This window comes from Pseudomonas alliivorans (genome assembly GCF_017826695.1).
GTDB lineage: Bacteria > Pseudomonadota > Gammaproteobacteria > Pseudomonadales > Pseudomonadaceae > Aquipseudomonas > Aquipseudomonas alliivorans.
In genome coordinates, this window is sequence record NZ_JAFFZW010000008.1 from 1 (window position 1) to 56,743 (window position 56,743).

Annotated in this window: 49 protein-coding genes and 3 pseudogenes (1 of these 52 cut by a window edge); 28 read left to right on the top strand and 24 right to left on the bottom strand. The window is 58.6% G+C overall.

The window, feature by feature from the left end; translation table 11 throughout:
• The first annotated feature begins 605 nt into the window (after nt 1–605).
• Nucleotides 606–812, top strand: coding sequence for a hypothetical protein (locus JTJ32_RS26630; RefSeq protein WP_017337041.1), 207 nt, complete (start codon nt 606–608; stop codon nt 810–812).
• A gap of 215 nt (nt 813–1,027) precedes the next feature.
• Nucleotides 1,028–2,605, top strand: coding sequence for an ATP-dependent nuclease (locus JTJ32_RS19445; RefSeq protein ID WP_210043010.1), 1,578 nt, complete (start codon nt 1,028–1,030; stop codon nt 2,603–2,605).
• A 33-nt stretch (nt 2,606–2,638) separates the two neighbouring features.
• Here JTJ32_RS19445 and JTJ32_RS19450 read toward each other — a convergent pair whose 3' ends face one another.
• Complete coding sequence (locus JTJ32_RS19450) at nt 2,639–3,190, bottom strand: hypothetical protein (protein ID WP_210043011.1); 552 nt, start codon at nt 3,188–3,190, stop codon at nt 2,639–2,641.
• Nucleotides 3,191–3,403: 213 nt separating this feature from the next.
• On the opposite strand from JTJ32_RS19450, the pseudogene JTJ32_RS19455 reads away from it, so the two are divergent.
• Nucleotides 3,404–3,973 (top strand): annotated as a pseudogene (locus JTJ32_RS19455) (mechanosensitive ion channel family protein); the annotation flags it as partial.
• Nucleotides 3,974–4,353: 380 nt separating this feature from the next.
• Here JTJ32_RS19455 and JTJ32_RS19460 read toward each other — a convergent pair.
• From JTJ32_RS19460 to JTJ32_RS19480, 5 genes are all read right to left on the bottom strand, one after another.
• Entirely contained in the window at nt 4,354–4,986 is a 633-nt protein-coding gene (locus JTJ32_RS19460; protein ID WP_210043012.1) for a LysE family translocator, read from the bottom strand.
• Nucleotides 4,987–5,055: 69 nt separating this feature from the next.
• Nucleotides 5,056–5,883, bottom strand: a complete 828-nt coding sequence (locus JTJ32_RS19465) for an AraC family transcriptional regulator (RefSeq protein ID WP_210043013.1) — start codon at nt 5,881–5,883, stop codon at nt 5,056–5,058.
• Between the two features lie 438 nt (nt 5,884–6,321).
• Entirely contained in the window at nt 6,322–6,630 is a 309-nt protein-coding gene (locus JTJ32_RS19470; protein ID WP_184320716.1) for a YciI family protein, read from the bottom strand.
• Between the two features lie 24 nt (nt 6,631–6,654).
• Nucleotides 6,655–7,287 (bottom strand): FMN-dependent NADH-azoreductase, encoded by a 633-nt coding sequence (locus tag JTJ32_RS19475; RefSeq protein ID WP_210043014.1) that lies wholly within the window; start codon nt 7,285–7,287, stop codon nt 6,655–6,657.
• 54 nt (nt 7,288–7,341) lie between these two features.
• A complete protein-coding gene (locus JTJ32_RS19480; RefSeq protein ID WP_184320722.1) occupies nt 7,342–8,169 on the bottom strand; it encodes an alpha/beta fold hydrolase in 828 nt (275 codons plus the stop codon).
• A gap of 119 nt (nt 8,170–8,288) precedes the next feature.
• Between JTJ32_RS19480 and JTJ32_RS19485 the strand changes: the two genes are divergently transcribed.
• The 4 genes from JTJ32_RS19485 to JTJ32_RS19500 all read left to right on the top strand — a co-directional run bounded on the left by JTJ32_RS19485 (nt 8,289) and on the right by JTJ32_RS19500 (nt 10,615).
• A complete protein-coding gene (locus JTJ32_RS19485; RefSeq protein WP_099226050.1) occupies nt 8,289–9,308 on the top strand; it encodes a GlxA family transcriptional regulator in 1,020 nt (339 codons plus the stop codon).
• Between the two features lie 118 nt (nt 9,309–9,426).
• The gene (locus JTJ32_RS19490; RefSeq protein ID WP_184320725.1) at nt 9,427–9,663 is read left to right on the top strand and encodes a hypothetical protein; all 237 of its coding nucleotides are present in this window, start codon (nt 9,427–9,429) and stop codon (nt 9,661–9,663) included.
• 16 nt (nt 9,664–9,679) lie between these two features.
• Nucleotides 9,680–9,988: a hypothetical protein gene (locus JTJ32_RS19495; protein WP_210043015.1), complete on the top strand. Its 309-nt coding sequence runs from the start codon at nt 9,680–9,682 to the stop codon at nt 9,986–9,988.
• 63 nt (nt 9,989–10,051) lie between these two features.
• The gene (locus JTJ32_RS19500; RefSeq protein ID WP_210043017.1) at nt 10,052–10,615 is read left to right on the top strand and encodes an RNA 2'-phosphotransferase; all 564 of its coding nucleotides are present in this window, start codon (nt 10,052–10,054) and stop codon (nt 10,613–10,615) included.
• A gap of 45 nt (nt 10,616–10,660) precedes the next feature.
• Here the strand turns inward: JTJ32_RS19500 and JTJ32_RS19505 are convergent, their stop codons facing one another.
• On the bottom strand, nt 10,661–11,233 hold the full coding sequence (locus tag JTJ32_RS19505) for a DUF1349 domain-containing protein (RefSeq protein ID WP_210043019.1): 573 nt from the start codon (nt 11,231–11,233) through the stop codon (nt 10,661–10,663).
• 112 nt (nt 11,234–11,345) lie between these two features.
• Here JTJ32_RS19505 and JTJ32_RS19510 point away from each other — a divergent pair, with 112 nt between their 5' ends.
• Nucleotides 11,346–12,080 carry an SDR family NAD(P)-dependent oxidoreductase gene (locus JTJ32_RS19510; RefSeq protein ID WP_099226055.1) on the top strand — a complete coding sequence of 245 codons (735 nt, stop codon included), beginning with the start codon at nt 11,346–11,348 and terminating at the stop codon, nt 12,078–12,080.
• A gap of 27 nt (nt 12,081–12,107) precedes the next feature.
• On the opposite strand, the gene JTJ32_RS19515 is transcribed toward JTJ32_RS19510, so the two are convergent.
• Both JTJ32_RS19515 and JTJ32_RS19520 read right to left on the bottom strand, forming a co-directional pair.
• Nucleotides 12,108–12,707, bottom strand: coding sequence for an FMN-dependent NADH-azoreductase (locus JTJ32_RS19515; protein WP_099226056.1), 600 nt, complete (start codon nt 12,705–12,707; stop codon nt 12,108–12,110).
• A 138-nt stretch (nt 12,708–12,845) separates the two neighbouring features.
• Complete coding sequence (locus JTJ32_RS19520; protein WP_180274213.1) at nt 12,846–13,160, bottom strand: 3-phosphoglycerate kinase; 315 nt, start codon at nt 13,158–13,160, stop codon at nt 12,846–12,848.
• A gap of 67 nt (nt 13,161–13,227) precedes the next feature.
• On the opposite strand from JTJ32_RS19520, the gene JTJ32_RS19525 reads away from it, so the two are divergent.
• The 4 genes from JTJ32_RS19525 (at nt 13,228) to JTJ32_RS19540 (ending at nt 17,572) form a co-directional block, all read left to right on the top strand.
• Nucleotides 13,228–14,151, top strand: coding sequence for a LysR family transcriptional regulator (locus JTJ32_RS19525; protein ID WP_099226057.1), 924 nt, complete (start codon nt 13,228–13,230; stop codon nt 14,149–14,151).
• A gap of 14 nt (nt 14,152–14,165) precedes the next feature.
• Nucleotides 14,166–14,954 (top strand): alpha/beta fold hydrolase, encoded by a 789-nt coding sequence (locus tag JTJ32_RS19530; protein ID WP_210043021.1) that lies wholly within the window; start codon nt 14,166–14,168, stop codon nt 14,952–14,954.
• A 123-nt stretch (nt 14,955–15,077) separates the two neighbouring features.
• Nucleotides 15,078–15,641: a peptidylprolyl isomerase gene (locus JTJ32_RS19535; RefSeq protein WP_099226059.1), complete on the top strand. Its 564-nt coding sequence runs from the start codon at nt 15,078–15,080 to the stop codon at nt 15,639–15,641.
• 98 nt (nt 15,642–15,739) lie between these two features.
• Nucleotides 15,740–17,572, top strand: a complete 1,833-nt coding sequence (locus JTJ32_RS19540) for an ABC transporter ATP-binding protein (protein ID WP_099226060.1) — start codon at nt 15,740–15,742, stop codon at nt 17,570–17,572.
• A gap of 130 nt (nt 17,573–17,702) precedes the next feature.
• On the opposite strand, the gene JTJ32_RS19545 is transcribed toward JTJ32_RS19540, so the two are convergent.
• The 5 genes from JTJ32_RS19545 to fadD2 all read right to left on the bottom strand — a co-directional run bounded on the left by JTJ32_RS19545 (nt 17,703) and on the right by fadD2 (nt 28,187).
• Nucleotides 17,703–18,827 carry a GNAT family N-acetyltransferase gene (locus JTJ32_RS19545; RefSeq protein WP_210043022.1) on the bottom strand — a complete coding sequence of 375 codons (1,125 nt, stop codon included), beginning with the start codon at nt 18,825–18,827 and terminating at the stop codon, nt 17,703–17,705.
• Between the two features lie 145 nt (nt 18,828–18,972).
• Nucleotides 18,973–20,094, bottom strand: a complete 1,122-nt coding sequence (locus JTJ32_RS19550) for a beta-ketoacyl-ACP synthase III (protein ID WP_099226062.1) — start codon at nt 20,092–20,094, stop codon at nt 18,973–18,975.
• Nucleotides 20,095–20,386: 292 nt separating this feature from the next.
• The gene (gene hrpA, locus JTJ32_RS19555) at nt 20,387–24,298 is read right to left on the bottom strand and encodes an ATP-dependent RNA helicase HrpA (RefSeq protein WP_210043024.1); all 3,912 of its coding nucleotides are present in this window, start codon (nt 24,296–24,298) and stop codon (nt 20,387–20,389) included.
• A 151-nt stretch (nt 24,299–24,449) separates the two neighbouring features.
• Nucleotides 24,450–26,141: a long-chain-fatty-acid--CoA ligase FadD1 gene (gene fadD1 / locus JTJ32_RS19560; protein WP_099226064.1), complete on the bottom strand. Its 1,692-nt coding sequence runs from the start codon at nt 26,139–26,141 to the stop codon at nt 24,450–24,452.
• A gap of 357 nt (nt 26,142–26,498) precedes the next feature.
• The gene (gene fadD2 / locus JTJ32_RS19565; protein ID WP_099226065.1) at nt 26,499–28,187 is read right to left on the bottom strand and encodes a long-chain-fatty-acid--CoA ligase FadD2; all 1,689 of its coding nucleotides are present in this window, start codon (nt 28,185–28,187) and stop codon (nt 26,499–26,501) included.
• A 206-nt stretch (nt 28,188–28,393) separates the two neighbouring features.
• On the opposite strand from fadD2, the gene JTJ32_RS19570 reads away from it, so the two are divergent.
• Together JTJ32_RS19570 and JTJ32_RS19575 are read left to right on the top strand one after the other, a co-directional pair.
• Nucleotides 28,394–29,338, top strand: coding sequence for an alpha/beta hydrolase (locus tag JTJ32_RS19570; protein WP_210043026.1), 945 nt, complete (start codon nt 28,394–28,396; stop codon nt 29,336–29,338).
• A 45-nt stretch (nt 29,339–29,383) separates the two neighbouring features.
• Entirely contained in the window at nt 29,384–29,854 is a 471-nt protein-coding gene (locus tag JTJ32_RS19575) for a MaoC family dehydratase (protein ID WP_004888205.1), read from the top strand.
• 274 nt (nt 29,855–30,128) lie between these two features.
• Here the strand turns inward: JTJ32_RS19575 and JTJ32_RS19580 are convergent, their stop codons facing one another.
• Complete coding sequence (locus tag JTJ32_RS19580; protein WP_210043028.1) at nt 30,129–30,311, bottom strand: hypothetical protein; 183 nt, start codon at nt 30,309–30,311, stop codon at nt 30,129–30,131.
• A 142-nt stretch (nt 30,312–30,453) separates the two neighbouring features.
• A complete protein-coding gene (locus tag JTJ32_RS19585) occupies nt 30,454–30,789 on the bottom strand; it encodes an aspartate-semialdehyde dehydrogenase (protein ID WP_210043030.1) in 336 nt (111 codons plus the stop codon).
• Nucleotides 30,790–31,021: 232 nt separating this feature from the next.
• Here JTJ32_RS19585 and rapA point away from each other — a divergent pair, with 232 nt between their 5' ends.
• Nucleotides 31,022–33,868 (top strand): RNA polymerase-associated protein RapA, encoded by a 2,847-nt coding sequence (gene rapA, locus JTJ32_RS19590; RefSeq protein WP_210043032.1) that lies wholly within the window; start codon nt 31,022–31,024, stop codon nt 33,866–33,868.
• Between the two features lie 87 nt (nt 33,869–33,955).
• Here rapA and JTJ32_RS19595 read toward each other — a convergent pair whose 3' ends face one another.
• Entirely contained in the window at nt 33,956–35,326 is a 1,371-nt protein-coding gene (locus JTJ32_RS19595; protein WP_099226069.1) for a spinster family MFS transporter, read from the bottom strand.
• A 231-nt stretch (nt 35,327–35,557) separates the two neighbouring features.
• Between JTJ32_RS19595 and JTJ32_RS19600 the strand changes: the two genes are divergently transcribed.
• Nucleotides 35,558–37,873 carry a putative bifunctional diguanylate cyclase/phosphodiesterase gene (locus JTJ32_RS19600; protein WP_210043033.1) on the top strand — a complete coding sequence of 772 codons (2,316 nt, stop codon included), beginning with the start codon at nt 35,558–35,560 and terminating at the stop codon, nt 37,871–37,873.
• 108 nt (nt 37,874–37,981) lie between these two features.
• Here the strand turns inward: JTJ32_RS19600 and JTJ32_RS19605 are convergent, their stop codons facing one another.
• Nucleotides 37,982–38,287, bottom strand: a complete 306-nt coding sequence (locus tag JTJ32_RS19605) for a DUF2288 domain-containing protein (protein WP_099226071.1) — start codon at nt 38,285–38,287, stop codon at nt 37,982–37,984.
• Nucleotides 38,288–38,615: 328 nt separating this feature from the next.
• On the opposite strand from JTJ32_RS19605, the gene JTJ32_RS19610 reads away from it, so the two are divergent.
• The 5 genes from JTJ32_RS19610 to JTJ32_RS19630 all read left to right on the top strand — a co-directional run bounded on the left by JTJ32_RS19610 (nt 38,616) and on the right by JTJ32_RS19630 (nt 43,603).
• Nucleotides 38,616–39,740 carry a branched-chain amino acid ABC transporter substrate-binding protein gene (locus JTJ32_RS19610; protein ID WP_099226072.1) on the top strand — a complete coding sequence of 375 codons (1,125 nt, stop codon included), beginning with the start codon at nt 38,616–38,618 and terminating at the stop codon, nt 39,738–39,740.
• A gap of 211 nt (nt 39,741–39,951) precedes the next feature.
• Nucleotides 39,952–40,875, top strand: coding sequence for a high-affinity branched-chain amino acid ABC transporter permease LivH (gene livH, locus JTJ32_RS19615; protein WP_099226073.1), 924 nt, complete (start codon nt 39,952–39,954; stop codon nt 40,873–40,875).
• Nucleotides 40,872–42,137, top strand: coding sequence for a high-affinity branched-chain amino acid ABC transporter permease LivM (locus JTJ32_RS19620; RefSeq protein ID WP_099226074.1), 1,266 nt, complete (start codon nt 40,872–40,874; stop codon nt 42,135–42,137). Before livH ends, JTJ32_RS19620 begins: the two co-directional genes overlap by 4 nt.
• Nucleotides 42,134–42,901, top strand: a complete 768-nt coding sequence (livG, locus tag JTJ32_RS19625) for a high-affinity branched-chain amino acid ABC transporter ATP-binding protein LivG (protein WP_099226075.1) — start codon at nt 42,134–42,136, stop codon at nt 42,899–42,901. The genes JTJ32_RS19620 and livG overlap by 4 nt, the downstream gene beginning before the upstream one ends.
• Nucleotides 42,902–43,603: an ABC transporter ATP-binding protein gene (locus tag JTJ32_RS19630; RefSeq protein ID WP_099226076.1), complete on the top strand. Its 702-nt coding sequence runs from the start codon at nt 42,902–42,904 to the stop codon at nt 43,601–43,603.
• 351 nt (nt 43,604–43,954) lie between these two features.
• On the opposite strand, the pseudogene JTJ32_RS26465 reads toward JTJ32_RS19630, so the two are convergent.
• Nucleotides 43,955–44,074, bottom strand: a pseudogene (locus JTJ32_RS26465) (LysR family transcriptional regulator); the annotation flags it as partial.
• On the opposite strand from JTJ32_RS26465, the pseudogene JTJ32_RS19635 reads away from it, so the two are divergent.
• The 4 genes and pseudogenes from JTJ32_RS19635 to nhaA form a co-directional block, all read left to right on the top strand.
• Nucleotides 44,059–44,196 (top strand): annotated as a pseudogene (locus JTJ32_RS19635) (short chain dehydrogenase); the annotation flags it as partial. The pseudogenes JTJ32_RS26465 and JTJ32_RS19635 sit on opposite strands and share 16 nt — an antisense overlap.
• Before the next feature lie 50 nt (nt 44,197–44,246).
• On the top strand, nt 44,247–44,927 hold the full coding sequence (locus JTJ32_RS19640; protein WP_210043034.1) for a COG3650 family protein: 681 nt from the start codon (nt 44,247–44,249) through the stop codon (nt 44,925–44,927).
• Nucleotides 44,928–45,080: 153 nt separating this feature from the next.
• On the top strand, nt 45,081–46,694 hold the full coding sequence (locus JTJ32_RS19645; RefSeq protein WP_184320764.1) for an NAD(P)/FAD-dependent oxidoreductase: 1,614 nt from the start codon (nt 45,081–45,083) through the stop codon (nt 46,692–46,694).
• A 276-nt stretch (nt 46,695–46,970) separates the two neighbouring features.
• Entirely contained in the window at nt 46,971–48,155 is a 1,185-nt protein-coding gene (gene nhaA / locus JTJ32_RS19650; protein WP_210043035.1) for a Na+/H+ antiporter NhaA, read from the top strand.
• A gap of 71 nt (nt 48,156–48,226) precedes the next feature.
• Here nhaA and JTJ32_RS19655 read toward each other — a convergent pair whose 3' ends face one another.
• The 5 genes from JTJ32_RS19655 to dinG form a co-directional block, all read right to left on the bottom strand.
• The gene (locus tag JTJ32_RS19655; RefSeq protein ID WP_004887833.1) at nt 48,227–48,691 is read right to left on the bottom strand and encodes an outer membrane lipoprotein; all 465 of its coding nucleotides are present in this window, start codon (nt 48,689–48,691) and stop codon (nt 48,227–48,229) included.
• A gap of 147 nt (nt 48,692–48,838) precedes the next feature.
• A complete protein-coding gene (gene pdxH / locus JTJ32_RS19660; RefSeq protein WP_099226080.1) occupies nt 48,839–49,486 on the bottom strand; it encodes a pyridoxamine 5'-phosphate oxidase in 648 nt (215 codons plus the stop codon).
• A gap of 134 nt (nt 49,487–49,620) precedes the next feature.
• Nucleotides 49,621–50,760, bottom strand: a complete 1,140-nt coding sequence (locus JTJ32_RS19665; RefSeq protein ID WP_210043036.1) for an OmpA family protein — start codon at nt 50,758–50,760, stop codon at nt 49,621–49,623.
• A gap of 155 nt (nt 50,761–50,915) precedes the next feature.
• Nucleotides 50,916–52,064, bottom strand: a complete 1,149-nt coding sequence (locus tag JTJ32_RS19670; RefSeq protein WP_210043037.1) for a serine hydrolase domain-containing protein — start codon at nt 52,062–52,064, stop codon at nt 50,916–50,918.
• Between the two features lie 118 nt (nt 52,065–52,182).
• Entirely contained in the window at nt 52,183–54,327 is a 2,145-nt protein-coding gene (gene dinG / locus JTJ32_RS19675; protein WP_210043038.1) for an ATP-dependent DNA helicase DinG, read from the bottom strand.
• A 107-nt stretch (nt 54,328–54,434) separates the two neighbouring features.
• Here dinG and JTJ32_RS19680 point away from each other — a divergent pair, with 107 nt between their 5' ends.
• The 3 genes from JTJ32_RS19680 to JTJ32_RS19690 all read left to right on the top strand — a co-directional run.
• On the top strand, nt 54,435–54,899 hold the full coding sequence (locus JTJ32_RS19680; RefSeq protein WP_099226083.1) for a CopD family protein: 465 nt from the start codon (nt 54,435–54,437) through the stop codon (nt 54,897–54,899).
• 199 nt (nt 54,900–55,098) lie between these two features.
• A complete protein-coding gene (locus JTJ32_RS19685) occupies nt 55,099–56,058 on the top strand; it encodes a nucleoside-specific channel-forming protein Tsx (protein ID WP_371321848.1) in 960 nt (319 codons plus the stop codon).
• 26 nt (nt 56,059–56,084) lie between these two features.
• Nucleotides 56,085–56,743, top strand: partial view of a purine-nucleoside phosphorylase gene (locus tag JTJ32_RS19690; RefSeq protein WP_099226084.1) — the 5' portion only. It continues 364 nt past the right edge of the window; 659 of the gene's 1,023 nt are visible here — the first part of the coding sequence; its start codon is at nt 56,085–56,087; the stop codon falls past the right edge of the window.

Consider the following 56,743-nt stretch of genomic DNA (forward strand, 5'->3'; position numbering starts at 1 on the left):
ATCAGCTGTCACCGGTAGAGTTTGAAAAACGTTACGCAATGAGCTTGCAAGGTGTCTAGAGAATCCGGGGCGATTCAGGATGCCAGCCCGCAGGGGCGAGACACGCCTTGGCGGGGCTCGATTCACGGCAGCCTGACGCAGCAGGCGGCATGCCATCAACGCCAACAAGAGATAACTCAAATGCCCGACGATGAACTCCGCGAACTGGAGGCCAAGAGACGAAAAGCTTTGTGGATCTTGCGAACATATCTCCAGGCGATTCGAAGGCGTTCGATCCCTTATCCATTCTTGATGACCTTGAACTTCAAGAGCGAAAAGACTCCCCTCATGCTGACAAGGCACTTGAGCTCAACCAGCTTCGGGATTGTGTCACCGTGCAGTATCACCACTCCGGAACCGACATCATTTTGGAGCAGACTATCCCCCAGCCCTGGAGGGAGCGCTTCAATCAGGCGAGTATCGGGTCGACCAGATTGTTAGATGGGCCTTACGCTGCGGACTGGTATAAATTCCTGGCTTGTTGGGAATCAGAGATGCAGCACCTCGAGGCACACAGAGCTGCCAGAAGTAAGCCCAAGCTGGATTGATGCAGACGGAGAAAAGACGTGGAACGAGACAGCGATGACACCGTGTATTGCGATATCCAAATGCATGTAGCCCAAGGCCGGGAACTACTGGAAGTAGTGACTGCCCTGCGAGAGTCGAAAGCTCATCCAAGTCTCGACAGAGTTTTTGAACACATTCAGGACGAGCTCAGCACCTCAATCGACATCGTTGAGAACCCGCCGACCTGGGGGCCTTGGTTTCAGTAAACCTCACCACAGCCCGTACTGTTTCTTCCTGTATATCGCGGATAGCCCACCAGTGTGAAAGCTGCCGGTGCCGGTGACTACAACTCCTGCAAGCACCTCTCCTTCCGTCTCTCTAGGTACAATACGAGCGTGACGCCTGCACCGCTCGGGAGCTCATTTTCAGAAGATGCCTAATGAGTGCGCCTATCAAAATCAATCAGTAAAGGAATACAATCTTGCATATTAAAAGTTTTGGCCTGTTGGGGCTTCGAACACTCTGCCTCAATAACATCATGCAGACCAACTCCCTCAATCCGCGTGATGTTCCTCAAGTCAAAGCTTCAAAGGTTAATATTTTCGTCGGCCCCAACGGCGGCGGTAAGTCAACTGTGCTAGATATGGTGCGCGCACTCAAGGATGTTGAGATTATAAAAACGATTGCTCGTGAAAACATGCGATCCACTACCGTGGCGGCTTCCATCATCTACTTTGACAATGGAACTTGGGTAGCTTCAGTATTAAACAAGCTAGATATTGATGAATTTGGCACATACATAGCCGTTACCACACGAGAAGACAGACACTTATTCAAGGGAAGCATTTACAGTAAATCGTCGAAACCTCCCAAAGAACTTTTAAAGGTTTTAGATAAACTAGAAGCAATAATTAGTTTTCGCTCATCACACGACGAGCGCGGAGTTTGTATTAACAAAATCATCAACGCGCTCAATAATGATGGCAAGCATCTAGTGGGACTCGCGCCGCACCCATTGCAGCCCGACCAAGTAGACTATAAAAGGCCTCCAAATGCAGATGACGCCTACAAGAATGCCAACCCAATTAGCTTTCTTGATAAGAATACGTTAGGTGTCTACCTCAACGATGATTTAGGTCAGTACAACCATATCCCAATAAAGATGCTGCCGTCTGGATGGCGGGCGTTTGCTGGACTAATAGGATGGCTGAACTCTGTTAAGGATGACCAGATATGTGTCATCGAGGAGCCTGAAGTCCACCTGCATCCAACGCTTCAGAGACTCATGATGGCTAGGGTTTCTGAAATCGTCACCCGCAAGAACCTTCAGCTTTTCATCTCTACGCACTCGTCTGTGCTTCTCGACATATCAAGCTGGTCTGTACCAGACACAAAGCTATTTGAAGTCAATGGTTACGCATTATCAGAATTAACATCACCTGCAAGGGCTCTGTCAGGGCTCGGCATAAAGCCAAGCGATGTTTTCCAAGCCAACGGCGTGATATGGGTCGAAGGGGCGTCTGATCGAATCTACATTTTGCACTGGCTTTCGCTCTGGTGCTCGACGCATGGTAAATCCATGCCCATGGAAAATCTTGATTTCTCCTTCGTGTTTTACGGCGGCTCTATGCTCGGCCATTTCACATCAAATGCTACGCCAGGATTAATTGACATATTCAGTATAAACAGGAACTCCATAGTAGTTATGGATCGAGATCTAGACTTTCAGCGCGCAGCTGACGGCACTGATGAATGCATTAACCAAAACTGCGTGAAATATCAGGTTTGGGCTGACATTGCTGAACATGAGTCGAAGACGGGATATTGCTGGGTGACTGAGGGCTATACGATTGAAAGTTATTTACCAGCAGCTTTTCGAGACAAGCATTATCGGATTTTCGGCGCTAGACTAAAGCAGATTACTACCTATTCAAAAGTCACAATCGCCGACAAGTTCGTAGCTGGGGGCAACACTTTCAGCCATAGCCATGACCCACAAACCGACTTGCCAACTCAGATTGAAAGGCTTTTCAACACTATTGAGGCATGGCAGTTGTAAACACAAGCATCGGCAAGCATCGCCTCGAGGCAATCAAAGGTCTGCATCCCAAGCATCCATCGCCTCGCTCACAGTAGCCAACCAGCGCAGATGATCGTTCTGTATGGCATTGGCGACGTGCTTGGCGGTGTTGGCTTCGATCCAAGATGGAAGACTATGCGCGCCGTCCGAGAACAGGCTTGCGGTCACGACAGCGAATCGCCCCGTACTCGTAGACTGGAGGCACATGTAGCGCACAGCAGCGCCACTATGGAGCCGACGCCAAGCCACCACCTCAATACAGTCCAAGGCACTCACCGGAGTCGCTACGGAGGGAATCGCTCCCTGCTCCGCCAGGAAGTCGGTCGCTGCCTCGAAAGGTCTCCTAGGCGCTCCTGTTTTGTGGACAAGATGCTTCAACTGCTCACGTGAAGCGACAATCTGTTCGCGGAGCTCTTCGGGGTCGATGGACATGCCGCCCTCTGGTGTCACCTTGAGGGTCTTCAAGGAGTTAGCCGCCTGGATGAACTCGCGCTCACGCTTCTTCTCTTGTTGAGGACGGCGGTCGGGAAACAGTTTGGTGATTAAGCGATGGAGGTTGATCATGGTGTATTCCGCAAGCGCCGATTGTAGCCGAGAAGCTCGGATAGGCTATCACTAGCATGCCTGCATATCCCCACAACCTAACGCGTATATGGCGGAAGCTGTTGCCGCTGCTCGAGAGCTGTCAATATTAGCGAAGAAAAATGGACACTTACCGTTTTCTTGTAACTAATTGATTTTCATGAATTTGATATGTCCATTTCGATAATAAGCTCACGCGTGCAGAATTTCGACAAGACCATCGTCTCCATCCCGACCTGGCGTCTGATGTCCGAGTCCTTCCGCAACTGGCGCGGCATGCAACAATCAGGTGGCCGACGCATCAAACGCAGCCTGTTCATCGACGCCAGCGCTGTGCGCTTCGTGCGCGACGATGAAGAACAACGCTTGATGCAGGTCCACCTGCTGACCGACTACATCGGCCGCAAACAGGCCGAACTGCGCGCCTGGAATCAGGCTCAGGGCAATGTTGCCGAACTCTCGTCCAACCGCCGCCGCATGACCAACATCGGCACTTTCCGCGCCTACGCCCTCGCCTATTTGAAAAGCCACGCCGAGATCAATCCCGGCATGACCTGCATGGTCCGGCAGCTGGAAGCCACATCGCAGGGCATTCCGCTCGAGATCTATTGCTTCACGCGCACGACGGTGTGGGTGGACTACGAGCGGATTCAGGGGGATATTTTTGATTACCTGATCGCGGTGATGCCGGAGTTTGGATTGAGTCTTTATCAGCAGCCGAGTGGGGCGGATATGCGGGTGGCGTTGGGTGGGGTTGGAGATTAGGTTTTGTACGAAAAGTCGGCGAGCGAAGGTCAGGCAAGGCAAAAACAGGCGAGGAAGCGGAGTCTACGTGTTGTAAATGAGCATTCCGAGCCTGTTTTTAACGCAGCATCACCGAGCGCAGCCACTTTTCGTACAGAGCCTAGGCGGTCGCAGGCACTTGGTCATCCACGTGGCAGGGTGGCAACGCACTGTTCGTCCTGCATGCCGGATCAGCGCAATAAGGCGTTGGCCTCGGCTGACGCCTAGAGCACTTGATCTCATGCCCCGGTATTGGCTTACCGCCCTACTGCCACATAGATTCTTCTTCGCATGAGTTATCGCAGGCCATCTCACCTCTGCGAAGATAGATGAGAAGGACTAAGCAACAGCGGTTGATGGATTCAGATGATTTTTGAAAGCACCAGAAACAGTCCAATGGCTATCAGTAGCACTCCAGCGACCCTGTTAATCCATAAGCCAATTTTTGGATCATCACGTAATTTGAGGCCAATCTGCTGTCCACTAAGCGCGAGCGGCAGTTCAACCAGGATCATAATCACGACAAGGACGACACCGAGATAAAGCATGGAGAGTGCCTTGTTAGCTGCATGCTCTGGGACGAACTGTGGCATGAACGAGATCGTGAAGATCATTGCCTTGGGATTGAGTAAATTGGTCATCAGTCCTCGTCGATAGACCTGCCAGACATTTGCCTTGATTCCACCTTGAATTTCTATAACGGCCTCACGCGAGCGAAGCATCCCCAAACCCAGCCAGCAGAGGTATCCGGCGCCGGCCAGCACCAGAAGTCCGTACAACAGTGGAGAAGCCGCGATCAACGTAGCGACACCTGCTATTGCCAGAAGTACATAACAAAATGCACCACTGGCCACGCCAAGAATGGCAGCGATACCCACCCGAGCACCATTGGTGATCGAGTTAGACAGGACGTAGATCATGTCCGCACCCGGCGTGATCATTAGAATGGCGACCGACGTTGCGAATACAGCCAAGGTAGCTAACGAGATATCCATGCAAAGCTCCGATTCAATCAGAAGCGCATGGTGCAATCTCGTATACCGGCAAATATAGAATGGGATTGCTCACCGCGTAGCTGCAGCATAGGCGCCGGGCGTAACACCATGCACTCGCTTGAACGCTCGACCAAGGTGCGATTGATCAGCAAATCCTGCTTGAAAGGCAATATCACTCAAAGTCCCCGTGCCCCGGAGCAGGTCCCGTGCACGTTGAACTCGAATTTGTCGTAAATACAGCTGTGGAGGCATGCCGAAATTGGCGCTGAAAAGCCGGCAAAGATGGTATTTGGAGACCCCAGCCGCATTGGCTAGTTGATCCAGGCTAAACGGATGCCTCAGGTTGTCGTGCAGGTATTGCCTGGCGCGCTCGACCGCGTGGCTTCTAGACCGGACATCGCGAGCCTGTACACCACCATGAGAGCCTGTAACCTCGCTCACAAAATCGTTGATCAGCTCAGTCCAGACGGTCTCGGCGTTGATGCATTCCAGCGGATGACAGGCCTCCTCAAGCCTGGAAGCAGCCAACAATCCCTTGGCCAGCTTCGGGGCTTGAAAGCCCTGACTTCCGATAGCCGAGCGCGGCCCTTGTCGCCAGCATTCGACATCGTTCAACAACGTGTCTGGGAGATACAGCATCAAGTATTGGCAGGATTCCGCCCCTAAAGCGTGTCCAGCATGAAGCTGCCCCGGTTCAAGCAACGTTACCTGTCCTTGGGCGACGATGCCCGAACCGTCATGCCGGGGGCTATTGTCGTGTGCGCCCTTTAGAACCAATCCTACCGCCCACGTGTCATGCCAGTGCGGCTCGAACACGTGACGGGTGTAATGAGCCATCAGAAATTCGGCGTTCGCAAGGTTGGGTAGTTTTTTGATGCTTCCGCTTTCCACGCCCATTGTGCCTTCTCGCTAGCGACTGTCTGCGCGTCTGAACTCGACTCACGATCCGCCTCTACAGAGCATCAGCGGCCAAATGAAGCATCACACAGATGCAGTGACGGTGCGTATTATATCCGTCCGGCCGACACATTTTCCTGACGCCATACGCGTAAGGCGATGGCGTTCAACTCAATTGGACACCACGTTTGGCCCATCAAAAAAGTCAGGCAACTGGTGCGTTACAGAATCACCTTTCGGGATCAGACGCTCGTCTACAGTCATGAATTTGAACCTGTCGGCTCGGAACAACGGGCATGATCCGTATGCCCTTTTCAACGATGCACTGACACGTGTGACGCAGTGGGCCAGAGAGTGTGTGACGGCTGTCGCGTTTACACTGCCCGAGATGCTCTGGCGGCTAACGACTGGCTTGTGTCAGATGAATTATTGATTAATTCATACCGCTTTTGCGTTTCCAGCCCAATAGCCAAAAAAATCAGCAGAACAAATCGCCGGATCAGTCTCAATGATTTCCATGTTTACAAGGCGGTTAATCACGAAGGGGTCTTCGCTCATCATTTTTTGAATTTCCTTTAAGTCCTCGGCATACGCGAGAATGAATCCGCCACTTTCATCCGTCAGCGGGCCCGCGAAGATTACATGGGTGGAGGTGATGTTTTTAACGAGCCAGTCCTTGTGCGCGCCCAGGTGGTTTCGGATTTCTTCGGCAGATTTGATATAGGTCAGAGTGATCGCGTAAAGCATCTGTTTATCCCCTCGTATGAACGTTCAAGAAGCGTCTACCGACAGATGGGCAACGGCATCGGAAATCGCACTTTTGGCAAGCGCTACACCGTTGTCGCGGACCTTTTCGCCCTTGGAGGCACCTTCGGCGCGAATAAACTCGATCTCCTTAATCCCCAGGAAGCCAAAGAACGCCTTGAGATAACTTTCCTGAAAGTCCATTTTTTGGAAAGGGCCATCAGCGTAAAATCCGCCACGTGCAGAAACTACAATGATCCGCTTGCCGCCGCACAAGCCAACGGGGCCCTGTTCGGTATATTTGAATGTCCTTCCCACCTGCGCAATTCTGTCAAGCCAGGCCTTCAACTGGGTGGACACGCTGAAGTTGTACATGGGGGCGCCGATGACCAGCACGTCGCTCTCCAGGAACCCGGTAACCAGGCGTTCCGAAAGTTGATGCTCCAGCAACGTCGCTGCCGGAAAATCACTGATCCCGGTTTGCCGAAATCCTGCGGCAATCGGACCGCTCAGATGGCGCACCTCATCGTTGGCAAGGTCGCGATACGTTATGTGAACATCGGGATGACTGTCCTGAATACGCTCAACAACCGCGGCAGAGAGTTCGCGGGTGATGGAGTCGCGGCCCATGATGCTTGAGTCAATATGGAGTAGGTTCATGCGTGCTGTCCTGGGATTGAGAGTGGGAACGTTCAACAGTTTGTGAACCAAAGATCACCGTCCAGATTCGCTAGCAGCGTGGTCGATGAGTTGAGCGACGGCATCGGGGTGAGAAACCAGCGACAAATGGCTTGAATGTATGGATACGGCCTTGGCACCGATTTGCTGCGCGATGGCTCGCTGAGTGGACAGAGAAACGGCCTGGTCGTCAGTCGTTTGCAAGTACCAGCTTGGTTTGTCGTGCCAGGCCGCATGGTCGACCTTTTCAGTAAAACAGGCGGAAGCAATGGGTTGCTGTACCGCCGTCATCAATTTCACCTTTTGCATCGGCAGGTCGGCCGCCATCACGTGATGAAATTGCGCTGGATCGTCCAGCCATATCAAGCCATCGGCATCCGGCGTCAGGCCGGTCATCGGCGCTTTTAACCGTGCCAAAAGATCCCCCGCAGACTCGCCATTGTCCGGTACGAGCGCAGATAAATAGACCAAGCCTTTAACGTTACTGGCGTTGCCAGCTTGTGTTATCACCGCCCCGGCCCACGAATGCCCCACCAGCAGCACGTCCCCCTTCTGCCTTCTCAGCACGCGTTCGGTTGCAAGCACGTCATCCTTTAATGAAGTCATTGGATTTTGTACGGCTGTGACGTTGTAGCCCATCGCAGTGAGTCGCTCGATCACGGGTGACCAGCTAGAGCCGTCGGCGAAGGCGCCATGCACAAGCACAATAGTGTTTACCCGGTGTTCATTTTTTGCAGCCAAGGTGGGGCCTCCGTAGACCAGCAGGGATAAACCCAACGCGATGCCGAGTACGCAAAGGATTCCAAGTGGGTTACGCCGACTCGCTTGTTGGAGAAGCACGTCCATCGGAAATGGCATTTTCATAAAGGGCGTCTCGGCAATTTGTACCGCCAGTCTAGGGAAGGGCGCTAACAACCGTGAGGTATCTAATCAGCCATACTTCATGCAAAGTTCGCCATCTTGATCATCGGGCAGGATTTTCAATGCGCATCGCAATCGTAGCCGTGGAAGGCAGCTTGATGTCGGCCATCACCGGGCTGGCTGATTTGTTCTGGATGTCAAACCAGGCACTGCTGTCTCCACCATCGGGATTCGTCCCCGAGGCGAGAAAGGAGATCAGTCCGGTTTTCGAAACGGTGATCGTGAGCGCAGACGGTAAGGCGCTGCGAGATCCTCAAGGTCGTTTGATCCCCGTCGATGCTGCATTTGACGACGTGGGACCTTGCGACGCGGCACTGGTTACTGGTATGGCGCTCGGGCCAGATCGTCTACCACCGACTCTCGAGTCCGTAAGGCGAGCCGCGCGCTGGCTCAACGTAAATCATCAACAGGGCGCATTGGTGGGTGCGGCTTGCGCGGGCACGTTTGTGTTAGGAGAAGCCGGCCTTTTGGATCGTCGGCGCTGCACCACAACCTGGTGGCTCCATCACGTCTTCAAACAGCGATTCCCCAAGGCGTTAGTTGCATGGGGCTCCGCGTTGGAGTTCCAGGATCGAGTTGCGACTACTGGAGGGCCCTTGTCCTGGGTTGATCTTGGACTTTATGTCATAGAGAGTCTCGCCGGGGCTGAGGTCGCGAAGTTGACCGCTGATATTTCAGTCACCGATAGGTTGCCATTGCCTCAATCGGTTTACGCCCCTCGAGGTTTTATCAACAACGCTGATCCACTATTACTGGAAACGGAGCAAATTATTCGACACGGAAGTCCTGGCCTGACCGCCGCAGAGCTCGCAAAAGCGCTGAACATGAGCGAACGCACACTGCATCGACGGTTCAAGACCCTTACCAACGAGTCGCCCAAACAACTCATTACACGGGTGCGAATTGAAACCGCTTGTGTGCTGTTGCAAATACCAGGGGCCAGTGTAAAACACGTTGCACTGACCTGTGGCTACAGCGAGGACACGTCTTTTCGCCGCGCTTTTATACAGCTGACGGGTATGACGCCCGCAGACTATAAGCGCTGGTCTAAAGGGCGCGCATCAATGGAGAAAAAATCGTAATGGCTCATCCCACGCTCAGCGCTACGTGATTACCATGAAGGTGGCAACGCACTGAACTACAGCCCCATCGGCAAGTCAGGATGATCTGTATCCCCTCTCCCGTGCCGAGGCCTTCGCCATGCCTGCCTACCTTCTCGATTACCATTTCAAAGACGAGCCCCGCACCCACACGCTGGAGCTCGATCAGCCTGGGCTCCAGCCCCACGAAGCGGCCCTCCACCTGCTTGAACTGCATTTCGGTGACGCCGAGAACAGCCTGATGATGCCCAACGCCGACGCGACGCCTGACGAAGTGCTGGCCAAGGCCGAATTGCTTGGGCTGACGCAGATCAGCGTCGTCAAAAAAACCGTTTAAGGCCTGGGTATCCTGCATGAATCCGACAACCCCGGACGGTCGCTACTTCGTCGTCAAAGAACACCTGTGGCGCTGCTCGAACCCTGCGCTGGGTGAGGATGAACGCCAACGCCTCGTGAATGAACTGATGACTGCGCGGCGGGCGGTGAAAGCGGCAAAAGCTGCGCAGGACGCTGGTCAGCTCGGTCAGGCCAGAGCAGACGTAGACGCAGCTAAAGTGGCGCTCGGTGAACGGGGGCCGGTGTGGTGGAAAGATGGTGCGCCGGACTACAACAGGTACAAGGTCGATAACACGCCTTATGCAACGTGGTATCGGTCGCTGTAGATGGGCGATAGCGAGTCATGCATCTCGACACAGGTGACTGCCACCATTAACAGGATATTGTTCATGAACAGGAAACAACGAGACGGCATCAGCAAGCTGCTCAGCTATGTGCTGCGCCACGCACCGGAAACCATCGACATCACGCTGGATCGTGACGGCTGGACCGACGTTGACACCTTGCTCGGCAATGCCAGACAGCACGGCCACGACGTTGATCGCGAAATGCTTTTTGAAGTCGTCGAGACCAACGAAAAGAAACGCTTCACGCTGTCGGAAGATGGTCAGCGCATCCGCGCGGCCCAAGGGCACAGCTCCGGGCAGGTGAACGTGCAGCATGTCGAGAAAACCCCGCCCGATCGGCTTTACCACGGCACGGCCGAACGCTTCATACCTTCTATCAAAACCCAGGGCCTGATTCCGGGCAGCCGACACCACGTCCATCTGACTGAACGTCCTGAAACCGCTATGGACGTCGGCAAGCGCTACGGCAAACCCGTCCTGCTCGAGATTGACGTACCAGGTATGCGAGCGGCCGGTGCTCGGTTCTTTCAGGCGGACAACGGTGTCTGGCTGGTCGATGCAGTGCCTGCAAAGCATTTGAGCGAGGCAGATGAATCACAGGCGTAAAATCGAAGACGCACAGCCGTTCGATCACGTGCCTCAGGCCTTTTCTCACGTCAAATCATGCAATTCTTTGCCCAAGGCAGGTCCCACTTCAAACCCGGAAAACACCACCTCCAGCCCGCCCCGTTCCGGGCTGCAGCACATGGGTCCAATCAGACACTCGCCCACTGGAAACGGTGCCAGTCGCAGCAATGGCCAGCGCACGCCATCCACGGAATGCTGAATCCGCATCACGCCCTCAGCCACTGTCACCCGCAGCCATAGCCCGGACGCCGATTCCTCGAATAAGCCAGTCGCCCAGTCCGATTGACCCCGGGTCAGCACGCTGCCCAGCATGAGCGCGCCGTCGCTGACTTCAACGCCGGTTTTCATCCAGTTGCGCTCGTCGATGCGGACCATCAGTCCGGCCTGGTCATATAGCGTCTTGAAGCTGCCCTGGACGTGGACCTGGGCAGTGAACGCGCCGGTGACCGGCACACCGAGAAAATGACCGCTGTCGCGGCAGAAGCCGTAATGGGTTTCCCGCCAGAAGTCGGTGGCTGGATCAGTGGTGACGTTCAGACGTTCATCGCGTACATGCCACTGGGCTGGCTCGTTGTGCCAATGACCTTTTTCGAACATGACTGGCTCCTCTCTGAGGTGAGACAGGTAATGTGACAGTTCAACAGCAGCCTTGACAGACTGGCATGCCTAAAAAGACGATGCATCACCCTTCGAGAAGCGGAACGCGAACATGAGCGAGAAAAAGACTCTCTTACTGACAGGCGCCAGCCGCGGTATCGGCCATGCCACGGTCAAGCATTTCAATGCAGCGGGCTGGCAGGTGTTCACGGCATCCCGCCAGAACTGGGTCGCCGATTGCCCGTGGGCTGAAGGGCTGCTCAACCATATCCATCTTGATCTGGAGGATATCGACAGCGTCAGCGCCAATATGGCAGCCATCAAGGAAAAGCTCGGAGGTCGGCTGGATGCGCTGGTCAATAATGCGGGGGTTTCCCCAAAAGGACCCGAAGGCGCTCGCATGGGTGTTCTGGAATCCGATTACAGCACCTGGATAAAGGTCTTCAACGTCAACCTGTTTTCCACGGCTCTGCTGGCACGCGGCCTGTTCGACGAACTCAAGGCGGCCAAGGGCAGCATCATCAACGTGACGTCGATCGCAGGCTCCAAGGTGCATCCCTTTGCCGGGGTTGCCTATTCAACCTCCAAGGCCGCGCTGTCCGCCCTGACGCGAGAAATGGCCTATGACTTCGGACCACACGGGGTGAGGGTGAACGCAATAGCGCCGGGCGAGATCGACACCTCCATTCTGTCTCCCGGCACCGCGGAAATCGTCGAGCGACTGGTCCCGATGCATCGGCTGGGCAAACCGGAAGAGGTCGCGTCCCTCATCTATTTCCTCTGCACCAGCGGCGCGTCTTACGTCAACGGCGCGGAAATCCATGTGAATGGCGGGCAGCACGTCTGATCCCGCCTTTCTACGTCTGATGACTGATCACGCCACCTGAGCCAGTTTCGCGAGCGCCTGGTTCATGCCTTTCTCCACGAAATCACCGCCCATGTTCAGGCCTTCGGCATGAATGAAGGTGACGTCGTGAATACCCACGAAGGCCAGCACCTGACGCACGTAAGGTTCCTGATGGTCCAGGCTGCTGCCGGTATAGATGCCGCCGCGAGCGGTGAGGACGAACGCGCGCTTGCCGGTCAGCAGCCCCTGCGGGCCGGTTTCGGTGTATTTGAAGGTCACACCGGCGCGCAGTACGTGGTCGAACCAAGCCTTGAGTGTGCTGGGGATCGCGAAGTTGTACATCGGCGCGCCCAGCACCAGCACGTCGGCGGCAATCAGCTCATCGGTCAGGGTATTGGAGCGTTCCAGCGCGGCCTGCTCGGTCTCGCTGCGCTGATCGGCAGGCTTCATCCAGCCCCCCAGCAGCGTGGCATCCAGGTGCGGCACAGGCGTGACGGCCAGGTCGCGGACAGTGACTTCATCATTCGGGTGCGCGGACTGCCACTGGCTGAGGAACTGCTGCGTCAATTGACGCGAAACCGAATCCTGCTGGCGGGCGCTGCTTTCGATGACAAGTAGGCGGGACATGGGTGGAGCTCCATTGAACGAGGTGTATTCGATGGAGCCGAGGTTAAAGGTGACCTTATCGATGAAAAAGCGCAAAAAACTGCTTCAACCCATCTATAAATTTGTTTTATACACCGCAGCGCTCTACTCTCACCCTGCTCACGCAGGCTGGCAATCCAGCTTGATGCGCAGCTTGATGATGCTGCGCGTGAATTTGGCCGTCACCTCCACGCGCTTGCCTGCGCCAACCTGAACGCGTCGTGTACGTGGCGCCTCGGGACCGTTGACGAATACCACTGCGCACTTGGCGTCTACATCGCCGAAGTTGCTCACCGAGATGGAACCGATGTCCTGGTCGACGTCATGAGTCACGTAATCGATCTTCACTCCCTGGTACTGCTTTTCCACCTCAATGGGATAGGCAATGGCCGTCAGTGGCAGCAGGGCCAGCAACACACAACACACTCGTTTCATTGGGCAGTCTCCGGAACGGGGTTGTCAGAGTAGAACAACGGATAACAAAGAGAAGAGGAATTACAGCATGAAAGCGCCCCGCGTGACCCTCGACCAATGGCGCACACTGCAGGCAGTGGTCGATCACGGCGGTTTTGCCCAGGCCGCCGAAGCCCTGCATCGCTCGCAATCGTCAGTCAGCTACACCGTGGCCCGCATGCAGGATCAACTGGGCGTTCCTCTGTTGCGTATCGATGGCCGCAAGGCCGTATTGACCGATGCAGGCGGCGTGCTGTTGCGGCGCTCGCGCCAACTGGTCAAACAGGCCAGTCAGCTGGAAGACCTGGCGCATCACATGGAACAGGGCTGGGAGGCCGAGGTGCGGCTGGTCATCGATGCCGCCTACCCTTCGGCACGGCTGGTGCGCGCACTGGCTGCGTTCATTCCACAAAGCCGAGGCTGCCGGGTTCGTTTGCGTGAAGAGGTGCTGTCGGGCGTCGAGGAAGTGTTGCTCGAAGGCGTGGCAGACCTGGCCATCAGTGGCCTGAGCATTCCGGGTTATCTGGGCGCGGAAATGAGTACCGTCGAATTCGTCGCCGTCGCCCATCCCGAACATGCCTTGCATCAGGCCAACCGCGAGCTGACGTTCCAGGATCTGGAAAGCCAGCTACAGGTGGTGATTCGCGACTCAGGCCGCCAGCAACCCCGCGATGTCGGCTGGCTGGGCGCGGAACAGCGCTGGACCGTCAGCAGCCTCGCCACCGCGGCAACCTTTGTCAGCAGCGGTCTGGGCTTTGCCTGGTTGCCGCGCCACCTGATCGAACGCGAACTCAAGGACGGCGTGCTCAAGGTTTTGCCGCTGGATCGGGGTGGCAGTCGCAATCCTTCGTTCTATCTTTACTCCAGCAAAGACAAACCGCTGGGCCCGGCGACACAGATTCTGATCGACCTGATTCGCACGTTCGACACGGCGCCGCTGACAGCGGCATTTGCAGCACCCTTGCAAGCCTGACACGGAGTAGGCACATGGCGTTCTTCGAGCATGACGACTGTTCACTGCATTACGAAGAGTACGGTCAGGGCGACCCGGTCCTGCTGTTGCACGGCCTGGGGTCGAGCTGTCAGGACTGGGAATACCAGATTCCGACACTGGCCGCGCATTACCGCGTCATTGCCATGGACATGCGCGGCCATGGTCGTTCGGACAAGCCCCACGAACTCTACAGCATCAAGGGCATGAGCAACGACGTGGAAGCGCTGATCGAGCACCTGCGGCTGGGTCCGGTGCATGTGGTGGGCCTGTCGATGGGCGGGATGATCGGTTTCCAGCTGGCAGTCGATCATCCGCATCTGCTCAAGAGCCTGTGTATCGTCAACAGCGCGCCACAGGTCAAGGTCAGAAGCCCCGGTGATGTCTGGCAATGGGCACGGCGCTGGACGCTGTCGCGCTTGGTCAGCATGGAAGCGATGGGCAAGGCGCTTGGCAAGCTGTTGTTCCCCAAACCGGAACAGGCAGAATTGCGACGCAAGATGGCCGAGCGCTGGGGCCGCAACGACAAGCGCGCCTATCTGGCCAGCTTCGATGCCATTGTCGGCTGGGGCGTGGAGCACAAGCTGGAGCGCATCATCTGCCCTACCCTGATCGTTGCCGCCGATCACGACTACACTCCGGTGTCGCTCAAGGAAGCCTACGTCAAACGCATTGCCAATGCCCGGCTGGTGGTCATCAGGGATTCGCGCCACGCCACCCCGCTGGACCAGCCCGAGCAGTTCAATCGCACGCTGCTGGAATTCATTGCCGGCACCAGGGTCTGAGAAACCACAAGCAGGTCATCGCACGCGGGCGACCCTTTCGATCACGCTGGGCAAAAAAAGCCAAACGTGGTTACCTTGCCAGCCACAGTCGATATCTCAATTGAATGAAGGACCTGTTGCTCTATGTTGAAAAAAATCGCTCTTGCCGCCTGCTCCGTCCTGTTCGCCGCCAACCTGATGGCAGCTCCAGACAAGCCGACCCACGTTCTGCTCAACACCAGCTTCGGCGAAATCGAGATCGAACTTGCAGACGCCAAGGCACCGATCAGCACCCAGAACTTCCTGGGCTACGTCGACAGCGGCTTCTACAACAACACCATTTTTCACCGTGTGATTCCGGGGTTCATGGTTCAGGGCGGCGGTTTCACCGCACAGATGGTCCAGAAGCCGACCAAAGACCCGATCAAGAACGAAGCCCAGAACGGGCTGCATAACGTGCGCGGCACCATTTCCATGGCGCGTACTTCGGACGTGAACTCGGCCACCAGCCAGTTCTTCATCAACACCAATGACAATGCCATGCTCGACAACGGCGTGCGTGATTACGGCTACGCCGTGTTCGGCAAGGTCGTCAAAGGCATGGACGTGGTCGATCAGATCGTCAACGTACAGACCGGCAACCAGAAAGGCATGCAGAACGTGCCAAACGACCCGATCCTGATCAAATCCGCCAAGCGCGTCGACTGACAGGAACCTGGACCGCGTGCAGCCCCGGCTCCACGCGGTCCAGACGGGAGCGCTTCTATTTATCAAGGGAGAACCCACGCCAGTGGGTGTGATAGCCAATGCTTTATCGTCGTTTTGAAAAGCTGATCGATATCTTCAAAGACGCCCCCACCGCTGCCCCGCCCAATACCGTTTTCGCGTTTTACACCTACTACCTGCGTCAGGTCTGGCCGACCTTCACCGCACTGCTGGTGGTGGGTCTGATCGGCGCGCTGATCGAAGTTGCACTGTTCAGTTATCTCAGCCGTATCATCGACCTGGCTCAGACGACCGAGCCCAAGGACTTCTTCACCCTCCACGGCCCGGAACTGATCTGGATGGTGGTGGTGACCCTCGTGCTGCGCCCGATTTTCGTCGGCCTGCACGACCTGCTGGTGCACCAGACCATCAGCCCTGGCATGACCAACCTGATTCGCTGGCAGAACCACAGCTACGTGCTCAAGCAGAGCGTTAACTTCTTCCAGAATGACTTTGCCGGACGTATCGCCCAGCGCATCATGCAGACCGGCAACTCGCTGCGTGATTCGGCGGTGCAATCGGTGGATGCGCTCTGGCACGTGCTGATCTATGCGATCAGTGCAATGGTGCTGTTCGCCGAAGCGGACTGGCGGTTGATGATCCCGCTGGGCACCTGGATTCTCGCGTTCATTCTGGCGCTGATGTACTTCGTGCCCAGGGTCAAACAGCGCTCGGTGGACTCGTCTGATGCGCGCTCCAAACTCATGGGCCGAATCGTCGACGGCTACACCAACATCACCACGCTCAAGCTGTTCGCCCACACCAATTTCGAGCAGCAATATGCTCGCGAGGCCATGCGCGATCACACGGTAAAAAGCCAGTTGGCCGGCCGCGTCGTCACCTCGATGGACGCCACCATCACCACGATGAACGGCATCCTGATCGTCACCACCACGGGGCTTGCGCTGTGGCTGTGGACGCAGTCGATGATTTCGGTGGGTGCGATCGCACTGGCCACCGGCCTGGTGATTCGTATCGTCAACATGTCCGGCTGGATCATGTGGGTAGTCAATGGCATCTTCGAAAACATCGGCACCGTGCAGGATGGCCTGGAAAGCATCTCGCAACCGGTCTCGATCAACGACAAGCCAGCGGCGAAACCCCTGAAAATCGCCAATGGCGGCGTGAAATTCGATGGCGTCGACTTCCACTACGGCAATGGCAACGGGATCATCCACAACCTGAATCTGGACATCAGGCCGGGTGAAAAGATTGGCCTGATCGGTCCTTCCGGCGCGGGCAAGTCAACGCTGGTCAATCTGCTGCTGCGCATGTACGACGTGCAGGGCGGCAGAATCCTGATCGACGGACAGGACGTGGCCGATGTCACTCAGGAAAGCCTGCGTGCACAGATCGGCATGATCACTCAGGACACGTCACTGCTGCACCGCTCGATCCGCGACAACCTGCTGTATGGCAATCCCGGCGCAACGGACGAGCAGTTGTGGGAAGCCATCCGCAAGGCGCGTGCCGATGAGTTCATCCCTCTGCTGTCGGACTCTGAAGGCCGCACCGGTTTTGACGCGCACGTGGGCGAGCGTGGGGTCAAGCTTTCCGGTGGTCAGCGCCAGCGCATTGCGATTACTCGTGTGCTGCTCAAGGACGCGCCGATTCTGATCATGGACGAAGCCACCTCGGCGCTGGACTCGGAAGTCGAAGCGGCGATTCAGGAAAGTCTGGAAACCCTGATGGAAGGCAAGACCGTCATTGCCATCGCCCACCGCCTCTCGACCATTGCACGTATGGACCGGCTGGTAGTGCTGGAAAAAGGCCACATCGCAGAGACCGGCACCCATGCTGAACTGCTGGCACATGGCGGGCTATATGCACGCTTGTGGCAGCACCAGACGGGCGGATTTGTGGGCGTGGATTGAGGGTTATACGCAAGCCGTGCTGCAACCAACACGGTCTGTGGGAGGCGGCTTGCCGGCGATGCGGTTGCTGAAGCGACACCTCGGTGACTGGACAGACGCCATCGCCGGCAAGCCGCCTCCCACGGTGATGTCAGACCTGCCGATACGGCAACGCGGCTCGCGCTTCTTCGGCATATGCCATCACGCCAACCCGTTCCTGCTCCAGAAAATCGCTTACCGCGTCTTTCAGGCCGGGATGCATCAGGTAGTGCCAGGAACGGGTGATCTGCGGTTCGAAGCCGCGGATCAGTTTGTGCTCGCCCTGGGCACCTGCGTCGAAGCGCTGCAGCCCGTTGGCAATCGCGTAGTCCATGCCTTGATAGAAACAGGTTTCGAAGTGCAGGCGGTCAAACTCGGCCAGGCATCCCCAATAACGCCCATAAAAGCTGTCGCCACCGATCAGACTGAACGCCATGGCCACCGGACGTGAGCCCTGCAGAGCCAGCACCACGCGGATCGACTCGGGCATCCGCTCAGCCAGCAGACTGAAGAATTCGCGCGTCAGGTAAGGTGCCTGCCCACGTACCTCGTAGGTATTGGAATAACAGGCATACACGAAATCCCACAGAATCTCGGTCATCTGCGAACCTTCAAGCCATTCGAAGGCAATGCCCTGACCCGCCACTTGCTCGCGCTCCTTGCGCATCTGCTTGCGTTTGCGCGAACTCAGCGCGTCCAGAAAGTCCTGAAAGTCCCGATAACCCCGGTTGTGCCAATGGAACTGGCAGCCGATACGCGACAGCCAGCCTGCCTGGGTTTCAAGCAAGGCGTCGGCGGCCGGATCGGTAAAGTTGATGTGCGCGCTCGACAAGCCTTCGCTCTGCAAATACGCCGGCAGTTCGCTCAGCAGCTCCGACGCGCCTTGCGGTGTCGCAGACAGAATGCGCGAGCCACCCACCGGACTGAACGGCACGGCCACCAGTAGCTTGGGGTAGTACGCGATACCGGCGCGGCGGCAGGCGTCGGCCCAGGCGTGATCGAACACGTACTCGCCATAGGAATGCCATTTCCGATAGGCCGGAAGCGCAGCCACCAGCTGTTCATTTTCGTAATGCAGCACGTGTTCGGGACGCCACCCGGAGCGCGGCCCGAGGCTGCCGCTGTCTTCCAGTGAAGTCAGAAAGGCGTGACGTAGAAACGGCTGGTTGCCTAGTACAAGCGCATCCCATTGGGCAGGCGCGACGGTACTCAGACTGTCGACGACGTGAACCGGCATGCAGGTTCCCTCGGAGGTAAACGTGCGACGAGTATCACGCATTGAGGGAGAATGTAAACGACCGCGAATCGATGGCCTCTCTATACAAGGCCTTTCAACCGACAGGTCGGCACCTTGTCCGTCAGGATGCCGACCGCCGATGCGATCAACGCTTGCGCAGGATCACGCTGCCAATCGAGTAGCCCGCGCCGAACGAACTCAAAACGCCCAGAGCGCCTTTCGGCAGGTCATCCTGATAAGTGTGGAAGGCGATGACCGAACCTGCCGAACTGGTGTTGGCGTAGGTATCGAGAATCACTGGTGCCTCTTCAACCGTTGCGTCGCGGCCCAGCAGTTTCTTGACGATCAGATGGTTCATGCTCAGGTTGGCCTGATGCAGCCAGAAGCGCTGGACGTCGCTGACATTGAGGCCGTTGTCGTCCAGATGCGCGCCGACCAGTTCCGCCACCATCGGGCAGACCTCGCGGAATACTTTACGGCCTTCCTGTACGAACAGCTTGTCAGGCGTACCCTGGCCCTCGTCCGACGTGCGATTCAGGAAGCCGAAGTTGTTACGGATGTTGTTGGAGAACTGGGTCAGCAGACGGGTGCTGACGATATCGAACTGGTAGGGCGAGGTCGCCAGATCGGCACGCTCCACTACCACTGCGGTTGCACCATCACCGAAGATGAAGTGGCTGTCGCGATCACGGAAGTTGAGGTGGGCAGTGCAGATTTCCGGGCTGATGACCAGAATGGCGCGGGCCTGACCCAATTGCACGCTGTTGCACGCGGCCTGAATACCGAAGGTCGCCGACGAGCAGGCGACGTTCATGTCGAAGCCGTAGCCGGCAATGCCCAGCGCTTCCTGAATTTCGATGGAAATCGCCGGATAGGCGCGCTGCAGGTTGGAGCAGGCAACGATGACGCCGTCGATATCAGCGGTGGTTCTGCCCGCTCGTTCCAGAGCCTGTTTCGCCGCTGCCACGCCCATCTCGCACAGAATCGACCACTGATCGTTGGAGCGCTCAGGCAGGTTCGGCTTCATGCGCTGCGGGTCGAGGATGCCCTGCTTGTCCATCACGAAGCGGCTCTTGATGCCCGAGGCTTTTTCGATGAACGCAGCGCTGGATTCGCTCAGTGCTTCAAGCTCGCCACGCTCGATGGCCGCAGCGTTCTCGCTGTTGAACTGATTGACATAGGCATTGAAGGACTGCACCAGCTCTTCGTTGGAAATGCTGTTGGCCGGGGTGTACAGGCCTGTGCCGCTGATGACGACGTTGTGCACGGTCGTTCCTCTCTTATTGAAGGTCGCAGGCGGTAGCCTGCCAGGGCACGGTACGCGGCAACCCACGACTTTTCTGGGACCAGCGTACCAATGCATATGTGAAACAAGCGCATGACTGAAAGCGCGCAGGGCTCAAGCCGCGTCCATGGCATGGTGAAGACAGACGCGAAGTGTGCCACAGCGCCCGGTTTTGGCGCTATCGGGCCAATAAATATCGACCCTGAGATCCTTCTCGCCTTGCTGCCCGCGCAGTCCGCACAGACGATTGTTCGACGGGGTGTCAGGCTTTGAATCAGCCTTCGACCATCGCCCACTGCTTGCTCAGCCGCTTGTCAGAAACCGGCATTTTCGTCCCCAACTGCTGAGCGAACAGCGACACGCGATATTCCTCCATCCACCAACGATAGACCGCCAGTTCCGGGTCGCGCTTGCCTTCCTGGCGGTGTTTGTCGGCTCGCGACTGATATTGCGCCCACAGGCCTGCCAGCTCGATGCTCCAGACCCGGTCTTTCTGCACCTGACCCGGCAGTTTTTCCAGGCGCATCTCGATGGCCTTCAGGTAACGCGGCAGCTCTTTGAGCCACTGCGCAGGTGTTTCCCGCACGAAGCCCGGATACACCAGCTTGCCCAGTTGTGCCTTGATGTCATTGAGCGCGACTGCCTGAGCCAGATCGATCTTGCCTTTGAAGCGCTTCTGCAAACCATGCCACAGCTTGAGGATTTCCAGCGTCAGCTTTGCCAGACGCTCGGCATGCTCGGTCCAGTCGGCGCGTTTGCGTTCGGCCAGTGACAGCAATCCGGCACCGTCGCGCGGCAGTTCGGCTTCACCCTCCAGCACGCAGCTGTCGAGGCTGGCCAGCAGGATGTCTTCGATCAGCGCATCGATACGCCCCAGTTCGCGGTACAACAGCGCCAGCTCGGTCTGGCCCGGCAGCTTGCTGCGCAGAAACTTCGCAGGTTCAGCCAGTTGCTGCAGCAACAGGCGCTGCAATGCACGGCGATGCTGATACGCGGCCTCGGCCTGAGTCGAGAAGCGACCCTCCTTGACTGTGCCACCCTCTTCGACCAGCGCCGGGTATACCGTCATCGACAGACCGGCAATGTTCTGCTGAGTCTTCTGCGCAACCGGCGCGAAGACCTTGGCCTCGACCGGCTGCTGGCTTTTCGCGGTCTGCGCAACGGCGAGCGCGGCCTGACTGGCTTCGGCGAAACGTGCCGTCAGCGCATCCAGATCGCGACCTTCGCCAAGGAATTTGCCATCGCCATCGACGATTTCCAGATTCATCTTCAGATGGCTTTCAAGCTGCTGGGTCGCTTCCGCCCACGCCTCGTCGGTCACCCGCGCGCCGGTCATGCGCAACAGTTCGCGGCCCAGCGCTTCGGTCAGCGAGCCCTCGCCAAAGGTGATGCGTTGCAACGCCGCCTTGATGAAATCCGGCACTGGCACAAAGTTCTTGCGCACGGCCTTGGGCAGGCTACGGACCAGGGCGATGCATTTGGTTTCCAGCAACCCCGGCACCAGCCATTCCAGACGTTCGGCGGGCAGCGAGAGCAAAAGCGGCGCAGGCACGCGCAGGGTCACGCCGTCGCGGGGATGATTGGGCTCGAAGTGATAGGTCAACGACAGGCTCAGTTCGCCCAGCCGCAGGGTATCCGGATACTGCGCGGCAGTGACTTCGCTGGCCTCGCGGGCCAGCACGTCCTCTTCGCGCATGATCAACAACTGCGGGTTCTTCTGGCTCTCGGTCTTGTACCAACTGTCGAAGGTGGCCGTCTGGTGAATCTCGGCCGGAATGCGCGCTTCGTAGAACGCATACAACGTGTCTTCGTCGGCCAGAATGTCGCGACGCCGAGCCTTGGCCTCCAGCTCGTCGAGCTGTTCCAGCAGGAGAGTATTAGCGCTCAGGCACTTGGCGCGGGACTGGATATCCCCGCGCACCAGCCCTTCGCGTATGAAAAGTTCACGGGACACCACAGGATCGACAGGCCCGAAATGCACCGGGCGACGACCGACCACGATCAGGCCGAACAGCGTGATCTGCTCGAAGGCCACCACTTGCCCGCGCTTCTTCTCCCAATGCGGCTCGAAGTGGTTTTTCTTGATCAAGTGCCCGGCCAACGGTTCGATCCAGTCGGCATCGATCTTGGCGACCATACGCGCATACAGCTTGGTGGTTTCCACCAGCTCGGCGGTCATCAGCCATTGCGGACGTTTCTTGCCCAGCCCGGATGACGGGTGTATCCAGAACCGCCGCTGCCGCGCACCGAGGTAGTCGCCCTCGTCGGCTTTCTGGCCAATCTGGCTCAGCAGCCCGGACAGGATAGCCTTGTGGAATTTCGGGTAATCCGCCGGCTCCTTGTTGACCGTCAGTTGCAGGTCACGACAGATCAGGCTCAACTGCCGATGGGAATCGCGCCACTCGCGCAGTCGCAGGTAATTGAGGAAATTGCGGCGACACCAGTTGCGCAACGGGCTGGCGGTCAGCGCCTGGCGCTGCTCTTCGAAACCACGCCACAGATTGACCAGGCCTGCAAAGTCCGAGTCGGCGTCCTTCCACTGGGCATGCGCCTGATCGGCCGCCTGCTGTCGCTCCGGCGGGCGCTCGCGCACGTCCTGCACCGACATGGCGCTGGCCACGATCAGCACTTCCTGCAAACTGCCTTGCCTGGCAGCCTCCAGCAGCATGCGTCCCATGCGCGGGTCCACTGGCAAGCGCGCCAGTTGACGACCCAGCGGGGTCAGCTGATTTTCGCGATTGACCGCCGACAGTTCCTGCAACAGATTGAAACCGTCACTGATGGCCTTGCCATCCGGTGGCTCGATGAACGGGAAGTCGGTGATTTCGCCCAGCCGCAGGTGCAGCATCTGCAGGATCACCGCCGCGAGGTTGGTGCGCAGGATCTCGGGGTCGGTGAATTCAGGTCGAGCGTTGAAATCCTCTTCGCTGTAAAGGCGGACGCACAGGCCCGGCTCGACACGCCCGCAACGGCCCTTGCGCTGATTGGCGCTGGCCTGGGACACCGCTTCGATCGGCAGACGCTGGACCTTGGCGCGGTAACTGTAGCGACTGATGCGTGCAGTGCCGGTGTCGATCACGTAGCGGATGCCGGGCACGGTCAACGAGGTCTCGGCCACGTTGGTGGCGAGCACCACGCGACGTCCCGGATGAGACTGAAAAATGCGCTGCTGCTCGGCAGGCGACAGGCGTGCGTACAACGGCAGGATTTCAGTGTGCCTGAGCTGGGCCTTGCGCAGCATTTCGGCGGCGTCACGAATCTCGCGCTCGCCGGGCAGAAACACCAGTACGTCGCCCGGACTCTTGCGCTCGCTGCGCTCGAAGTCCGCCAGTTCCTCGAGCGTGGCCAGAATCGCCTGATCGACGGTCAGGTCATCCTCGACGCTGTTGCCCTCTTCGTCCTGCTCGCTGGTCAGCGGGCGGTACCAAGTGTCGACCGGAAAGGTCCGGCCCGACACTTCGATGATCGGCGCGTCGTTGAAGTGCTCGGAGAAGCGCTGCAGGTCGATGGTCGCCGACGTGATGATGACTTTCAGATCGGGGCGACGCGGCAGCAGGGTTTTCAGGTAACCGAGCAGGAAGTCGATGTTCAGGCTGCGCTCATGGGCTTCGTCGACGATGATCGTGTCGTAGCGCTCAAGGAAGCGGTCGTGCTGGGTTTCGGCCAGCAGGATGCCGTCGGTCATCAGTTTGATCAGGGTGTTGCTGTCGCTCTGATCTTCAAAACGCACCTGATAGCCGACCAGCGCGCCCAGCGGTGTGGCCAATTCGTCGGCGACCCGGCTGGCGACACTGCGTGCAGCAATTCGACGCGGCTGTGTGTGGCCGATCAGACCATGTTGACCGCGACCGATTTCCAGACAGATTTTCGGCAACTGGGTGGTTTTACCCGAGCCGGTTTCGCCCGCGATGATCAGCACCTGATGCTTGAGCAAGGCATCCTTGATTTCGTCGCGCTTGGCGGCGATCGGCAAGTTGTCGTCGTAGCGAACCGTCGGCACACTCTCGCGCCGCGACGTGACCTGTGCGCAGGACGCCTGAACCCGCGCCACCCATTGCGTCAGCTTCGCCTCGTCAGGCTTCTTGCGCAGCTCGTGCAACTGACGGCGCAGACGATGGCGGTCGCCGATCATCGCTTGATCGAGGTTTTTCAGGAGTTGGTCGATGGAGGGCGATTCGTCGGTCATCAGGTGCGCAGAGTCTTTTCTTGAAGAATACAGGGGCGCGATTGTCGCAGATTGCGGCAAGGAGGACGACTGTCGAGGCTGGATCGGGCGCAGGTGATACAACAACGCCGTGTCAGAGGACACGGCGTTGTCTGTCATGCAGGTCTGGCTATTATTTCTTGATACCCAGCTTCTTCAGCTCTTCGTCACGCAGTTCACGGCGCAGAATCTTGCCAACGTTGGTGGTCGGCAGTGCATCGCGGAATTCCACGCTGCGCGGGACTTTGTAACCGGTCAGGTTGGCGCGCATGTGCTCCATGACCTGATCCTTGGTCAGGGTCACGCCAGGCTTGGCAACCACGAACACCTTGATAGCCTCACCCGATTTTTCGTCCGGAATGCCGATGGCAGCGCATTGCAGCACGCCGGGAAGCGTGACCAGCACGTCTTCCAGTTCGTTGGGGTAGACGTTGAAACCCGAGATCAGAATCATGTCTTTCTTGCGGTCGACGATACGCAGGTAACCGTCGGGCTGAATGATCGCGATATCGCCGGTCTTGAGCCAGCCATCGGCGTCGATCATTTCATCCGTGGCTTCCTGACGCTGCCAGTAGCCTTTCATGACCTGAGGCCCCTTGACGCACAATTCGCCGGTTTCGCCGAACGCCAGCTCATTGCCAGCGTCGTCGATGACCCTGCACAGCGTCGACGGCACCGGAATGCCAATGGTGCCCATCTGGATCTTCTGAATAGGGTTCACCGTCGCCACCGGGCTGGTTTCGGTCATGCCGTAACCTTCGCAGATCGGGCAGTTGGTGACCTGCTTCCAGCGTTCGGCGGCAGCCAGTTGCAGGGCCATACCACCGGACAGCGTGACTTTCAGTGCCGAAAAATCAAGGTTGCGGAACGCTTCGTTGTTGCACAGGGCAACGAACAGGGTGTTGAGGCCGACGAAGCCGCTGAATTTCCACTTCGACAGTTCCTTGACCATGGCAGGCAGGTCACGCGGGTTGCTGATCAGCACGTTGTGGTTGCCGATCAGCATCATCGCCATGCAGTGAAAGGTGAAGGCGTAGATGTGGTAGAGCGGCAACGGTGTGATGAGGATCTCGTTGCCTTCATTGAGGTTGGAAGCCATCAGCGCCCTGCACTGCAGCATGTTGGCGATCAGGTTGCGATGGGTGAGCATCGCGCCCTTGGCCACGCCGGTGGTGCCGCCGGTGTACTGCAATACGGCCACGTCGCCTCTGTCGGGCGACACCTCGGTGACCGGCCGACCGTGGCCTTTTTTCAGCACGTCATTGAATCTGACCGCGTCAGGCAAGTGGTAGGCAGGCACCATCTTCTTGACGTATTTGATGACGCTGTTGACCAGCAGGCGCTTGAGCGGTGGCAGCAGATCGGCCACTTCAGTGACGATGACATGTTTGACCTGGGTCCTGGGCACGACCTTCTCGGCCAGATGCGCCATGTTCGCCAGACATACCAGTGCCTTGGCGCCGGAGTCGTTGAACTGGTGTTCCATTTCCCGTGCGGTGTACAGCGGGTTGGTGTTGACCACGATCAGGCCGGCGCGGATGGCACCGAAAACGGCAACCGGGTACTGCAACACGTTGGGCAGCTGCACGGCGATGCGGTCACCCGGCACAAGGTCGGTGTGTTGCTGAATCCAGGCAGCGAATGCGCCGGACAATTCATACAGCTCGCCGTAGGTAATTGTCTTGCCCAGATTGCTGAACGCGGGTTTATCGGCGAAACGCTGGCAGGACTGCTTCAGGACCGCCTGGACGTTGGGATACTCATCAGGGTCGATATCAGGGGAGATGCCAGATGGGTATTTATCCTTCCAGAAGTTTTCAATCATTCAGCCGGCTCCATAGCGATCGCGAATTCTTCACATCGCTTTGGGCGATGATTTTTTTGTGTTTTGGAATTGTGCAGTAGACGCTCATTCGCTTCATGACAGGTCAAAAAGCGCGCCGAGAGTAGCAGCTTTGCCAAAGGTCGACTAGAGGCAAACCGGGCCTCTACGGTCACAAAAATGACTGATTCAAACGCTGCGGTCACGACGCAGGATTTATCCCGGAAAATATCGAAAGCGCTGAAAACCTTGAGCCAGAGGGCCGGGGTTTCACCCAGTGAGCTTAGGCAAAAAAAACAGGCCCCGCTTGCACGTCAACGCAGGCGGAGCCGACAACGTAAAAAGAAACAATTCGCGAGCTCAGGCGATATCGCGAAGCTCTCTGCGCAGGATCTTGCCGACCGGGGTCATTGGCAGGGACTCACGCAGCACGATCTGTTTCGGAACCTTGTAGCCGGTAAAGTTCTGTTTGCAGAAATTCTTGAGTTCCTCGACAGAAAGCCCCGCCTCGCGCGGGACTACAAACAGCTTGACCGCCTCCCCTGAACGCTCGTCCGGAACCCCGATGCAGGCGCAACTGGCGACTTTCGGGTGTGACATGACCACGTCTTCGATTTCGTTGGGATACACGTTGAAGCCGGACACGATGATCAGGTCTTTCTTGCGGTCCACGATGCTGACGAAACCGTCGGCGCCGATCACCGCGATGTCGCCCGTTTTGAACCAACCTTCTGCGTCCAGCGTTTCGGCGGTAGCTTCCGGCAGATTCCAGTAGCCCTTCATGACCTGCGGGCCTTTGATGCACAGCTCTCCCCGCTCGCCGAACGGCAACTCTGCGCCTTCGTCATCGATCACTTTCATACCCGTGCCCGGCACCGGCAGGCCGACCGTTCCCAACCGCGCCAGCGGGCCGTAGGGATTGGCACTGGCCACCGGAGAGGTCTCGGTAAGACCGTACCCCTCGACGATTGTGCATCCCGTCATTTCAGCCCAACGCTCGGCTGTGGCCTTGACCAGCGCGGTGCCACCCGAGTTGGTGCTCTTCAGGGTAGAGAAATCCAGCTTCTTGAAGTCGGGATGATTCATCAGCGCCACGAACAGGGTATTGAGCCCGACCATGGCCGTGAACTTCCACTTGCCAAGTTCCTTGATGAACCCGCCGATATCCCTGGGGTTGGTGATCAGAATATTGTGATTGCCGCTGATGACCATGCACATGCAGTGCGCTGTGAAGGCATAGATGTGATAAAGCGGCAGCGGAGCGATCATCACTTCCCTGGCTTCCCCGAACATCACGCCACGTTCAGGACAATGCTGGCGCATGCAGGCGTAAACCTGCTGCATGTTGGCGACCAGATTGCCGTGGGTCAGCATCGCGCCTTTGGCAAGTCCCGTGGTGCCGCCGGTGTATTGCAGCACCGCAACGTCATCCAGCCCGACCGCGACAGGTTTGACAGAGCCGCCACGCCCCATGCGCAGGGCATCCTTGAAGCCAGTGGCCTGGGGCAGGTCATAGGCCGGCACCATCTTCTTGACTCTGGCGACAATGGTATTGATCAACCACCCTTTGGCGGCTGACTGCATGTCGCCCATCTTTACTTCGATCAGGTAACGAAGCTCGGTGTCGGGCAGCACTTCCTGCACCAGCTTGCCGAACAGGTTCAGGTAGACCAACGCTTTGGCGCCGCAGTCCTTGAACTGGTGACGCATCTCGCGTGCGGTGTATAACGGATTGGTATTGACCACGATAAGACCGGCCCGCATCGCACCGAACACTGCGATGGGGTATTGCAGCAGGTTGGGCATCTGCACGGCGATGCGGTCGCCGGGCATCAGGTCGGTATGCTGTTGCAGGTAGCAGGCAAACGCAGCCGAATGGCGCTCCAGGTCTGCGTAGGTCAGCGTAACGCCCATATTGCTGAAAGCAGGTTTGTCTGCGAATTTTTTGCAGGCGCTTTCGAAGACCTCGAGAACCGACCGATACGTGTGCAGATCCAGCTCAGAGGTCACCCCGGCAGGGCGTTTGTCGTTCCAGAATTCAGGTTGCATTGTTTTATCCTTTTTCCCTGCTCATGGCTGGCCCGCTATTCAGAATCGGGACTGGCCCGACGTTAGCAGCTAACGCCCGGAAGGCAAATATGCCAGTCGGCGTCATCAACAGCGTGAATCTTTCTGCTATTCAAGATGCAATCACGTACGGGTTGTAAGCTGAAACAGACATCCTCCGGGCAGACGCTCCAGATCGGAATATCGCCATGAAGCACGAGACATTCTGGCTTGACGCCAGTGACCATTGCCGCCTTTACGTCAATGCCTGGCTACCGGACACAGCACCGCTGGCCGTCGTGATGCTTGCCCACGGCATGGCCGAGCACAGCGGCCGCTACGCACGACTCGGCGCAGCGTTGAATGCCGCGGGCATCGCCCTTTATGCGCACGACCAGCGTGGCCATGGCAGAACCGCCCTGCAGGGCAGACTCGGGCATTTCGCCAATGAGGAGGGCTGGGAAAAAGTGGTCGACGATCTGGCGACCCTGAGCCAGTCGATCGGCCAGCGCCACGCCGGGGTGGCCTTGTTTCTGCTGGGCCACAGCATGGGCAGTTACATTGCCCAGACTTATCTGATGCACCATGGCGCCAGTCTGCAGGGCGCCATTCTCAGCGGCTCTAACTTCCACCCGGCATCGTTCTATCGCAGCGCACTTCTGGTCGTCCGGTTCGAACGCTTGCGTCAAGGCCGCAAGGGGCGTAGCGCGCTGATCGAATGGCTGTCCTTCGGCTCGTTCAACAAGGCGTTCAAGCCGACCCGGACCTGTTTCGACTGGCTCAGCCGGGACCCGGATGAGGTGAACACGTACATTCAGGACCCGCTGTGCGGCTTCCGCTGCACCAATCAGTTGTGGGCAGATATGCTGGGCGGGCTGCAGAAAATCAGCGATCCGTCGAACCTGGCGCAGATCGATCCGAACCTTCCTTTGCTGATTATTGGCGGTGAATGTGATCCCGTGAGTGCTGGCAAGCGTCTGAAGGATCTTGCCGATGCATTGGCAGAAGCGGGTCATCAGGTGTTACAACTCAATGTTTACCCACAGGCGCGGCACGAACTGCTTAATGACACCAATCGCGATGAAGTGACTCAGGACCTGCTCGACTGGCTGACGTACGCTCTCGATCAGCCGGGACCGCGTCGGGCAGAGTGATCACGCGCCGTTTATCTTTTCATATTTTTTGTCCAGGACAGACACATGACTCAAGTCACCAATACGCCCTACGAAGCCCTTGAAGTCGGTCAGAAAGCCAGCTACAGCAAGACAGTTCAGGAACGCGATATCCAGTTGTTCGCGGCCATGTCCGGCGATCACAACCCGGTCCACCTGGACGCCGAATACGCCTCCAAGACCATGTTCAAGGAGCGCATCGCCCACGGCATGTTCAGCGGTGCACTGATCAGCGCTGCAGTGGCGTGTGAGCTGCCAGGCCCTGGCACGATCTACATCGGTCAGCAAATGACCTTTCAGAAGCCGGTAAAGCTGGGCGACACCTTGACGGTGCGTCTCGAAATTCTCGAAAAACTGCCGAAATTTCGCGTGCGCATCGCTACCCGCGTGTTCAATCAGAACGATGAACTGGTCGTCGACGGCGAAGCGGAAATTCTCGCCCCGCGCAAACAGCAGACAGTCGAACTGACCGTACTGCCTGAAATCACCGTTGGCTGAGAGGAGTGACGGTTGAGCCACGGCCCGCCATAGCAGGAAGCGGCCTGGCTTGCTCCCGAACACGCAAAAAAGGGCGACCGAAGTCGCCCGAAGTGCCTTGCGTGCTCATGGCGAAGGGTGCGCCTTACCAGAGCGGCAGCCCTTCCCGTCAGACAGCTCGAACAGGGTGACGAAGACATTGGCCCCACGCCGTCTTCTGCCCCGTCCGATACCCATCAGGCTAGTCGTCGCAGCGCGCACGGACGTTGACCTGCATCAACATCCGCTCAATGACTCAACGCTTTTTCGGCTTTTTCTTCGGCTTTTTCTTCGGCTTTTTCTTCGGCTTTTTCTTGCCGGTCAGCGGCATGGCCTGCTCAAAGGCATTGCGTACTTCATTCAGGCGTTTGTCGTTCAGATCATGAACGCGTCTGGCGCGCTCGGCGCCAAGATCGATCAATTTGCCATCGTCGTTCATGGTTGTGCAGTTCTCGGACACGTGGAATCAGCACCAATAATGCTCAATAGCATCGGTGATGACCAGTCGAAAACAGGGTATCAGGCGTTAATCAATCGACAGCGGGCGCAGTTCGCGCCCTCTTGTTGCGCAACGCTTTGTCTCAGATCTGGATATCGACCCACAGCCCCTGGCGCGGCTCGTCGTCGATCAATGGCACTACCGGTACGGTGTTGTCAGCATTCAGCGAGTCGCCCGGAACGACCAGGCCCTGATATTCACCGCTTTCGTCCTCGGCATGACGCCCTTGTTGCTGGCGCTGCTGCTCTTCACGCAACAGCAGGGCGCTGCGCTCGGAGTCTTCATGGCGCAGGTCGATCGATGTCTCGCTGGAGCCTGGCTGTACAGGGGCCACCGGCGGGATATCGGGGACACGCTTGGCCGGGTCCATCTGGGAGGTCACCGGCACAACGCTTAACGGGAGCATAGGTTGCAACATGGTTTTTCTCCTCTTACCGGGCTTTCGGCCGTCTGCGACGCAACTTGAACAGCCCTGTAATAGGCTGCAATAATTTATAAGGCTTTTTTTGACCGGGCTTAATGAAATAAGTGCCATGAAAGGAAAAATTCGCCGGTTCGCAGCGAATCCTGAGGTTTTTCAACGCTACCTTTGGTCTTCATGGCGCGTTCCGTTAACATAGTCGGCTTTTTCACGTCGGGAGACAGGCAGCATGGCGCAGCAGTATCAACCGGGGCAACGCTGGATTAGCGACAGCGAAGCCGAGCTGGGTTTGGGCACCGTTCTGGCACAGGATGGCCGCTTATTGACCGTGCTCTACCCGGCCACTGGCGAGACACGCCAGTACTCACTGCGTAATGCACCGCTGACCCGCGTGCGTTTCTCTCCGGGCGATGTGATCACTCACTTCGAAAACTGGAAGATGACCGTTCGCGAAGTGGACGATGTCGACGGGCTGCTGGTGTACCACGGTCTGAATGCCCGCAACGAAGTGGTCACGCTGCCGGAAACCCAGTTGTCGAACTTCATTCAGTTCCGTCTGGCGACCGACCGTCTGTTCGCCGGCCAGATCGACCAGTTGTCGTGGTTCTCGCTGCGCTACAACACCCTTGAACACACCAGCCGCCAATTGCAGTCCTCGCTCTGGGGTCTGGGCGGCGTGCGTGCCCAACCGATTGCCCACCAGTTGCACATTGCCCGTGAAGTAGCCGACCGCATTGCGCCGCGCGTTCTGCTCGCCGACGAAGTGGGCTTGGGCAAGACCATCGAAGCCGGTCTGGTGATTCATCGTCAGCTGTTGTCCGGTCGTGCCAATCGTGTGCTGATTCTGGTGCCGGAAAACCTCCAGCACCAATGGCTGGTCGAAATGCGCCGCCGTTTCAACCTGCAGGTCGCGCTGTTCGACGCCGAACGCTTTATGGAAAGCGATGCGGGCAACCCGTTCGAAGACACGCAACTGGCGCTGGTTGCGCTGGAATGGCTGGTCTCGGATGAAAAGGCTCAGGACGCGCTGTTCGCAGCGGGCTGGGACCTGATGGTGGTCGACGAAGCGCACCACCTGGTCTGGCACGAAGACAAGGCCAGCAGCGAGTACTCGCTGGTCGAGCAACTGGCTGAGGTTATCCCCGGCGTATTGCTGCTGACGGCAACCCCGGAACAGCTGGGTCAGGACAGCCACTTCGCGCGTCTGCGCCTGCTGGACCCGAATCGTTTCCACGACCTGAACGCCTTCCGCGCCGAGAGCGAAAATTATCGCCCGGTCGCTCAAGCCGTGCAGGAACTGCTCGACAAGGGCGTGCTCTCGGCAGAAGCACAGAAAACCATTCACGGTTTCCTGGGTGCCGAAGGCGACACCTTGCTGGCTGCGGTGAATGCAGGCGACGACGAAGCCAAGGCCCGTCTGATTCGCGAATTGCTGGACCGCCACGGCACAGGTCGCGTGCTGTTCCGTAACACTCGCGCCGCCGTGCAGGGTTTTCCGGAGCGCAAGCTGCACGAATACCCGCTGCCCTGCCCGGCAGAATATCTGGAACTGCCGCTGGGCGAGCACGCCGACCTGTACCCGGAAGTCAGCTTCCAGGCGCATTCCGAGGTCAGCGAAGAAGAGCGCTGGTGGCGTTTCGACCCCCGCGTCGACTGGCTGATCGACACGCTCAAGATGCTCAAGCGCGTCAAGGTCCTCGTCATCTGCGCCCACGCCGAAACCGCCATGGACCTGGAAGACGCACTACGCGTGCGCTCCGGCATTCCGGCCACGGTCTTCCACGAAGGCATGAACATCCTCGAACGTGACCGTGCTGCTGCCTACTTTGCCGACGAAGAATTCGGTGCACAGGTGTTGATCTGCTCGGAAATCGGCAGTGAAGGCCGTAACTTCCAGTTCGCCCACCACCTGGTGCTGTTCGATCTGCCGTCGCACCCGGACCTGCTGGAACAGCGTATCGGCCGTCTGGACCGTATCGGCCAGAAACACACCATCGAGCTGCATGTGCCCTTCCTGGAAACCAGCCCACAAGCCCGATTGTTCCAGTGGTATCACGAAGCGCTGAACGCGTTCCTCAATACCTGCCCGACCGGTAACGCGTTGCAGCATCAGTTCGGCCCTCGTCTGCTGCCGTTGCTGGAAAGCGGTGATGATGACGAATGGCAGGCCCTGATCGACGAAGCCCGTGCCGAACGCGAGCGTCTGGAAAGCGAACTGCACACAGGTCGCGACCGCTTGCTGGAACTCAATTCTGGCGGCGCGGGCGAAGGTGAGGCGCTGGTCGAAGCAATTCTGGAACAAGACGACCAATTCAGCCTGCCGATCTACATGGAAACCCTGTTCGACGCGTTCGGCATCGACAGCGAAGACCATTCGGAAAACGCACTGATCCTCAAGCCGAGCGAGAAGATGCTCGACGCCAGCTTCCCGCTGGGCGACGAAGAAGGCGTGACCATCACCTACGACCGCAATCAGGCGTTGTCTCGCGAAGACATGCAGTTCATCACCTGGGAACACCCGATGGTGCAGGGCGGCATGGATCTGGTGCTGTCCGGTTCGATGGGCAACACCGCCGTGGCGCTGATCAAGAACAAGGCGCTCAAGCCGGGCACCGTGTTGCTGGAACTGATCTACGTCAGCGAAGTGGTTGCGCCGCGTTCGCTGCAACTGGGCCGCTACCTGCCACCGGCTGCACTGCGCTGCCTGCTTGATCCCAACGGCAATGATCTGTCGAGCCGCGTGTCGTTCAATACCCTGAACGACCAGCTCGAAAGCGTGCCACGTGCCAGCGCCAACAAGTTCATCCAGGCCCAGCGCGACGTGCTGACGCCGCGGATCAATGCAGGCGAAGAGAAGATCACGCCGAAACACGCCGCGCGCGTGGCTGAGGCGCAACGTCGTCTGGCTGCTGATACCGAAGAAGAACTGGCGCGCCTGACCGCCCTGCAGGCCGTCAACCCGACGGTGCGCGACAGCGAACTGGTAGCCCTGCGCAGTCAGCGTGAGCAAGGTCTGGCCATGCTCGAGAAGGCCGCGCTGCGACTGGAAGCGATCAGGGTGCTGGTCGCAGGCTGATCGGCGTCCCTGTCGACGCTGGACGCGGAGCGTCCCGAGAGGCATTCCCATCGCTCTGCGTGGGAATGCATCCGGTGACGTTTCGCGTCACACCGCCGCCGGGTCCGCCACGACTTCTGCCGGTTCCTCGGCGACCATTCTTGCCTTCATCCGCTCAGCGTCCCTGCTGAAGCAACGTGATGCCAGATACAAAAACACCAGCGTCATCAGCAATGCCGCCGGGATCAGGTACATGGCGTCGTGCAGACCGATGGCCTTGAAGCTTTCGTTCATCACGTCGGCCCCTGCGACCGCCATCGCTGCATGGGCGAAATGATCGGACAGCAAGCCAACCACAACCGGCCCCGCGCCACCGCCCAGCAGGTACAGTCCGGCGAAAAACAATGCCATTGCCGTCGCCCTCAGGCGTGGTTCGACCACGTCCTGAATGGCCGTGTAAACGCAGGTGTAGAAGTTGTAGGCGAACAACCAGCCCACGCTGAATACCGCCACGAACACGCCGATTTCAATGCGTCCGGCGTGCAAGGCATAGCCTGTGGCGATCGTCGCCACCAACATGCTGAACGCCGCGAACAACAGCCTTCCATTGGGCGAACGCTGGTGCAGTTTGTCGGCGATCCAGCCGCCTGCCGTCAGGCCTAACAATCCGGTCACGCCGACGATCACGCCCGTCGCGACTGCAGCTTCCTGCAAGGGCAGGAGGAAATAGCGTTGCAGCATCGGCACCATGAACGAGTTGCAGGCGTAAGTGGCGAAATTGAAGGTCAGGCCGCCGAGCACCAGCCAGCGGAATGTGGGGATCGACAGTACTCGGCGGATCGGTTTCTCGATTTTGACTTCCGACATGCGCACGCTTTCAGCCGCGCCACGCTTGGGTTCCTTGATGAAAAAGATGAACACGGCCAGCAGCAGCCCAGGCACCGCTGCGATGAAGAAGGGGGCGCGCCAGCTGTCGAACGCCTTGACCATGGCACCGATGGTGAAGAACGCCAGCAGCAGACCCAATGGCAGTCCCAACATGAAAATGCCCATGGCACGGGAACGTTTATGCGCCGGAAACAGGTCACCGATCAGCGAATTCGCCGCAGGCGCATAACTGGCCTCGCCGATACCTACGCCCATGCGCACCAACAGAAAGGTCCAGAAACTGCCGACCATGCCATTGACCGCCGTCAAGCCGCTCCACACCGCCAGACCACAACCCATCAGCTTCTTGCGCGATCCGTTGTCCGCCATACGCCCCAGCGGCAGACCGGCGATGGCGTATACCAGCGTGAACGCGGTTCCCAGAAGCCCTAGCTGAAAATCACTCAGGTGCCATTCCATGCGAATGGGCTCGACGATTATGGCCGGGATGGTGCGGTCAAAGAAGTTGAACAGGTTGGCGAGGAACAACAAAAAGAGGACGCGCCATGCGTTGGCGGCCTGAATAGGGGTTTCCGTCCGAAGCGTGGTCATGAGGCGATCGTCCCTTCTTATTAGTGGTAACAATCTAGAAGGCTGAGGGTGGCGTGTCTGTAAACATTCGTAAACCGCATCTTCGATGAAGATTTCTTATAACTATTCGTTATTGCCGCTTTTCAGATTCCTGGAGATGCGTACTGGCAAACTGACAACAGCTTCTATACTCACTCCGAATCGCCAGGCCTTTAGCCTTGGCGCCCTGGCAGTAAAGATATAGGGCTTGCTATGGAGTGGCTGGGTTTGAATGTGTTCGCCGGGGTCCCGGCGGACGGGCAACTGTTGATCAACTGCAGTCATAATCTGTTTCTGGTTGCGCTGGCGTACGGAGTCGCCTGTGCCGCGTGCTTCGCGACACTGGACATCGCCGACCGGGTCATTCAGGTCGAAGCCCTCAAAAGCAGACGCATCTGGAAGGCGCTGGGAGCGCTGTGTCTGGCGGGCGGCGTATGGGCCATGCACTTTATCAGTATGCTGGCTTTTCAGGCACCTCTGACCATCACCTACGATTTGGGCATCACGCTGGCGTCGCTGCTGATCGTGCTGATGACCGCGCTGTTCGCCATCGAGGCGCTGACCATCCAGACACTGACCCTCAGGCGCTGCCTGACGAGCGCGGTGGTCATGGGTCTTGGCATCAGCCTCATGCATTACCTGGGCATGGGGGCCATGCGGTCCGACGCCGTGCAGTACTACGAGCCAAAAACCTTCGTTCTCTCCGTTGTCGTCGCCATTCTTGCCAGCGTGGCCTTGCTCACCCTGCCCCGCCATTTGCGGCAGTACAGCGGCATGTTTCATCAGATGTTTCGTTACGGGCTGAGCGTTTTTCTGGGTGCAGGCCTGCTGACCATGCACCTGATGGGCATGCGCGCCCTGCACCTCGTCATTCCCCAGGGCGCAGAGCTGCACCTGCCGAGCGCTGCAAACAGCCAGCAACTGGGCCTGACCATTGCCGTGATCACCTTGCTGATCATTGCCGGCAGCATCAGTGCGGCGATGGCCGACAAGAAACTGCAGGGCAAGGAGCATGACCTTCAGCGCGTCAATGCGCTGCTCACTCAACTGGATCAGGCGCGGGTCTCGCTTCAGCAGGTAGCGCATTACGACCCGCTGACCAACCTGATCAACCGCCGCGGATTCAACCAGATATTCGCTGAAAAACTGCTCGAGCATACGATCGGACAAGGCATGCTGGCAGTGATGTTCCTGGACATCGACCACTTCAAACGTATCAATGACAGCCTGGGTCACGATGCAGGTGATGAGTTGCTCAAGGTAATCGCCGAGCGAATCCGCAGCGCCACGCGCGTCCAGGACGTGGTGGCGAGGTTCGGGGGTGACGAGTTCTGCATCCTGCTGAGCATCCCCAACTACGAAGAAGCCCGACACTTGGCGCACCGCGTCATGCACAAGATGAAAGAGACCATCGCGCTGGCCGGAAGACGCATGGTCATGACCACCAGCATTGGCATCGCAGTGTTTCCACGGGACGGCTCAACCTGCGATGAATTGCTCAAGCACGCCGACCTCGCCCTCTACCAATCCAAGGGCAACGGCCGTAACCGGGTCAATTTTTTCAGCCCCGCCCTCAAGAACAAAGCCAGTCTGGAATTACATCTGGAAGAGGAGTTGCGCAACGCCCTGCGTGAAGAGACAGGCCTTGAGGTGTACTACCAGCCGATTGTCGATCTGCGCACCGGGCACATCGCCAAGCTGGAAGCGCTGGTGCGCTGGAATCATCCGCAGCACGGACTGCTGGTGCCCGATCGTTTCATCAGTATCGCCGAAGCGAACGGGCTGATTGCCGAACTGGACAACTGGGTACTGCGCCGCGCCTGCCGCGACCTGGGCGCATTGCGCCTCGACGGCCTGGACAAGCTGATCATCACGGTGAACTGTTCGGCGCTGAACCTGAGTCGGGACGAGTTGACCGAAGAAGTGGAACAGGCGCTGAGCGAAGCTAATGTAGCCCCGGGCCGCCTGGAACTGGAGGTGACCGAGAACGCGCTGATGGGCAACATCAGCAATACGATCCTGATGCTCAAGCATATTCGCAGCCTGGGCGTCTCGCTCTCGATCGACGACTTCGGGACCGGTTATTCGTCACTCGCCTACCTGAAACGGCTGCCGCTGGACACACTGAAAATCGATAGATCGTTCATCATCGACATTCCGAAATCGCCTCAGGACATGGAGATCGTTCAGGCGATCATTGTGATGGCCCACACCCTGCGCCTCAAAGTGGTGACAGAAGGCGTCGAGACGCCTGCACAACTGGAATTTCTCAGTCAATTCGGTAGCGATTACGTGCAGGGCTATCTGTTCAGCAAGCCGCAGCCGCTGGAACGGATTCTGCCGCTGGTCAGGGAAACGAACGGACGAGAACCTGCCAGTCTGTGGCCCGCATCGCTCATGCTGGACGTCAAGGATCGGGATGCGGACATACCGCGTTCACTCGATCTGTTCGACGACCTGCCGGGCGCTGAACATGCTCTGGCCACCCGCAGCCCTTCTCGCACACAACGGTCACGATGGTCTGACTGAAAGGCGTGCCCTCGAGCGGGGCGGTGTAGCTTTTTGCTACGCGGGCAATCACGAAGTTACCGTGGCACCCACAAAGGTGCCGTCACGAGCACCCGCATGGCGCACAGATCAGTCCGACGCCCTGTTTTGGATCAACACCCAAGGTGCCACTACCACCGCCCAGAGCAGCGGGTCACTCTCTACAAGCTCGATTGCCTTTGATTCAGACACCTTGCCGACCTTTGCGGCGTCCATCCATGCGGACACTTTGGCAGCGTCGTTTTCGGCTACCGCCTCGGCAACTTCGATCAGATCCAGAGGTGGCTCGACCCACAACAGGGCACCCTTGGCAAAGAATGGTTGCAATTCTTTCCAGCGAATTGAGGCGGTCTCCCCGAGCAGTTTGGCATAGAGGGTGCTAGGTTCTTGCGTCATGGGTTTCACCAGAAAGGAAATCGGCGCAATGATACCGCCGCCTTTCTCGTAGAAAAACCCGGAAGCAAGTGATTGATTGCAGGAAAGCCGCGAAATCCACCACGATCCGCCCGGTCTTCACGACATCGGGGCGGTTGGATTCTGTAACTTTCTTTCGATTAAGCGACACACACCGGTTTACCCCATTGCCCCGTGCTTTCCAAGCGATTCACCGGCACTCTAAACTGTTCCGGTACAGTTGGCGGAGCGGGGGAAGATCGGTGTCGAAGCCGGTCCTGTAGCCTTGGCCAGCAGGATTATAAAAACTACAACGCAAGAGTGGAGCATCATGACTAAGGGTACCAAGAAGCTTTCCAGGCTGTTCGCCGCATTGGTTATGGCCGGGGTTGCCAGCCATTCGTTCGCAGCCGACACCATCAAGATCGGCATCGCCGGTCCCAAGACTGGCCCGGTCGCCGAGTACGGCACCATGCAGTTCAACGGCGCCAGGATGGCCATCGAGCAGATCAACGCCAAGGGCGGTGTCGATGGCAAGAAACTCGAAGCTGTCGAATACGATGATGCCTGCGACCCGAAACAGGCCGTGGCAGTCGCCAACAAGGTCGTCAACGATGGCGTGAAATACGTGATCGGTCACCTGTGCTCCAGCTCCGCTCAACCTGCATCCGACGTCTATGAAGACGAAGGCATCATCATGGTGACCCCGGCAGCCACCAGCCCTGATATCACCAACCGTGGCTACAAGCTGGTATTCCGTACCATCGGTCTGGACAGCGCGCAGGGACCTGCAGCCGGTAACTACATCGCAGACGTCGCCAAGCCGAAAATCGTTGCAGTCATTCACGACAAGCAGCAATACGGCGAAGGCATCGCTTCGGCAGTAAAAACCACGCTGGAAAGCAAAGGCGTCAAGGTTGCCCTGTTCGAAGGCATCAATGCCGGTGACAAGGATTTCTCGTCGCTGATCGCCAAGCTCAAGCAAGCCAATGTCGATTTCGTCTACTACGGCGGCTACCACCCGGAGCTGGGCCAGATTCTGCGCCAGTCCAAGGAAAAAGGCCTGAACGCCAGGTTTATGGGTCCTGAAGGTGTGGGCAACGACTCCATCTCGCAAATCGCTGGCGAAGCCTCCGAAGGCCTGCTGGTCACCCTGCCGAAATCCTTTGACCAGGATCCCGCCAACCAGGCGCTGACCAAGGCCTTCCAGGACAAGAAACAGGATCCGAGCGGTCCGTTCGTCTACCCGTCCTACTCTGCCGTTCAGGTCATTGCCGACGGCATCGCTGCCGCCAAGACCGAAGACACCGACAAGGTGGCGGCCGCCATCCACGCCGGTACGTTCAAGACCCCGATGGGCGAACTGAGCTACGACGCCAAGGGCGACCTGAAGAACTTCCAGTTCGTGGTCTACGAATGGCACTACGGCAAGCCGAAGACCGAAGCCGCCAAATAAGCAGCTTGCGTTGACAACCGAAGCCCACTGCCACCGCAGTGGGCTTTGTTTTACGAATCATGGCCCGCCTGCCGAGATCCGGCAGAGGCCACCTGAAAATCTTAAAACCGTTACCAGCGGTTCGCTGGCGGCGTCACAGGCAACGCATCGACAGAATGCGTACCCGACGCATGCCGGAGAAATGCAGATCAGGTTTTTAGGAGCGCGGTAAATGCCCGAGTTATTCCACTACATGCAACAGCTGGTCAATGGCCTGACCATTGGCAGCACGTATGCATTGATCGCCATCGGCTACACGATGGTTTACGGCATCATCGGAATGATCAACTTCGCCCACGGCGAGGTGTACATGATCGGTTCCTACGTTGCCTTCATGGCGCTTGCCGGCCTTGCAATGATGGGTATCGACAGCCTGCCGCTGTTGATGATCGCAGGTTTCGCCGCCTCCATCATCGTGACCAGCGCCTACGGTTACAGCATCGAACGGGTCGCCTACCGTCCGCTGCGCAACAGCAACCGTCTGATTCCTCTGATTTCTGCGATCGGCATGTCGATCTTTCTGCAGAACTCGGTCCAGCTTTCCCAGGGTTCCGGCAACTTTGCCATCCCTAACCTGCTGCCCGGCAGCCTGTCATTCGGCCCCGGTGGCGCACAGGAAGTGCTGATTTCCTACATGCAGATCGTGGTATTCGCTGTCACGCTGGTGGCCATGACAGGCCTGACCCTCTTCATTTCCCGCTCGCGAATGGGCCGCGCCTGCCGCGCCTGCGCCGAGGACATGAAGATGGCCAACCTGCTGGGTATCAACACCAACACCATCATTGCCCTGACCTTCGTGGTCGGCGCCGCGCTGGCTGCGGTTGCCGCCATGCTGCTCAGCATGCAATACGGCGTGATCAATCCAAGCGCGGGCTTTCTGGTAGGTCTCAAGGCGTTCACCGCTGCGGTACTGGGCGGCATCGGCTCGATTCCGGGCGCCGTGCTCGGCGGTCTGGTGCTGGGCGTCGCCGAAGCCTTCGGTGCCGACATCTTTGGTGATCAGTACAAGGACGTCGTGGCCTTCGGCCTGCTGGTCCTGGTGCTGCTATTTCGCCCGACCGGCATCCTGGGTCGTCCGGAGGTTGAGAAAGTATGAGCAAGTCTTTCAAACAGGCGCTGTTCAGCGCTGCGCTGGTGTGGGCCGTTGCCTACCCGGTGTTCGGCCTGAAACTGGCCTTTTCCGGCGTGACCCTGCAAGTGCATAACGCCAGCCCCATGACCCTGACCGTCATTGCGGCCTGTTCGGTCCTGCTGTTTCTGCGCGTGCTGTTCGCCGAGAAGATCAGCACTTTGCGCAATCGTGATCGCGCCCCACTGATCTCACAGAAAACCAGCGACTTCATGACCCGGCCTACAACCCAGCGCTGGGGCCTTGCCGCCCTGATCGTGCTGGCGTTCGTCTGGCCGTTCTTCGGCTCGCGCGGCGCAGTCGATATCGCAACGCTGATCCTGATCTACGTGATGCTGGGCCTGGGCCTGAACATCGTGGTCGGCCTCGCAGGCCTGCTGGACCTGGGCTACGTCGGTTTCTACGCGGTCGGCGCCTATGGTTACGCGTTGCTGTCGCACTACTTCGGCCTGAGTTTCTGGGAAAGCCTGCCGCTGGCCGGTCTGCTGGCAGCGCTGTTCGGCTTCCTGCTGGGTTTCCCGGTCCTGCGGCTACGGGGCGATTACCTGGCCATCGTGACGCTCGGGTTCGGTGAAATCATCCGTATTTTCCTGCGCAACATGACCGAGATCACCGGCGGCCCGAACGGCATCAGCAACATCGAAAAACCAACCCTGTTCGGCCTGAGCTTCGAACGCCGTGCAGCCGAGGGTGCGCAGACGTTCCACCAGTATTTTGGTCTGGACTACAACCCGATCAGCAAGGTGATCTTCCTCTATCTGATCGCCCTGCTGCTGGCGCTGGCGGCGCTGTTCGTCATCAACCGCCTGCTGCGCATGCCGATCGGTCGTGCCTGGGAAGCCTTACGCGAAGACGAAATTGCCTGCCGTGCACTGGGGCTGAATCCGACCGTGATCAAGCTCTCGGCATTTACCCTGGGGGCAGCGTTCGCCGGTTTCGCAGGCAGCTTCTTCGCCGCTCGCCAGGGTCTGGTAACGCCGGAGTCTTTCACCTTCATCGAGTCGGCAATCATTCTGGCCATTGTGGTCCTTGGCGGCATGGGTTCCCAGCTGGGCGTTATTCTCGCGGCCATTGTGATGATCCTGCTGCCTGAACTGATGCGTGAGTTCAGCGATTACCGCATGTTGATGTTCGGTGCCCTGATGGTGCTGATGATGATCTGGCGTCCTCAGGGTTTCCTGCCGATGCAACGACCTGTCATGAAGTTGAAAGCGGAGGCGGCCAAATGAAACAGCCTCTACTGCAAGCCACAAACCTGAGCATGCGCTTTGGCGGTCTGCTGGCGGTCAATGGCGTTGCCCTGACCGTTCATGAAAAGCAGGTCGTGTCGATGATCGGCCCCAATGGCGCGGGCAAGACCACTGTCTTCAACTGCCTGACCGGTTTCTACAGACCCAGCGGCGGGACCATCCTGCTGGATGGCGAACCGATTCAGGGCCTGGCCGGTCACCAGATTGCGCGCAAGGGCGTAGTGCGGACCTTCCAGAACGTGCGTCTGTTCAAGGAAATGACCGCTGTCGAGAACCTGCTGGTCGCCCAGCATCGTCACTTGAACACCAACTTTCTGTCCGGACTGTTCAAGACGCCGGCCTTCCGTCGCAGCGAACGCGAAGCCATGGACTACGCCGAACACTGGCTGGAAGCCGTCAACCTCAAGGAATTCGCCAATCGCCCGGCCGGGACACTGGCCTACGGTCAGCAGCGCCGCCTGGAAATCGCCCGTTGCATGATGACGCGCCCGCGCATTCTCATGCTGGACGAGCCGGCAGCCGGTCTGAACCCGCGGGAAACCGAAGACCTGAAAGCGCTGATCGGCGTGTTGCGCAACGAGCACAACGCCACAGTGCTGCTGATCGAGCACGACATGAAGCTGGTGATGAGCATTTCCGACCACATCGTAGTGATCAATCAGGGCACGCCACTGGCCGACGGAACGCCGGAACAGATTCGTGACAATCCTGAAGTGATCAAAGCCTACCTGGGGGAAGCGTAAATGCTGCAGTTCGAAAACGTTTCCACCTTCTACGGCAAGATCCAGGCGCTGCACAGCGTCAACGTTGACGTCCGCCAAGGCGAGATCGTGACCCTGATCGGCGCCAACGGTGCCGGCAAGTCCACCTTGCTGATGACCTTGTGCGGCTCACCGCGCGCTCACAGCGGCAGCATCCGTTACATGGGCGAGGAACTGGTCGGCCAGGAATCGTCGGTGATCATGCGCAAGAGCATCGCGGTAGTGCCCGAAGGCCGCCGCGTGTTCGCCCGCCTGACCGTCGAAGAAAACCTGGCCATGGGCGGTTTCTTCACCGAGAAAGGCGATTACCAGGAACAGATGGACAAGGTCTTGCACCTGTTCCCGCGCCTAAAGGAACGTTTCACGCAGCGCGGCGGCACCATGTCCGGCGGCGAACAGCAAATGCTCGCCATCGGCCGTGCGCTGATGAGCAAGCCCAAGCTGTTGCTGCTGGACGAACCGTCGCTAGGTCTGGCGCCCATCATCATTCAGCAGATTTTCGAGATCGTCGAACAACTGCGACGTGATGGCGTGACCGTTTTTCTGGTCGAGCAGAACGCCAACCAGGCCCTTAAAATCGCCGACCGTGCCTATGTGCTGGAAAACGGTCGAGTGGTGATGCAGGGCACCGGTGAAGAGCTGCTGGTCGATCCGAAAGTGCGGGACGCCTATCTGGGCGGCTAGGTTTTGTACGAAAAGTCGGCGAGCGAAGGTCAGGCAAGGCAAAAACAGGCGAGGAAGCGGAGTCTACGTGTTGTAAATGAGCATTCCGAGCCTGTTTTTAACGCAGCATCACCGAGCGCAGCCACTTTTCGTACAGAGCCTAGCAAAGCGCGCCATGATCATGCCCACGCACCTGCGTGGGCATGCCTTCCCTCTCTCACCCTCACGCCAAACGCTCCAGCGCCGAGCCGCTGCGCTCGAACCATCCCACCAGATAATCACCCGCACTCGCCCTGACACTTCGCTCTCGAAGGGTGAACCAGAAACATCGGTGTCGTTGCCGTCTGGTATTCCTTGAGCAGCCTGTGCAACCTGCATGGCCGATAACGGCCTGGCCATCAGCCGTTCATCACTGGCTACCTTTAAGCGAACCGCCAGATCGAAGCCGTCGCGCCGCAAATCGCGCACGCTGTTACTCAGTGCTGCTCGAATCCATGGGCAAGTACAGCGCTTACTTCAGAGGCTTCAAACCTGTTCCCGCCGCCGATGTCGCAATGGCCTATGCCAAAAGCGTAGAAGGCCTGCACACCGGACTGACGTATCAGGTCTTGTGATGCGGCAGCAGTCTGCGTAACGTGGCGGCACTTGTCTGGAGACCCGCCCAATGTTCGCTGCTCGTTCCGTCCTCGTATTCGCCCTTCTGCCGTTGTTCGCCGGTTGCCAGCTGCTGGGCACCAGTACCGACACACCGAAAGTCTCGACGGTCGGCATGATCCGCATGCAGGGCGACCTGACTGGCGAGAACGGGCAGTTGATGTTCAAGCCGTGCAACGAGCAGCGTCGCTACGTGGTCAAGGACCGCAACGACACCGGCCTTCTGCAGGAGGCCGCGAGTCTGGCCGACAGCAAGGGACGCGTCTTTGCGGACCTGCGCGGCTCGTTCGCCGCCAGCAAGGCAGCCAACAGTGACGGTCAACTGGACCTGCACCAGATCTATCGTGTGGAACGACCCGGCCAGTCCTGCGAGGACCTGAACTTCAAGCGCCTGACCTTGCACGTCAATGGCAACAAGCCGGCGTGGAACGTCAACGTCAGCGGCAAGGGCATGGTCCTTGAGCGCGAGGGCCAGCCGCCGCTTGCCGTGCCTTACCTTGAAGAACAACTGCCGGATGGCAGCTTCAGTGTCAGCAGCGAAGCCAACAACCAGCGCATCGAACTCTGGGTCGCGCCACAGCGTTGCGTCGACAGCGTCAACGGGTCGGTGCAACACCTCACCGCCGAGCTGCGCCTCAACGGCCAGGCCCAGCGCGGCTGCGGCTACTACGGCGGCTCGCGGGACGACTGATCCATCCCTGGGACGGGGTTTTGGCGACCGATGGCACCCGTCGTCGCCAGGACTGCACACCTCGACTCGCCGCCAACGGGGTTCAGCGCTTATAATCGCCGGTTCTTGTAGTGCTGTCGGGCTGAACCTGCGGCCCGAAAACTGGACCCCTTAATGTTACGAATCACCGAACTCAAACTGCCGATCGATCATCCGGACGAAGACTTGCGCCCTGCTCTGCTGCAGCGCCTGGGCATCGACAGCAGCGAACTGCTGGACTTCACCCTCTTCAAGCGCAGCTACGATGCGCGCAAGAAGTCCTCCGAACTGTGCTTCATCTACACCATAGACTTTCAGGTCAGTGACGAAGACGGGCTGCTGCGCAAACTGGCCAACGACCGCCACGTCGGCCCGGCGCCCGACATCAGTTACAAGGTGGTCGGCCATGCGCCGGAAGGCCTGAGCGAACGGCCGATAGTCGTCGGCTTCGGCCCTTGCGGGATTTTCGCAGGCCTGTTGCTGGCGCAGATGGGCTTCAAGCCGATCATTCTCGAGCGCGGCAAGGAGGTGCGTCAGCGCACCAAGGACACCTGGGGCCTGTGGCGCAAAAACGTTCTGAACCCGGAGTCCAACGTCCAGTTTGGCGAAGGTGGCGCAGGCACGTTCTCCGATGGCAAGCTCTACAGCCAGATCAAGGACCCGTACTTTCATGGCCGCAAGGTGCTGCACGAGTTTGTGAAGGCTGGCGCGCCGGAAGAAATTCTCTACGTCAGCAAGCCACACATCGGCACCTTCCGCCTGACCGGCGTGGTTGAAAACATGCGTCATCAGATCGAGGAACTGGGCGGCGAAGTACGCTTCCAGCAGCGCGTCACTGATCTGATGATCGACGATGGCCAGTTGAATGGTGTGGTCCTTGAAGGCGGCGAGCAGATCGCGTCACGTCACGTGATTCTCGCGCTGGGCCACAGCGCCCGCGACACGTTCCGCATGCTGCACGGCCGCGGGGTTTTCATGGAGGCCAAGCCGTTTTCGGTGGGTTTCCGTATCGAGCATCCGCAATCGCTGATCGACCGTGCCCGGTTGGGCAAATACGCCGGTCACCCGAAACTGGGGGCTGCCGACTACAAGCTGGTGCATCACGCCACTAACGGCCGCTCGGTGTACAGCTTCTGCATGTGCCCTGGCGGGACAGTGGTTGCGGCGACATCCGAGCCCAATCGTGTGGTGACCAACGGCATGAGCCAGTATTCGCGCAACGAGCGCAATGCCAACTCGGGCATCGTGGTCGGCATCACGCCCGAACAGGACTTCCCGGGCAGCCCGCTGGCCGGTATCGAACTGCAGGAGCGTCTGGAGTCTCACGCTTATCTGCTGGGCGGCAGCACCTACGAAGCGCCTGCGCAGCTGGTCGGCGACTTCATCGCGGGCAAGGCGTCCACCGCGCTGGGCAGCGTCGAACCTTCGTACAAACCGGGGGTGAAGCTGGTCGATCTCGCCGACGCGCTGCCCGCCTTTGCCATTGAAGCCATTCGTGAAGCCCTGCCCGCCTTCGACAAGCAGATCAAAGGCTTTTCGTTGCACGATGCGGTCCTGACCGGCATCGAGACCCGCACATCGGCACCGCTGCGCATCACGCGTGGCCCGAACATGCAAAGCCTCAATACAAAAGGGCTGTACCCGGCCGGCGAAGGCGCAGGTTATGCCGGCGGCATTCTGTCCGCTGGCGTGGACGGCATCCGCATAGCCGAGGCGCTGGTACGAGACATGCTGGGAATCGACGACTGAGCTGCCGCGGCCTGATCACGGGCGTCTTGCCACGCAAGCGTCCGTGCACTGCCAATCTCAATAACTTATAAAGTTACAATTAACATTTAAAATATCAATTTTCAGAAACTTCCTACGCAATTAACTCCACATTCACGACTTAACTAGCAACACAATTTAAGCCCTATTTTTATTGTGCAAGAAACTGTCAAACCTATAACAAAAACGAATATAAATTTTGTTTTAACTCTGCAATCAACGGGTTAGGGTGTCGACCCTTTTTACCGTAGACGGAGAATGGTCGCGCCCATGCGAAATACCATTACGCGCTTTTTTCAGCTCGAAGCAGCGGGAGGCCTGCTGTTGATTGCGGCTGCTGCCCTTGCCCTCGTTATCAATAACTCGCCGCTTTCCTGGCTGTATAACGCTTTTCTGGAGACACCGGTCGAGGCCCGGATAGGCGCCCTGCAAATCGCCAAGCCTCTTTTACTGTGGATCAACGACGGGCTGATGGCGCTGTTTTTTCTGGTCATCGGCCTTGAGGTCAAACGTGAAGTGCTGGAAGGCCATCTGTCCAAACCTTCTCAGATCGTGCTGCCTGGTGCGGCGGCCATCGGCGGCATGGTGGTTCCGGCACTGATCTATGTCGCATTGAATACAGGCAATGCCGAAGCCCTGCACGGCTGGGCCATTCCCATGGCAACCGATATCGCGTTTGCTCTGGGCGTACTCGCGTTGCTCGGCAAACGCGTGCCGGTCTCGCTGAAGCTGTTTCTGATGACGCTGGCGATCATTGATGACCTGGGCGCAATCATCGTCATCGCGCTGGTCTACTCCGGTGAGCTTTCACAGGTATCGCTGATACTGGCGGGCGTATCGATCATTGCGCTGATCGCAATGAACCGGTCCGGCGTGAGCAGGCTTGCGCCTTATTTGCTTATCGGTCTGGTGCTGTGGGTCTGCGTTCTGAAAAGCGGTATTCACGCAACGCTCGCAGGCGTGATGCTGGCGTTCTGCATTCCCTTGCGCACGAGCGCCAAGGCCTCTCCCTTGCTGACCTTGGAACACGGCCTGCATCCATGGGTCGCTTACGGCATCCTCCCTCTGTTTGCGTTCGCCAATGCTGGTGTTTCGCTGGCCGGCGTGACCATGGACAGCTTTACCCATTCGGTCCCGCTGGGCATCGCTGCGGGCCTGTTGCTGGGCAAAACAGCGGGAGTGTTCGGGCTGACCTGGCTGGCGGTCAGGACGCGCCTGGCGTCGCTGCCAAAGGACGCCAACTGGGGCCACGTGCTAGGGGTTTCGATCCTGTGCGGTATCGGTTTCACCATGAGCCTGTTCGTTGGCTCACTGGCGTTCGAGCCAGGCGTCAGCGGGTATGCGGGAGAGGATCGCATGGGCATTCTGACCGGTTCGATACTGTCGGCCATCATTGGCTACGGCGTGATGGTCATGGCCTGCAAGACGACGCCGAAGCGCTGAAAAGAGAGTGCGCCTGAAACGAAAAACCCCGAGCATTTCGGCTCGGGGTTTCGGTTGATTCGTATCGCGGATCAGTGTGTCACGCGGCTCGTGCCGTTGACGGTCATGATACGAACACGCTCGCCGACCCTGAAAATCTCGTTTTCCTCGACCTGCTGCACATAGGCACGCATGCTGCCATCGTCTTCACGAACGGTGATCTCGACGCCCTGAGTGCGCGTCAGACCTTCTTCGGTCGCGGAGCCGAGCAGGCCGCCGGCCACGGCACCGATCACTGCTGCCACGACGCTGCCGCGACCACCACCGATTGCGCTGCCGCCTACACCACCAACGATCGCACCGGCACCTGCGCCGATGGGGGTCTTGGTGCCTTCGATTTTCACTGGACGCAAGGATTCAACGGTACCCAGACGAACGTTCTGTACGGTACGTGCCTCGTCACGGGAATAGGAGTCACCGGTGAGGTTCGAAGTACAGCCGCCCATCGTCAGCGCCATGGCAGTGAACGAAGCAACCAGAAGAGCAGACTTGCGCATAAAAGGTATCTCCAGAGGAACCAGTGGCCATTAGACTATCCGACTTCGATACTGTCACGACCCAGGTTCCGCAATTTATATTCATTCAGGTGCCATACAGCGACAACCCATGTAACGCTCAGACGACCCGGGCGGCAAATAATTCAATCAGGGCGCCAGACGCTCACGTGTCCATTCCCCGTCTTCTAAACGATAGTTCAAACGGTCGTGGAGGCGACTCGAACGCCCCTGCCAGAACTCGATCCGCTCCGGCAGAAGACGATAGCCGCCCCAGTGCTCGGGACAATGAGGCGCGGTGTCGAGAAATCGCTGTTCAGTCTGTTTGATCAGACCTTCAAGCTCTTCACGGTCGGCGATCACCCGGCTTTGCGGCGAGGCCCATGCACCGAGACGGCTGCCCAGCGGCCGGACCTGATAATAGGCGTCCGATTCCTGCACGGAGACCTTTACCACTCGCCCTTCGATACGCACCTGACGCTCCAGCGTCGGCCAGAAAAAGGTCATCGCGGCGAAAGGACGCGCAGCGAGTTGCTGGCCCTTGGCACTGTCGTAGTTGGTGAAGAATGTGAAGCCTTGAGTGTCCAGCCCCTTGAGCAGCAGTACGCGGCAGTGCGGACGCCCCTCCTCGTCAACCGTTGCCAGGGTCATGGCATTGGCTTCAACCGGAGCCTGCTCGGTTTTCACCGCTTCGGCGAACCATTGATGAAACAACGCAAACGGCTCATCCGGTGACTGCGCTTCGGTCAGACCGTCGCGGGTGTAGTCACGGCGCATGTCAGCCAGAGTCTGGGTCATGGTGTGATTCCTGTTGTCGCGGCTGGAGTATCTAACGACTGAACAGTGAGCGAATGCCCTGAGTCAGATCAGACGCGAGGCGTCTGTAGAAGCGTTCCCACGCGAACGTGGGAACGGTCAGGAGCTACCCGGGATCAGTTGCTCGCCTGGGCGTCGGTCTTCTTGGCTGCTGCGTCTTTGGCAGGCGTCTTCGCGGCAGGCTTTTTGGCCGCTGCGGTGGACTTGGCCGGAGCGGCTTTTTTGGCAGTGCTGGCTTTCGCCTTGGCCGGTGCAGCTTTCTTGGCCGTGTCTTTCTTTGCCACAGCCGCTTTCTTGGCCGGGGCTGGGGCAGGCACGACAGGCTTGACGTCCTGAGTCGCGACCATGGTCGGAGCAACCGGAGGCAGCGCATAGCGGCTCATGAGGGCCACCATGGTGTCCTGTGGCGTCATCAGGATTTCGACGCGACGGTTCAGTGCACGACCTTGCGCGCTGTCGTTGGCCGCACGCGGCATCACGGCACCCATGCCTCGCTGGCTCAGGCGCTGACGCTCGAGACCGCTGAGGCGGAAGATCGCCGCAACCGACTGCGCACGCTCCTGACTGATTTTCTGGTTGGCTTCGGTAGGACCCGACGTGTCAGCGTGACCCAGAATCAGCACGGCCGTTTTCTTGTCGCCTTCAACAGCCTTGGCCAGACGGGTGATAGGACCCAGTGTGATCGGCAATAGCATGGCCGGACGATCCGGGTTGAACGAGCTGTCTACCGGCGCAGTGATTGCCAGCAGGTCTTCGCGACGCTCAAGTTCGAACGGAGTGTCCTTGATGGCCGCACGGACGCGAGGCTCGTACTCGTCAAGCCAGGCCTTGGTCACTTTCGGATCAGGCATCGGAGCGGCTTTGGGCTCATCTTTTTTAGCGTCGGCGCTTGGGAAAGGCCACCACCATTTGGTATCGGTTTCAGACTTGGCAACCAGAGCAGGGGCTGCAGGCTTATCCGCAGGCTTGCTGGCAACTGCGTCAGGCGTTGCTGCCGCCTTGTCGTCCGAGCCGAACGGCCAGTACCAAGGGCTGGTACTCTGCGCATCGGCAGCCGGGGCTGGCTTTTCAGCAGCCTTGGCGACCGGCGCTGCAGGGCTCGGCGCCGGAGCTTTTGCGGAGACATCGTCTGCGGCTGCGCCCGAACCGAACTGCCACCAATGGCCGTCAGTTGCAGCAGAATCGGATTGAGGAGTTTGAGCACAGCCGGTGACGGCAATGCACAGAGCAAGAACGAGGCTTTTATTAGACGACATGGATGACCCACAACAGTTTTTGATCAGACAGAAGGAACGTTGTTACGTCCGTATAACACGCATGAAGTTACAGGTGGAAAGAGAAACCGTCATACGGCCCCGTTATACCCCGTTTAACTGACAGTCGGTATGAAACAAACACTTATAGACGAAACTTACTGCAAACACTCACGTAACGCCCTGACCAGTTTTTGTGCACGGGGATCCATGAGAATGTAAGGGCCTAGCGTGTTGGTGACGAAGCCAAACGCCACCTCGTAATCAGGGTCTGCAAAGCCTACCGAACCCCCGGCACCCGGATGACCGAATGCTTTCGGGCCCAGTGCGAAGGTCGCGTTGGCCACGGTCGGCTGGTCCAGCATGCAACCCAGACCGAATCGGGTCGGAGTCAACAGGGTCTTGTCCTGGCCGAGGCTGTGTTCACGCGTCAGCTCGTTAAGCAACTCGGCTTCCAGCAGGCTTCCGTCCAGCAGACCGTTATAGAAGCCCGCCAGACTGCGGGCATTGCCATGGCCATTGGCAGCAGGTTGCTGCATGCGACGCCATTCCGGCTTGTTGGTGCTGGTCAGGATCGATGGCGGATTGGTAAAAGCCTTTGCCGTGATCGAGGCAGGCTCACGCATTGTCGCATGCAGGACACGCTGGGCCGCATCATCGCCGACATTGCCTTTGCCTCGCGCGATGTGCGCCACGCGATGGAACTGGTCATCGGCCAACCCCACATGAAAATCCAGCCCCAAGGGACGTGCAACCCGCGCAACGATGGACTCGCCCGGACCACGGCCATCGGCACGACGCAGCATCTCGCCAATCAGCCAGCCGTACGTAATGGCGGCGTAGCCATGGCCCTGGCCCGGAGTCCACCAGGGTTCTTCGGCCGCCAGGGCAGCGGTCATGGTGTCCCATTGGTAAAGCGCTTCTACGGGCAGTTGTGCATGGATGGCCGGCAGTGCCGCTTGATGACACAGTAACTGACGCAAGGTAATAGAAGCCTTGCCTGCAGCGGCAAACTCGGGCCAGATCCGGGCCACGGGGTCGTCCAGTTGCAGCTTGCCCTCTTCAACGAGTTGCAGAACGGCAACGCTGGCAAAGGTCTTGGTGCAGGAGAACAGGTTGGCGATGGTATCGGTATGCCAGGCTTCAGCGCCGTCCTTGTCAGCGGTGCCGGCCCAGAGATCGACGACCGTCTGACCGCCAACCTGGATGCACAACGCAGCGCCGCGCTCCTGAGGATCGTCAAAAAGCGTCGCAAAGGCTTCACGCACTGCTTCGAATTCAAGTTCGAAATGACCCTGGATCTGCAAAACCGCTGACTCCTGAATGTCGCGTTGAAGGCCCTGAATACGGCCAACTGAATGGGCGCACATTGTTCCAGCGATTGGCCGTTTTGGGAACTGCTGCCAGACGCCGTTCAGCCTTGATTCAGGAGATTTCCCGGTGGAACGGCGGCAGTGCGTTGAGGATTGCTTTGCCGTAACGCTGAGTCACCACCCGGCGATCCAGCAGCGTGATGGTGCCGCGGTCTTCTTCGGTGCGCAGCAGACGTCCGCAGGCCTGGACCAGACGCAGTGACGCATCCGGCACGGCAATCTCCATGAACGGGTTGCCGCCACGTGCCTCGATCCATTCGGCCAGCGCAGCTTCGACGGGATCATCCGGCACCGCGAACGGGATCTTGGCGATCACCACGTGCTCACAATACGCACCGGGCAAATCCACACCCTCGGCAAAGCTGGCCAGCCCGAACAGCACGCTGGATTCGCCACTGTCGACCCGCGCCTTGTGCTTGTTCAGGGTTTCCTGTTTCGACAGATTGCCCTGGATGAACACTTGCTTGCGCCAGTCCCGATCCAGCCCATCGAACACGTCCTGCATCTGTTTGCGCGAAGAGAACAGCACCAGCGTGCCGCGCGAGCCTTCGACCAGACCCGGCAAGTCACGGATGATGGCTGCGGTATGGGCGACCGCATCACGCGGGTCGGCCTTGAGGTCCGGCACCCGCAGCACGCCGGCATCGGCATGGTGGAACGGGCTCGGTACAACCGCCGTGATTGCACCTTTCGGCAGGCCGGCACGCATGCGGTAACGATCGAATTTACCCAGCGCAGTCAGTGTGGCCGACGTCACGAGCGCACCGTAGGCGATGTTCCACAGGTTGCGGCGCAACATCTCGGCCGCCAGGATCGGACTGGCGTTGACCTCGATGTCAAACAGCGCCCCGCTGTCGGCCAGCGTCAGCCAGCGGGCCATGGGTGGGCTGTCTTCCGGATCTTCGGCGGTAAATGCCGTCCACAACTCCCAGTTGCCGTGGGCACGGGCCAGCAGGCTGCCAAACAGCGGATACCATTCTTCGGCCTGATGGCTGGCGATGCCGATGTTGACCTCGCCGTCCATACCTTCCTTGAGCAGATCGGTCAGGCGGGTAAAGAGGTCGTCCAGGCGGGCAAAGCCTTTCTTGAGCTCGATGCCCATCTCGCGGATGTGCTCGGGAATGACGCCACCCACGAAGCGATGACGCGGACGTTCGCGGCCCTGCATGTCTTCACCGGCGCGGAAATCGGCCAGCTGCTCGCAGGCACCGAACATGAACTGCTGGTGGCCCTTGATCTCGCGGGCCAGTTCCGGCACCTGCTCGATCAGCTTGCCCAGGTCGCCCGGCAACGGATGCTGGGCCAGCAGCTTGGCCAGGTTCTTGGCGGTCTGTTCCAGCCAGTCGGCGGTGGAGCGCAGGCGGGTGTAATGCGCGAAATGGCCGATAGCCTTGTCCGGCAGATGGTGGCCTTCGTCGAACACGTACAGCGTGTCACGCGGATCAGGCAACACGGCACCGCCGCCCAACGCGAGGTCGGCCAGTACCATGTCGTGGTTGGTGACGATCACATCGACCTTGCCCATGCCCTCACGCGCTTTATAGAAAGCGCACTGTTGAAAGTTGGGGCAATGGCGGTTGGTGCACTGGCTGTGGTCGGTGGTGAGACGCGCCCAGTCCTTGTCATCCAGCTCCTGAGGCCAGCTGTCGCGGTCGCCATCCCATTTGTTGCCTGCCAGCTTCTGCAGCATGCTGGTGAACAGCTTCTGGCTGGCTTCGTCGACTTCAATCTTGAAGCCTTCTTCCTCGAACAGTTGCGCGGTCGCGTTGGTGGCATCGCTTTCCTGCAGCAGCATGTCGAGCTTGGACAGGCACATGTAACGGCCACGCCCCTTGGCCAGCGCGAAGGTGAAATTCAGGCCGGTGTTGCGCATCAGGTCGGGGAGGTCCTTGTAGACGATCTGCTCCTGCAGCGCGACGGTTGCCGTGGCAATCACCAGACGTTTACCAGCGGCCTTGGCCGTAGGGATCGACGCGATGGCGTAGGCCACGGTCTTGCCCGTACCGGTGCCCGCTTCCACGGCGACCACGGCTGGGTCGCCCGAGCGCCGCCCTTCTTCATCGGTATCGATATCCCCCAGTACCTTGGCGACTTCGGCGATCATCAATCGCTGGCCATAACGTGGCTTGAGGCTCTTGGCTTCGAGGAAACGCGAGTAGGCGCCCTGGATCTGGGATTTGAGTTCGGTACTGATCATTGGCTTCGGTTCAGGGGCACGGCAAAAAAGGCTGGATAAATTTTCAGTGGTTCTGAGTGGGCGCTATCATAGCGCGCTAAATCCATCCGCGCAGAACGGAGTACCCGATGACCACATTTTCCACTGTCTATACGCTGCATCTGCTGGCTGCTCTGGTCTGGGTTGGCGGGATGTTTTTCGCATGGATGATATTGCGCCCAGCCGTCATTGCAGCACTGGAAGGACCGTCTCGCTTGAAAGTGTGGGTCCAGGTATTTCCAAGGTTCTTCGTCTGGGTCTGGGCGGCCGTCATCGTGCTGCCGGTCACGGGTATCGGGATGATCCAGCTGAACTTCACCAGCTTCGAAACCGCGCCCCGCTACGTGCAGATCATGATGGGGCTGTACGTGGTCATGGTGGCGCTGTTTCTTCGTATCCATTCGTTGCAGTTGCCGCAACTGCAACGTGCAGTGGAAGCCGAGCAGTGGTCGGAAGGCGTGGCAGCGCTGGGCAGAATCCGACGACTGGTCGGCATCAACCTGCTCATCGGGCTGGCGGTCGTGGTGATTGCGGCAGCACGCCCAGGTTTCTGATCATCCGAACGCCCTGGCCGTGCGAAACGAAACATCACGGGGCATTCAGAGTGTCACCGCGCACAACAGGCGGGCAGAATCCTGCCCGATCAGTCACGTTATCTACTGAATTTCCTTGGTTTTCAACCGGTTGAATTCCTTTGGCACGTCCTGTGCAAACGTTTGCGGATCGCAATACGTGCCGTTAAAAGGAGTTTCAATACCGATGCAGTCCTCCACGCAGTCCGCCGCGTCACCCGGATTTCTGATCCCTCTTCTGTTCACAGCCTCGCTCGCACTGCCTTGCGCGATGGCGCAGGCACAACCTGCCGCAGCCGAAGACTCCGCGCAGGGCGAGACCCTCAGCCCGCCGGCATCACCCAAGGAAGGCAAAGGCGCCTATCTGTCCGACTGGTTCAATCAGGACCTTACGCTGATCGGCAGCAAGGACATCAGCTTCGGCCCGCAACCGGTCGACGACGTTTATCTGGAATACGAGTACTTCGGCCGCAAAGGCCCGTTCGAGCTGTACGGCTATATCGACGTGCCGAAGATCCTCGACATCGGCAACCGCAACGACAAGGGCGTCTGGGACCATGGCTCGCCGGTGTTCATGGAGCATGAACCGCGCATCTCCATTGATTATCTGGCAGGACGCAGCCTGGCCGTGGGGCCGTTCAAAGAGTGGTACGTCGCCTTCGACTGGATCTACGACCACGGCAGCAATTCGGCCAACCGCGCCAACACCCTTTACAGCGGTATCGGCACCGACATCGATACGAAGTCGCGGGTCAATCTGTCGGCCAACTTCTATGGCCGCTACCAGTGGGAAAACTACGGCGCCAGCAACGAATACTCGTGGGACGGCTACCGCGCACAGCTCAAATATATTGTGCCGATCACCAAATTCGACAACGGCGCATCGCTGACCTACATCGGTTTCACCAATTTCGACTTCGGCTCGGACCTCAAGAACGATCCGGCGCGGACCGCCAACTCGACGGTCGCCACGAACGTCCTGCTGTATGCCTTCACTCACCTGCGCTTCACGCTCGTCGGTCGCTACTTTCATAACGGCGGCAACTGGCAGGACGGCAGCGAGCTGAATTTCGGTGAAGGCAACTTCCGCGCCCGCTCGGACGGCTGGGGTTACTACGCCGGCGTTGGTTACCAGTTCTGACCATGACTTTGACTACAGGAGTTTTCATGAAAAGCATCACTCGTAACGCCCTCTGCGCCTCGCTTGCCCTGCTCAGCCCGGGCATCTGGGCGTCCACCACGCCGGTCACGCCCAAGGTGATGCTGATCGCCATGTTCGCCCCCGAGGCGCAGAACTGGATCGACCGCCTGCACCTGACCAAAGAAATCGAGGTGCCTGGCCTTGCCGCCGAGTACCCGACCATCCGCTGCAACGATCAGGACACCTGCCTGCTGGTTACCGGCATGGGTCAGACCAATGCTGCCGCCTCCACCCTGGCCCTCGCCCTTTCACCCCGGTTTGACCTGCGCAAGACCTACTTCATCGTCGCAGGCATTGCTGGCATCAACCCGCACCATGGCACGCTCGGCACCACGGCGTGGGCTCATTATCTGGTGGAGTTCGGCACTCAGTGGGAAATCGATTCACGTGATGTGCCCAAGGACTGGCCGACCGGCTATCTGGGCATCAACACCAAAGGGCCGAACGAAAAGCCGCCGCTGGACTACAAGACAGAAGTATTCGAGCTCAACCCCAAGCTGCAGGCCAAGGCCTTTGCGCTGTCGCAGAAAGTCGCGCTCAGTGAAAGCAAGGAGTCCGCTGCGTGGCGGGTGAAATATCCTTACGCGCCTGCCAACCAGCCGCCGCAGGTCACACAATGTGACAC

What these genes read in the sequence shown, in the direction of transcription:
- rapA (WP_210043032.1), top strand. Translation starts at nt 31,022, where the DNA reads ATGGCGCAGCAGTATCAACCGGGGCAACGCTGGATTAGCGACAGCGAA.
- JTJ32_RS19680 (WP_099226083.1), top strand. Translation starts at nt 54,435, where the DNA reads ATGACCACATTTTCCACTGTCTATACGCTGCATCTGCTGGCTGCTCTG.
- JTJ32_RS19535 (WP_099226059.1), top strand. Translation starts at nt 15,078, where the DNA reads ATGTTGAAAAAAATCGCTCTTGCCGCCTGCTCCGTCCTGTTCGCCGCC.
- JTJ32_RS19575 (WP_004888205.1), top strand. Translation starts at nt 29,384, where the DNA reads ATGACTCAAGTCACCAATACGCCCTACGAAGCCCTTGAAGTCGGTCAG.
- JTJ32_RS19605 (WP_099226071.1), bottom strand. Translation starts at nt 38,287, where the DNA reads ATGACGCAAGAACCTAGCACCCTCTATGCCAAACTGCTCGGGGAGACC.
- JTJ32_RS19515 (WP_099226056.1), bottom strand. Translation starts at nt 12,707, where the DNA reads ATGTCCCGCCTACTTGTCATCGAAAGCAGCGCCCGCCAGCAGGATTCG.
- fadD2 (WP_099226065.1), bottom strand. Translation starts at nt 28,187, where the DNA reads ATGCAACCTGAATTCTGGAACGACAAACGCCCTGCCGGGGTGACCTCT.
- JTJ32_RS19580 (WP_210043028.1), bottom strand. Translation starts at nt 30,311, where the DNA reads ATGAACGACGATGGCAAATTGATCGATCTTGGCGCCGAGCGCGCCAGA.
- JTJ32_RS19665 (WP_210043036.1), bottom strand. Translation starts at nt 50,760, where the DNA reads ATGTCGTCTAATAAAAGCCTCGTTCTTGCTCTGTGCATTGCCGTCACC.
- JTJ32_RS19510 (WP_099226055.1), top strand. Translation starts at nt 11,346, where the DNA reads ATGAGCGAGAAAAAGACTCTCTTACTGACAGGCGCCAGCCGCGGTATC.
- JTJ32_RS19540 (WP_099226060.1), top strand. Translation starts at nt 15,740, where the DNA reads ATGCTTTATCGTCGTTTTGAAAAGCTGATCGATATCTTCAAAGACGCC.
- JTJ32_RS19620 (WP_099226074.1), top strand. Translation starts at nt 40,872, where the DNA reads ATGAGCAAGTCTTTCAAACAGGCGCTGTTCAGCGCTGCGCTGGTGTGG.
- JTJ32_RS19570 (WP_210043026.1), top strand. Translation starts at nt 28,394, where the DNA reads ATGAAGCACGAGACATTCTGGCTTGACGCCAGTGACCATTGCCGCCTT.
- JTJ32_RS19520 (WP_180274213.1), bottom strand. Translation starts at nt 13,160, where the DNA reads ATGAAACGAGTGTGTTGTGTGTTGCTGGCCCTGCTGCCACTGACGGCC.
- JTJ32_RS19640 (WP_210043034.1), top strand. Translation starts at nt 44,247, where the DNA reads ATGTTCGCTGCTCGTTCCGTCCTCGTATTCGCCCTTCTGCCGTTGTTC.
- JTJ32_RS19470 (WP_184320716.1), bottom strand. Translation starts at nt 6,630, where the DNA reads ATGCTTTACGCGATCACTCTGACCTATATCAAATCTGCCGAAGAAATC.
- JTJ32_RS19475 (WP_210043014.1), bottom strand. Translation starts at nt 7,287, where the DNA reads ATGAACCTACTCCATATTGACTCAAGCATCATGGGCCGCGACTCCATC.
- JTJ32_RS19525 (WP_099226057.1), top strand. Translation starts at nt 13,228, where the DNA reads ATGAAAGCGCCCCGCGTGACCCTCGACCAATGGCGCACACTGCAGGCA.
- JTJ32_RS19505 (WP_210043019.1), bottom strand. Translation starts at nt 11,233, where the DNA reads ATGTTCGAAAAAGGTCATTGGCACAACGAGCCAGCCCAGTGGCATGTA.
- JTJ32_RS19645 (WP_184320764.1), top strand. Translation starts at nt 45,081, where the DNA reads ATGTTACGAATCACCGAACTCAAACTGCCGATCGATCATCCGGACGAA.
- pdxH (WP_099226080.1), bottom strand. Translation starts at nt 49,486, where the DNA reads ATGACCCAGACTCTGGCTGACATGCGCCGTGACTACACCCGCGACGGT.
- JTJ32_RS19630 (WP_099226076.1), top strand. Translation starts at nt 42,902, where the DNA reads ATGCTGCAGTTCGAAAACGTTTCCACCTTCTACGGCAAGATCCAGGCG.
- livG (WP_099226075.1), top strand. Translation starts at nt 42,134, where the DNA reads ATGAAACAGCCTCTACTGCAAGCCACAAACCTGAGCATGCGCTTTGGC.
- JTJ32_RS19545 (WP_210043022.1), bottom strand. Translation starts at nt 18,827, where the DNA reads ATGCCGGTTCACGTCGTCGACAGTCTGAGTACCGTCGCGCCTGCCCAA.
- JTJ32_RS19490 (WP_184320725.1), top strand. Translation starts at nt 9,427, where the DNA reads ATGCCTGCCTACCTTCTCGATTACCATTTCAAAGACGAGCCCCGCACC.
- fadD1 (WP_099226064.1), bottom strand. Translation starts at nt 26,141, where the DNA reads ATGATTGAAAACTTCTGGAAGGATAAATACCCATCTGGCATCTCCCCT.
- JTJ32_RS19600 (WP_210043033.1), top strand. Translation starts at nt 35,558, where the DNA reads ATGGAGTGGCTGGGTTTGAATGTGTTCGCCGGGGTCCCGGCGGACGGG.
- JTJ32_RS19495 (WP_210043015.1), top strand. Translation starts at nt 9,680, where the DNA reads ATGAATCCGACAACCCCGGACGGTCGCTACTTCGTCGTCAAAGAACAC.
- JTJ32_RS19485 (WP_099226050.1), top strand. Translation starts at nt 8,289, where the DNA reads ATGCGCATCGCAATCGTAGCCGTGGAAGGCAGCTTGATGTCGGCCATC.
- JTJ32_RS19655 (WP_004887833.1), bottom strand. Translation starts at nt 48,691, where the DNA reads ATGCGCAAGTCTGCTCTTCTGGTTGCTTCGTTCACTGCCATGGCGCTG.
- JTJ32_RS19500 (WP_210043017.1), top strand. Translation starts at nt 10,052, where the DNA reads ATGAACAGGAAACAACGAGACGGCATCAGCAAGCTGCTCAGCTATGTG.
- nhaA (WP_210043035.1), top strand. Translation starts at nt 46,971, where the DNA reads ATGGTCGCGCCCATGCGAAATACCATTACGCGCTTTTTTCAGCTCGAA.
- JTJ32_RS19450 (WP_210043011.1), bottom strand. Translation starts at nt 3,190, where the DNA reads ATGATCAACCTCCATCGCTTAATCACCAAACTGTTTCCCGACCGCCGT.
- livH (WP_099226073.1), top strand. Translation starts at nt 39,952, where the DNA reads ATGCCCGAGTTATTCCACTACATGCAACAGCTGGTCAATGGCCTGACC.
- JTJ32_RS19585 (WP_210043030.1), bottom strand. Translation starts at nt 30,789, where the DNA reads ATGTTGCAACCTATGCTCCCGTTAAGCGTTGTGCCGGTGACCTCCCAG.
- JTJ32_RS19595 (WP_099226069.1), bottom strand. Translation starts at nt 35,326, where the DNA reads ATGACCACGCTTCGGACGGAAACCCCTATTCAGGCCGCCAACGCATGG.
- JTJ32_RS19480 (WP_184320722.1), bottom strand. Translation starts at nt 8,169, where the DNA reads ATGAAAATGCCATTTCCGATGGACGTGCTTCTCCAACAAGCGAGTCGG.
- JTJ32_RS19530 (WP_210043021.1), top strand. Translation starts at nt 14,166, where the DNA reads ATGGCGTTCTTCGAGCATGACGACTGTTCACTGCATTACGAAGAGTAC.
- JTJ32_RS19610 (WP_099226072.1), top strand. Translation starts at nt 38,616, where the DNA reads ATGACTAAGGGTACCAAGAAGCTTTCCAGGCTGTTCGCCGCATTGGTT.
- dinG (WP_210043038.1), bottom strand. Translation starts at nt 54,327, where the DNA reads ATGATCAGTACCGAACTCAAATCCCAGATCCAGGGCGCCTACTCGCGT.
- JTJ32_RS19465 (WP_210043013.1), bottom strand. Translation starts at nt 5,883, where the DNA reads ATGGGCGTGGAAAGCGGAAGCATCAAAAAACTACCCAACCTTGCGAAC.
- hrpA (WP_210043024.1), bottom strand. Translation starts at nt 24,298, where the DNA reads ATGACCGACGAATCGCCCTCCATCGACCAACTCCTGAAAAACCTCGAT.
- JTJ32_RS19460 (WP_210043012.1), bottom strand. Translation starts at nt 4,986, where the DNA reads ATGGATATCTCGTTAGCTACCTTGGCTGTATTCGCAACGTCGGTCGCC.